General features: G+C 72.6%; 38 protein-coding genes. 24 read left to right on the top strand and 14 right to left on the bottom strand.

What is annotated here, in order from left to right; all coding sequences use genetic code 11:
- Nucleotides 1–251 precede the first annotated feature (251 nt).
- The 3 genes from ACFWJW_RS31775 (at nt 252) to ACFWJW_RS31765 (ending at nt 4773) form a co-directional block, all read left to right on the top strand.
- Complete coding sequence (locus ACFWJW_RS31775) at nt 252–3470, top strand: sacsin N-terminal ATP-binding-like domain-containing protein (RefSeq protein WP_387247637.1); 3219 nt, start codon at nt 252–254, stop codon at nt 3468–3470.
- Nucleotides 3471–3601: 131 nt separating this feature from the next.
- Nucleotides 3602–4177 (top strand): YrhB domain-containing protein, encoded by a 576-nt coding sequence (locus tag ACFWJW_RS31770; protein WP_387247635.1) that lies wholly within the window; start codon nt 3602–3604, stop codon nt 4175–4177.
- A gap of 8 nt (nt 4178–4185) precedes the next feature.
- Nucleotides 4186–4773, top strand: coding sequence for a GNAT family N-acetyltransferase (locus ACFWJW_RS31765; protein WP_387247634.1), 588 nt, complete (start codon nt 4186–4188; stop codon nt 4771–4773).
- Between the two features lie 70 nt (nt 4774–4843).
- Here the strand turns inward: ACFWJW_RS31765 and ACFWJW_RS31760 are convergent, their stop codons facing one another.
- Together ACFWJW_RS31760 and ACFWJW_RS31755 are read right to left on the bottom strand one after the other, a co-directional pair.
- Nucleotides 4844–5059 (bottom strand): DUF397 domain-containing protein, encoded by a 216-nt coding sequence (locus tag ACFWJW_RS31760; protein ID WP_387247633.1) that lies wholly within the window; start codon nt 5057–5059, stop codon nt 4844–4846.
- A complete protein-coding gene (locus tag ACFWJW_RS31755) occupies nt 5043–5882 on the bottom strand; it encodes a Scr1 family TA system antitoxin-like transcriptional regulator (RefSeq protein ID WP_387247632.1) in 840 nt (279 codons plus the stop codon). The genes ACFWJW_RS31760 and ACFWJW_RS31755 overlap by 17 nt, the downstream gene beginning before the upstream one ends.
- A 163-nt stretch (nt 5883–6045) precedes the next feature.
- Here ACFWJW_RS31755 and ACFWJW_RS31750 point away from each other — a divergent pair, with 163 nt between their 5' ends.
- A complete protein-coding gene (locus ACFWJW_RS31750; RefSeq protein WP_387247631.1) occupies nt 6046–6420 on the top strand; it encodes a hypothetical protein in 375 nt (124 codons plus the stop codon).
- Between the two features lie 10 nt (nt 6421–6430).
- Here the strand turns inward: ACFWJW_RS31750 and lepB are convergent, their stop codons facing one another.
- From lepB to ACFWJW_RS31730, 4 genes are all read right to left on the bottom strand, one after another.
- On the bottom strand, nt 6431–7303 hold the full coding sequence (gene lepB, locus ACFWJW_RS31745; RefSeq protein ID WP_387247630.1) for a signal peptidase I: 873 nt from the start codon (nt 7301–7303) through the stop codon (nt 6431–6433).
- A 167-nt stretch (nt 7304–7470) separates the two neighbouring features.
- On the bottom strand, nt 7471–7641 hold the full coding sequence (locus ACFWJW_RS31740; RefSeq protein WP_387247629.1) for a hypothetical protein: 171 nt from the start codon (nt 7639–7641) through the stop codon (nt 7471–7473).
- A 185-nt stretch (nt 7642–7826) separates the two neighbouring features.
- A complete protein-coding gene (locus tag ACFWJW_RS31735; RefSeq protein ID WP_387247628.1) occupies nt 7827–10241 on the bottom strand; it encodes an HAD-IC family P-type ATPase in 2415 nt (804 codons plus the stop codon).
- A gap of 125 nt (nt 10242–10366) precedes the next feature.
- Nucleotides 10367–10624, bottom strand: a complete 258-nt coding sequence (locus ACFWJW_RS31730; RefSeq protein ID WP_387247627.1) for a DUF2530 domain-containing protein — start codon at nt 10622–10624, stop codon at nt 10367–10369.
- A gap of 294 nt (nt 10625–10918) precedes the next feature.
- Between ACFWJW_RS31730 and ACFWJW_RS31725 the strand changes: the two genes are divergently transcribed.
- Nucleotides 10919–12391, top strand: coding sequence for an NCS2 family permease (locus ACFWJW_RS31725; RefSeq protein ID WP_387247626.1), 1473 nt, complete (start codon nt 10919–10921; stop codon nt 12389–12391).
- On the opposite strand, the gene ACFWJW_RS31720 is transcribed toward ACFWJW_RS31725, so the two are convergent.
- Nucleotides 12384–12575 (bottom strand): hypothetical protein, encoded by a 192-nt coding sequence (locus tag ACFWJW_RS31720; protein WP_387247625.1) that lies wholly within the window; start codon nt 12573–12575, stop codon nt 12384–12386. The genes ACFWJW_RS31725 and ACFWJW_RS31720 overlap by 8 nt on opposite strands.
- 130 nt (nt 12576–12705) lie before the next feature.
- On the opposite strand from ACFWJW_RS31720, the gene ACFWJW_RS31715 reads away from it, so the two are divergent.
- The 3 genes from ACFWJW_RS31715 to thpR all read left to right on the top strand — a co-directional run bounded on the left by ACFWJW_RS31715 (nt 12706) and on the right by thpR (nt 15294).
- Nucleotides 12706–13170: a MarR family winged helix-turn-helix transcriptional regulator gene (locus ACFWJW_RS31715; RefSeq protein ID WP_018089673.1), complete on the top strand. Its 465-nt coding sequence runs from the start codon at nt 12706–12708 to the stop codon at nt 13168–13170.
- Between the two features lie 28 nt (nt 13171–13198).
- Nucleotides 13199–14629, top strand: coding sequence for an MFS transporter (locus ACFWJW_RS31710; RefSeq protein WP_387247624.1), 1431 nt, complete (start codon nt 13199–13201; stop codon nt 14627–14629).
- Nucleotides 14630–14724: 95 nt separating this feature from the next.
- Nucleotides 14725–15294, top strand: a complete 570-nt coding sequence (gene thpR, locus ACFWJW_RS31705; RefSeq protein ID WP_387247623.1) for an RNA 2',3'-cyclic phosphodiesterase — start codon at nt 14725–14727, stop codon at nt 15292–15294.
- Between the two features lie 211 nt (nt 15295–15505).
- Here thpR and ACFWJW_RS31700 read toward each other — a convergent pair whose 3' ends face one another.
- Nucleotides 15506–16504, bottom strand: coding sequence for an aldo/keto reductase (locus ACFWJW_RS31700; protein WP_387247622.1), 999 nt, complete (start codon nt 16502–16504; stop codon nt 15506–15508).
- Nucleotides 16505–16623: 119 nt separating this feature from the next.
- Nucleotides 16624–17337 carry a GDSL-type esterase/lipase family protein gene (locus ACFWJW_RS31695; RefSeq protein ID WP_387247621.1) on the bottom strand — a complete coding sequence of 238 codons (714 nt, stop codon included), beginning with the start codon at nt 17335–17337 and terminating at the stop codon, nt 16624–16626.
- A gap of 132 nt (nt 17338–17469) precedes the next feature.
- Here ACFWJW_RS31695 and ACFWJW_RS31690 point away from each other — a divergent pair, with 132 nt between their 5' ends.
- Nucleotides 17470–18465 carry a hypothetical protein gene (locus ACFWJW_RS31690; protein ID WP_387247620.1) on the top strand — a complete coding sequence of 332 codons (996 nt, stop codon included), beginning with the start codon at nt 17470–17472 and terminating at the stop codon, nt 18463–18465.
- A gap of 296 nt (nt 18466–18761) precedes the next feature.
- On the opposite strand, the gene ACFWJW_RS31685 is transcribed toward ACFWJW_RS31690, so the two are convergent.
- Nucleotides 18762–19532, bottom strand: coding sequence for a TetR/AcrR family transcriptional regulator (locus ACFWJW_RS31685; RefSeq protein WP_387247619.1), 771 nt, complete (start codon nt 19530–19532; stop codon nt 18762–18764).
- A gap of 95 nt (nt 19533–19627) precedes the next feature.
- Between ACFWJW_RS31685 and ACFWJW_RS31680 the strand changes: the two genes are divergently transcribed.
- Together ACFWJW_RS31680 and ACFWJW_RS31675 are read left to right on the top strand one after the other, a co-directional pair.
- The gene (locus ACFWJW_RS31680; protein WP_387247618.1) at nt 19628–20656 is read left to right on the top strand and encodes an ATP-binding cassette domain-containing protein; all 1029 of its coding nucleotides are present in this window, start codon (nt 19628–19630) and stop codon (nt 20654–20656) included.
- The gene (locus tag ACFWJW_RS31675; RefSeq protein WP_387247617.1) at nt 20653–21516 is read left to right on the top strand and encodes an ABC transporter permease; all 864 of its coding nucleotides are present in this window, start codon (nt 20653–20655) and stop codon (nt 21514–21516) included. The genes ACFWJW_RS31680 and ACFWJW_RS31675 overlap by 4 nt, the downstream gene beginning before the upstream one ends.
- Nucleotides 21517–21599: 83 nt before the next feature.
- On the opposite strand, the gene serC is transcribed toward ACFWJW_RS31675, so the two are convergent.
- Nucleotides 21600–22718 (bottom strand): phosphoserine transaminase, encoded by a 1119-nt coding sequence (serC, locus tag ACFWJW_RS31670; protein ID WP_387247616.1) that lies wholly within the window; start codon nt 22716–22718, stop codon nt 21600–21602.
- A gap of 103 nt (nt 22719–22821) precedes the next feature.
- Nucleotides 22822–23916 carry a helix-turn-helix transcriptional regulator gene (locus ACFWJW_RS31665; protein ID WP_387247615.1) on the bottom strand — a complete coding sequence of 365 codons (1095 nt, stop codon included), beginning with the start codon at nt 23914–23916 and terminating at the stop codon, nt 22822–22824.
- 54 nt (nt 23917–23970) lie between these two features.
- On the opposite strand from ACFWJW_RS31665, the gene ACFWJW_RS31660 reads away from it, so the two are divergent.
- Both ACFWJW_RS31660 and ACFWJW_RS31655 read left to right on the top strand, forming a co-directional pair.
- Nucleotides 23971–25470 (top strand): FAD-binding oxidoreductase, encoded by a 1500-nt coding sequence (locus ACFWJW_RS31660; protein WP_387247614.1) that lies wholly within the window; start codon nt 23971–23973, stop codon nt 25468–25470.
- A gap of 110 nt (nt 25471–25580) precedes the next feature.
- A complete protein-coding gene (locus tag ACFWJW_RS31655) occupies nt 25581–28616 on the top strand; it encodes an FAD-binding and (Fe-S)-binding domain-containing protein (protein ID WP_387247613.1) in 3036 nt (1011 codons plus the stop codon).
- A 1058-nt stretch (nt 28617–29674) separates the two neighbouring features.
- Here the strand turns inward: ACFWJW_RS31655 and ACFWJW_RS31650 are convergent.
- Nucleotides 29675–30172 carry a nuclear transport factor 2 family protein gene (locus ACFWJW_RS31650; protein WP_387247612.1) on the bottom strand — a complete coding sequence of 166 codons (498 nt, stop codon included), beginning with the start codon at nt 30170–30172 and terminating at the stop codon, nt 29675–29677.
- A 234-nt stretch (nt 30173–30406) separates the two neighbouring features.
- Between ACFWJW_RS31650 and ACFWJW_RS31645 the strand changes: the two genes are divergently transcribed.
- A complete protein-coding gene (locus ACFWJW_RS31645) occupies nt 30407–30853 on the top strand; it encodes a nuclear transport factor 2 family protein (RefSeq protein WP_387247611.1) in 447 nt (148 codons plus the stop codon).
- An 83-nt stretch (nt 30854–30936) separates the two neighbouring features.
- On the top strand, nt 30937–31572 hold the full coding sequence (locus ACFWJW_RS31640) for a MerR family transcriptional regulator (protein ID WP_387247610.1): 636 nt from the start codon (nt 30937–30939) through the stop codon (nt 31570–31572).
- A gap of 39 nt (nt 31573–31611) precedes the next feature.
- On the opposite strand, the gene ACFWJW_RS31635 is transcribed toward ACFWJW_RS31640, so the two are convergent.
- Nucleotides 31612–32487 (bottom strand): LysR family transcriptional regulator, encoded by an 876-nt coding sequence (locus ACFWJW_RS31635; protein WP_387247609.1) that lies wholly within the window; start codon nt 32485–32487, stop codon nt 31612–31614.
- A gap of 189 nt (nt 32488–32676) precedes the next feature.
- Here ACFWJW_RS31635 and ACFWJW_RS31630 point away from each other — a divergent pair, with 189 nt between their 5' ends.
- From ACFWJW_RS31630 to ACFWJW_RS31590, 9 genes are all read left to right on the top strand, one after another.
- The gene (locus ACFWJW_RS31630) at nt 32677–33561 is read left to right on the top strand and encodes a DMT family transporter (protein ID WP_387247636.1); all 885 of its coding nucleotides are present in this window, start codon (nt 32677–32679) and stop codon (nt 33559–33561) included.
- 240 nt (nt 33562–33801) lie between these two features.
- Nucleotides 33802–34605 (top strand): TIGR03084 family metal-binding protein, encoded by an 804-nt coding sequence (locus tag ACFWJW_RS31625; RefSeq protein WP_387247608.1) that lies wholly within the window; start codon nt 33802–33804, stop codon nt 34603–34605.
- The gene (locus ACFWJW_RS31620) at nt 34602–36359 is read left to right on the top strand and encodes an acyclic terpene utilization AtuA family protein (protein ID WP_387247607.1); all 1758 of its coding nucleotides are present in this window, start codon (nt 34602–34604) and stop codon (nt 36357–36359) included. Before ACFWJW_RS31625 ends, ACFWJW_RS31620 begins: the two co-directional genes overlap by 4 nt.
- Complete coding sequence (locus tag ACFWJW_RS31615) at nt 36356–37954, top strand: acyl-CoA carboxylase subunit beta (RefSeq protein WP_387247606.1); 1599 nt, start codon at nt 36356–36358, stop codon at nt 37952–37954. The genes ACFWJW_RS31620 and ACFWJW_RS31615 overlap by 4 nt, the downstream gene beginning before the upstream one ends.
- Before the next feature lie 7 nt (nt 37955–37961).
- Entirely contained in the window at nt 37962–39881 is a 1920-nt protein-coding gene (locus tag ACFWJW_RS31610) for an acetyl/propionyl/methylcrotonyl-CoA carboxylase subunit alpha (protein ID WP_387247605.1), read from the top strand.
- Nucleotides 39882–40174: 293 nt separating this feature from the next.
- Entirely contained in the window at nt 40175–41338 is a 1164-nt protein-coding gene (locus ACFWJW_RS31605; RefSeq protein WP_387247604.1) for an acyl-CoA dehydrogenase family protein, read from the top strand.
- Between the two features lie 100 nt (nt 41339–41438).
- Nucleotides 41439–43028 (top strand): 4-coumarate--CoA ligase family protein, encoded by a 1590-nt coding sequence (locus tag ACFWJW_RS31600; protein ID WP_387247603.1) that lies wholly within the window; start codon nt 41439–41441, stop codon nt 43026–43028.
- Complete coding sequence (locus ACFWJW_RS31595) at nt 43025–43810, top strand: enoyl-CoA hydratase family protein (RefSeq protein ID WP_387247602.1); 786 nt, start codon at nt 43025–43027, stop codon at nt 43808–43810. Before ACFWJW_RS31600 ends, ACFWJW_RS31595 begins: the two co-directional genes overlap by 4 nt.
- Nucleotides 43798–44421 (top strand): TetR/AcrR family transcriptional regulator, encoded by a 624-nt coding sequence (locus ACFWJW_RS31590; RefSeq protein WP_387247601.1) that lies wholly within the window; start codon nt 43798–43800, stop codon nt 44419–44421. The genes ACFWJW_RS31595 and ACFWJW_RS31590 overlap by 13 nt, the downstream gene beginning before the upstream one ends.
- Nucleotides 44422–44581 lie beyond the last annotated feature (160 nt).

Raw genomic sequence — 44581 nt, 5'->3', positions numbered from 1 at the left:
AGTCCGAACACCCACCCCGGAGCCCCCGCCACCGCCACCCACCAGAAACCGGGCCCCACCCCAAACACCCCACCCCCGCCGACAGGCGGGGAAAAGAAACCACAGGCGGGGACACGGCGCCGCACCCGACAACGTGGGGCGATACCGTCGGCCCACCGACACACGCTTAAGGGAGACGGACAGTGACAGCTACGTCGTGGGTGCGAGGCGCAGCCGGAGACCCGTTCGGGACGGCTCGGCTGCGGCGTGGCGTGCTGGATGCCTGGGCCGCCTCGCCGGCCCGGTTCCGGGAGGATGCCAACGCCGAGGAGGACCTCGCGCTCGGCGGCTACCGCGACCGGCTGGCCGTGGAGCTGGCGCAGAACGCGGCGGACGCGGCGGCCCGCGCCGGCGTCCCCGGCCGGCTCCGGCTGACCCTGCACGCGGCCGACGGCGACGCCCCCGCCGTGCTCGTCGCGTCCAACACCGGCGCCCCGCTGGACGCCACCGGCGTCGAGTCGCTGTCGACGCTGCGGGCCTCCGCGAAGCGGGAGCCCAGCGTGGCGGCCGGGGCGGTGGGCCGGTTCGGCGTCGGCTTCGCCGCGGTGCTGTCGGTGAGTGACGAGCCGGCGCTGGTGGGCCGTACCGGCGGCGTCCGCTGGTCGCTGGCCGAGGCGCGGGCGCTGGCGGAGGAGGTGGCGGCGCACAGCCCCGGCCTGGGGGGTGAGTTGCGCCGGCGCGACGGGCATGTGCCGCTGCTGCGGCTGCCGCTGCCCGCGGAGGGCGGGGCGCCCGAGGGGTATGACACCGCCGTCGTGCTGCCGCTGCGCGACGTCGCGGCGCAGGATCTCGCCGAGCGGCTGCTGACCGGGATCGATGCGGCGCTGCTGCTGACGCTGCCGGGGCTGGCCGAGGTCGTGGTCGAGACCCCGGAGGGCGTACGGGAGCTGCGGCGCAGCCAGGACGGCCCGTACGTGCTGATCGAGGACAGCGAGCGGGGCGCCACCCGGTGGCGGGTGGCGAGCGACGGCGGGCCGCTGGATCCGGCGCTGCTGGCGGACCGGCCGGTCGAGGAGCGGCTGCGGCCGGCCTGGTCGGTGACCTGGGCGGTGCCCGTGGACGGCGAGGGCGCGCCGGTGCGGCCGGGGACCGCGGCGGTGGTGCACGCCCCGACGCCGACGGACGAGCCGCTGGGGCTGCCCGCGCTGCTGATCGCCTCGTTCCCGCTGGAGCCGACCCGGCGCCATGTCGCGCCGGGCGCGCTGACGGACTTCCTGGTGGGACGGGTGGCCGCGACGTACGCGGCGCTGCTGGGCGACTGGCAGCCGGTCTCGGTCGGCACCCTCGATCTGGTGCCGGGCCCGCTGGGCAAGGGCGGTCTGGACGGTGAGCTGCGCCGCCAGGTGCTGGAGCTGCTGCCGCGGGTGCGCTTTCTGCCGAGCGCGGGCGCACCGGCCGGCGGGCGGACGGCCGAGCCCGAGGCGGCGCCGGCGGACGAGTGGGACGAGGGCGATGCCGGCGTGGACCGGTACGTCCTGCGCCCGGTGGACGCCGAGTTGGTGGAGGGCGCGGGCGCGGCGGCCGTGGGCGTATTGGCGGAGCTGTTCCCCAGCCTGCTGCCGGCCGGGCTCGAACGCCGGCCGGAGCTGCGGGCGTTGGGCGTGGCCCGGGTGCCGCTCGGCGAGATGATCGACCGGCTGGCCGGCGTCGAACGGTCGCCCGGCTGGTGGTGGCGGCTCTACGACGCGCTGGCCGGTACCGACCCGGACCGGCTCAGCGGGCTGCCGGTCCCGCTCGCGGGCACGGCCGGCCAGGGGCCCGGCGGCGCGCAGGGCGGCGTACGGACCACGATCGGGCCGCGTCAGGTGCTGCTGCCGCTGCCCGGCGGCGGCCGCGACGAGGACGCCGCGGCCCGGCACCGTACGCTCGCCCGGCTCGGTCTGAAGGTCGCCCACCCCGACGCGGTGCACCCGCTGCTGGAGAAGCTGGGCGCCACCCCGGCCGCGCCGCGCGCCGTGCTCACCACGCCCCAGGTGCGGGCGGCGGTGGCGAACTCCCTGGAGGCCGACGAGGACGCGTACGACGTCTTCGCCGACGAGCTGGGCGGCGGACCGGGGGCCCCGCTGGGCGCCGAGGAGCTGGCGGAGACGGTGCTCGGCCTGGTCCGGGACGCCAACCTCACACCGGGCGACGAGCCCTGGCTCGGGGCGCTCGCGCTGCCCGACGAGGACGGTGAGCTGGCGCCGGCGGGCGAGCTGGTGTACCCGGGCAGCGCCTTCGAGCGCGTCATCCGGGAGGGCGAAATCGCGGCCTGTGACGCGGAGTTGGCCGAGCGGTGGGGCGAGCAGCCGCTCACGGCCGTGGGCGTCATGGCCGCCTTCGCGCTGGTCCGGGCCACCGATGTGGTGCTCGACCCGGACGAGATGGAGCCCCGCGAGGGCGACTTCGCCGAGCCGGACGACGTCGGGCTGCTGGACGCGGTGGACGTCTGGTGCGAGGACATCCTCGACGCGCTGCCGGAGACCCCGGTCCCGCCGGTGGTGACCGAACTCGTCGCGGTCCGCGACCTCGACCTGGTCGACGACGACGCCTGGCCCCAGGTGCTGGCGATGCTGTCCCAGCCCCCGCTGCGCGACGCGCTGACCGCACCCGTACGGGTCCTGCTCCCCGACGGCACCACCGAGTCCGTCCGCCCGTACACCGCCTGGTGGCTGCGCGGACACCCGGTGCTGGACGGCCGCCGGCCCGCCGGTCTGCGCTCGGCCGGCGGCGACCCGCTGCTGTCCGGCCTGTACGAGTCCGCGGACGCGGGCGACGTCGATGCCCAGGTGCTGCGGGCCCTCGGCGTCCGGACCTCGGTCACCGCGCTCCTCGACGAGCCCGGCGGCGCGGCCGAGCTGCTGGCCCGGCTCGCCGACCCGGACCTGACCGTCGGCCCCGCACAACTGCACGCGCTCTACGGCCTGCTGGCGGACCTGGACCCCGACCAGGTGACCCTCCCGGACGAACTGCGGACCGTGCGCGACGAGGAAGTCCAGGTGGTCGACGCGGCCGACGCCGTGGTCGCCGACGCCCCGGACCTGGTACCGCTGGCAGCCGGCCGCGCCCTGCTCCCCGTACGCCCGGCCCGCGCCGCCGCGCTGGCCGAACTCCTCCAGGTACGCCGCCTGAGCGAGGTGGTCAGCGCCGAGGTCCGCTCCGAGGGCGTCCGCCACGAGGTCCCCGAGGCCGTCCGCGCCCTGCTCGGCCCCGCCACCCCCGACACCTACCTGGAACACGAGGAACTCCTTGTCGGCGACGGCCCCGAAGACACCGCCGAACTCGACTGGCGCCACACCCCCGACGGCACCCTCCACGCCGCCACCCTGGAAGGCGTAGCCGCCGGCCTCGCCTGGTCAACGGGCCAATGGCCCCGCCGCTTCGAGGTCGCCGCCCTCCTGGAAGACCCGGACCGGGGGGAGGAGCTGGCGCGGGCGCGGTGGTTCGACTGACGGGGAGGCGCAGTCGGTCCCGCTGTCGCTTCGGCCCCCGTTCCGTCCGGAACGGGGGCCGTTCAGGCAAGGCCCTGGGCAGGCCGGAAAACTGTTGGTCGCCGTCCGGGTCCGTGAGCCATGCTGCACGCGTGATGGAGCGAGACGCCGCCGTTCGGTTGGTCGAAGAAGAGCTGGAACGCGACTACCAGCGGGAGCTGTCGGCGGGGCTGGACCCGATGCGGATGGCGGTGGCACACGTACGGGAGCACGAGCTGGCGTGGATCGTCTCGTGGACGTCCGAGGAGTATCTGCGGACCCGGAATCCGCGCCTCATGCTCGCCGGAAACGGGCCGTATCTGGTTGACCGCGTCGACGGGGGACTGCACAGGATCGGCGTCGTCTCCGCGGTCACCGGGGCCTGGGAGGTGGACTACCGGGTCCGCATCCGAGGCCAGGCCGTACGGACCGCGGTGGACGATCTGCACGACGAAGTACGGGCCGTGGCGGCCGCCCGCGGACGGATGCCCGCCATGCGCACCCTGCGCCAGAAGCTGCCGGCGCTGACGCCCGCCCAGGCCCTCGCATACGTGACCGCCTTGCAGGACGGCGATGCTCCGGCACACCTCGTAGAAGTCGCCACCAAAGAGCTGGTGCCGCCGCTCAATCCGGTGATGTCCGTGCGGACCATCCGCGGAGCCGGGCACCGCTCCACGACAGGGAGATGATGCCGCCCATGCCCCTCGCGATCACTCCCGCCCTCCCCGCCGGTACCCTCTCGGCCACCCCGCAGCCTTCTCTCCCCTCACCCGGCGGCGAGTTGCTGTTGCGGCCTTGGGAGACGGCCGACGCCCCCGCCCTGCAAGCCGCCTACGAGGACCCGGCGATCCGGCGCTGGCACATGCACCACGTCACGTCCCCGGCCGAAGCGGAGGAGTGGATCGCGGCCGCCCACCGTTCCTGGCAGCAGGAGCGGGACGCCCAGTGGGCCATCACCCGGGTGTCCGACGGCGAGATCCTCGGCCGGGCGGGCCTGCGCCGGATGGACCTGGACCATGGTGAAGCCGAGTGCGCGTACTGGGTCCTGCCACCCGCCCGCGGCACCGGCATCGCCCCGCGCGCCCTCACCACGCTGTCCGCCTGGGCCCTGGACGAGGCAGGCTTCCACCGCCTCGAACTCGCCCACTCAACCGCCAACGAGCCCTCCTGCCGGGTGGCCACCAAGTCCGGCTTCACCCTGGAGGGCACCCGCCGCAGCGCCCATCTGCAACAGGACGGCTGGCATGACATGCATCTCCATGCCCGTGTGCAGGGCGATGTGTGAGTGGCGTGGGGCGGCCCCCATCGGGGTGGGTTGACGGGGGCCGGTCCTGCGTGATGCGTGGTGCGGTGGATCAGTTGCCGAACTCGCCGCTTTTGACGGCGTTGACGAAGAAAGACCAGCCGGCCTCGGGGAAGATGCAGGCCGGACCGTGTGGGTTCTTGGAGTCACGTACCGGGACGGCGCCGGGGACGCCGTCGGCGACCTCGATGCACTCGGCCCCCTGGCCGTTGCTGTAGCTGGATTTGCGCCAGTGGGTCAGCGTGGACGCGTCAGGAATCGTCTTCATTCCCGTACTTTCTCAGGTACCCGCGAATCAGGTCGAGGGTTCCCCGCTCGGGAAGCGCTTTGGAGCGGGCGACGTCAAACATGTGCGTGAGTTCAAGAACCTTTGCCGGTGCTTCCACCGACTCCCCGGAAAAGAAGCTCTCGACGTATCCGATCGTGGCCCCGTTGCGGAAGGTCAGCAGGCTCAGACTGCCACCCAGCATGGGGTGCTCTCCCTGCGCGAAGGGCAGTACCTGAACGGCAATCTGGGAGGACTCAACTACCTTGAGTACATGGCGGAGTTGGCCGCTCATGCATGCTGTGCCCCCAATCGGACGCTTTAACGCCGCTTCATCCATGATTGCCCAGTAGTACGGCGCTTGCTCCTTGTCGAGGACGCGCTTACGGCGCATACGTGTGGCGACCCGCCCATTTCTCCGCTCCTCGGATTCGCCGGGAAGTGACTCGCGAAACAATGCGTGCGCGTAGTCCTCGGTCTGGAGAAGTCCTGGGATCAGGCTGCTGCCGAATACCTGAATGCGAGTCGCCTTGCGCTCGCTGTCGACGACGGCCCGGCCGTAATCGGGAATCGAGGCATCCTGTGCCATGGCGAGTAACTCGACAAGGAGTCCATCCGTGGCGAAATACGTGTCCAGGTGCTCGGCGAGCGCCTCCGACGGCAGCTGCTCCCCCCGCTCCACCCGGCTGAGGTACGTATGCGGATAACCGACCTTGTCGGCGAGGGCGCGCTGCGAAAGGTCAGCGGCCTCCCGCAGGCGACGTAAGCGCCGTCCCAGCACCGAGCGCGGGGTGGCCCTGTCGTCGTCCTCGTTGTTCAGCTCCATTGCTCGAACACACCTTCAACTCGCTGTCCACTGACGGACTTTGGTGACGCCTCTAGCGTGCACCCAGCGTATTTCGTCGGCAATGCTGAGTAACGACGGAAAGCCCCCGCGACCGCTGCAACGGCCCGGGGGTGTGGTCATCAGCCCCGATGAGGTCGACGACATGAATCACGATATCGCGAAGCAATTCGAGCCTTCGTCCGAAGGCGACGGTGCGGTCGAACACCCCGACGCCGCACGCCTCCTGCCATGGTCCAGCGCCGACGGCAATCCCTGTTATCTCCTGGGGGACGGCACGGGCCACGTCTCCCGCGTCGCCGAAGACATCGAGCGCCTTCAACTCGGGATGGCCGACGAGCTCATCGGTCACGCGGACGGGCTGCTCGCCTGTCAGGGGGCGAGCGACCGGGAACTGCGCTTTCTGGCCCGGGGGCTGACCGACTGCCTGCGGGATGTGCGGCGGGTCGCGGAGAGCAGGGGGGAGCGGCTGCGTGCCGTGGGCCGGTCGCCGGACGACGAGGGCGGGGATGAGGTGTAGGGCCGGGCCCCTACGTTGCTTGCGCGGTTCGCCTCCGGTGGCGCCAGATGGCGATCGGTATCGCGCCCGCGAGGCCCAGCGCGGCCGGAGTCGCCGCGACGGCCTTGTTGAGTGCGGGCTGGTCGAAGGTGTCCGGCACCGGCAGCCACGACCAGCGGTTGACCGGCCAGGCGACCGTGAAGGCGCGTCCCACGACCTGCTTGGTCTCTACGGTGCCGTTGCCCTTGAGGTTCATGTGGTAGCGGGAGTCCTGGGATCTCTGGCGGTGGTCACCCATGACCCAGATGCTTCCCTTGGGCACCTTGAGCGGCCCGAACGCCTTGTCACCGCAGGGGGTGTTGCCGGGGAAGAGGTACGAATCCTCCTTCAGCGCCTTGCCGTTGACCTTGACCGGGCCGGTGCCGTGGCACTCGACCGTGTCGCCGCCGACCGCGATCACCCGCTTGATCAGGTCCTTCTCCTCCGCTGACGGCATCAGGCCGATGAAGCTGAGGACCTGCTGAACGGCGTTGGGCTCGGCGGGCGGCATCTCGTTGAGCCAGCCGCCCGGGTCGTGGAAGACCACGACCTCGCCGCGCTCCGGCTCGGAGCCGAACCATGGCGTCAGCTTGTCGACCAGGACCCGGTCCCCGCGCTGGAGGGTGTCCTGCATCGAGTCGGACGGGATCAGGAACGCCTGCACCAGGAAGGTCTTGATCAGCAGGGCGAGGAGAAGAGCGACACCGATGAGGATCGGCAGCTCTTGCCAGAAGCCACGCTGCCTTTTGGCCTTCTTCACGCTGTCGCTCGCTTCCTCGTCCCATGGCCGTTCCTGGTCCGGGTCCGTCTGCACTCCCCCCCGGACCGGTCGGCCCGCCCCGGGCCCGCCGACAGACGCACGCATACCGCACGTTAAGCGGCACGTGTTTCGATCGTCCCGAGACCGTGTCTCAGGCGTATCTCGATCTTTTGCCGGGACCGTGACAGCCAAGCCAAGCCAAGCCAAGCCAAGCCACCGGGAACGGCGTCCGGCCCTACGCGGCCGGCTGCACTCCGGCCGTCACCGTCCGCTCAGTCCGAGCTGAACTTCTTCACCAGCGACCAGATCACCGCGACCGCGCCGACGACCAGGATCAGCCACTCCCACCAGTCGAGGACGCCGTCGCCGCCGGAGTGGTAGTGGTGCGAGTGATGGGTGCGGGCCAGTACCTCGTAGGTGAGGTCCCCGTGGAGGAAGGTCATGGGGCGGAGAGTAGGGGGAGGGGCTGGGCCCCGCCATGGCGGGGCGGGTTCTGTGACCGGGCCGAGACGCGGTATGGGGCCGCGGTCGGAGAGCCGTACGGGTGGTCGGAGAGCTGTGCGGCGCGGCGGTCGATAAGCCGCGCGGCAGCAGTCAGAAAGGCGCGCCCCGCCGGTCGCGAACCGTCTCAAGCCGGAAACCGGCGCCCCACCCATCGCCAGGTGACCTCCAGCAGGACGGCCGCCACTACGGCGATGGCCACCGCCACCCAGGGCATCGTCGTGCCGACCAGGCGCAGCGCGAAGAAGGTCTGGAGCCAGGGCGTGGCCAGGACGACGAGGAAGGCCAGGCCCATGGCCAGGACCAGGGCGATGCGCCACCAGGTGTAGGGGCGGGCGATGATCGCCAGGACCCAGATCGCGGTGAGGAAGAGGGTCAGGGTCGCGGCGCTGGTCTCGGCGGGCAGGGCGTCGGGGCCGGTGTAGTAGCTGCGGGCGAGCAGGTAGGTGGCGAAGGCGGCGGCGCCCGCGATGAGGCCGGACGGGATCGCGTAGCGCATCACCCGGCGGACGAAGTGCGGGCGGGCGCGTTCCTTGTTGGGGGCCAGGGCGAGGAAGAACGCGGGGACGCCGATGGTGAGGGTGGAGAGCAGGGTCAGATGCCGGGGGAGGTACGGGTACGGGATCTGCCAGCAGGCCACCAGGATCGCGAGGAGGACGGAGTAGACCGTCTTGGTGAGGAAGAGGGTGGCGACGCGGGTGATGTTGCCGATGACCCGGCGGCCCTCGGCGACCACTGAGGGCAGTGTGGCGAAGCTGTTGTTGAGCAGGACGATCTGGGCGACGGCGCGGGTCGCCTCGGAGCCGGAGCCCATCGCGACGCCGATGTCGGCGTCCTTGAGGGCGAGGACGTCGTTGACGCCGTCGCCCGTCATCGCGACGGTGTGACTGCGGGCCTGGAGCGCGGCGACCATGTCCCGCTTCTGCTGCGGGGTGACCCGGCCGAACACCGCGCCCGCCTCGATCTCGGCCGCCATCGCGTCCCGTTCGCCGGGCAGGGCGCGCGCGTCCACCGGGGCGTCCGCGCCCGGCAGCCCCAGCTTGCCGGCCACCGCGCCCACCGACACCGCGTTGTCGCCGGAGAGCACCTTGGCCCGGACGCCCTGGTCCTCGAAGTAGCGCAGGGTGTCGGGGGCGTCCGGGCGCAGCCGCTGCTCCAGGACGACCAGCGCGGCGGGCCGTACGTCCCGGGTGAGGTCGGGGTCGTCCAGTTCCCGTGCGGCGCGGGCCAGCAGCAGGACGCGGAGGCCCTGCGCGTTGAGCGCGTCGGTCTCGGAGAGGTGGGGGTCTCCCGCCGGCAGCAGGACGTCGGGGGCGCCGAGCAGCCAGGTGCTGCTCTCGCCGTCCGGGCCGTTGAAGGACGCGCCGCTGTACTTCCGGGCGGAGGAGAACGGCAGTGACTGGACGCAGCGCCAGCCGCCGTCCGCCGGATAGGCCGCGATGACCGCCTGGAGGGAGGCGTTGGGCCGGGGGTCGGACTCGCCGAGGGCGCCCAGCACCTGCCGGAGGTAGTCCTCGTCGCCGTCGAGCGTCCGCAGCTCCTGGACGTCCATGCCGCCCTCGGTGAGCGTGCCGGTCTTGTCCAGGCAGACCACATCGACCCGGGCCAGGCCCTCGATCGCGGGCAGCTCCTGGACCAGGCACTTCTTACGGCCGAGCCGGATGACGCCGATCGCGAAGGCGACGGAGGTGAGCAGCACCAGGCCCTCCGGGATCATCGGCACGATCCCGGCGACCATCCGGCGGATCGCCGCGTCGCCCGGCAGCCCGAGGGTGAGCAGATGGCTGAGGATCAGGCCGATCGCGGTCGGGATCATCATCCAGGTCACGTACTTGAGGATCTGGCTGATGCCGGTCCGCAGTTCGGAGTGGACCAGGGTGAAGCGGCTGGCCTCCTCGGCGAGCTGGGCCGCGTACGCCTGCCGGCCGACCTTGGTCGCGGTGAAGGCGCCGCCGCCCGCGACCACGAAGCTGCCGGACATCACCTGCTCGCCGGGCTTCTTGACGACCGGGTCGGCCTCGCCGGTCAGCAGCGATTCGTCGATCTCCAGGCTGTCGCTCTCCAGCACCTCGCCGTCGACGATGACCTTGTCGCCGGGCCCGAGTTCGAGGACGTCGTCGAGCACCACCGCGGAGGTGGGGATCTCCTCGGTGAACCCGTCGCGCCGGACGGCCGGTCTGGCCTCGCCGATGACCGCCAGCTTGTCCAGGGTCTTCTTGGCGCGCAGCTCCTGGACGATGCCGATACCGGTGTTGGCGACGATCACAAAGCCGAACAGCCCGTCCTGGATCGGGCCGACGATCAGGATGATGACGAAGAGGACGCCGATGATGGCGTTGAAGCGGGTGAAGACATTGGCCCGGACGATCTCGGCGACCGAGCGGGAGGAGCGTACGGGGACGTCGTTGACCTCGCCCCGGGCGACCCGCTCCGCGACCCCGGCGGCGGTCAGTCCGGGGTTGACCGGTTCCCCCGCGGTCCGTCGGGCGGGCTCGCCACCCGGCCCGGACTGCTCGACGTCGGTCCTCGCCCGCTCCGTCATGCCCTCGACGTTACGGGCGGAATGCGCACTTCACCCGCTGGCCGGGCGGAGGGGTCGGGGGCGTGGCCGTCGGGGCGGTGCGGAGTGGTCAGGAGCGGTCGGTCGCCCGGGAGGCGCCGTGGGGTTCAGGAGCGGTCGGTCGCCGCAGCGCGCTTGAGTGCGGCATCGCGTCCGCGGACGTACCAGATGCCGATCAGGCCCAGGCCGCCGCCGGCCAGACAGGTCCACACCCACCAGGCGTGGCCGTTGTCGGCGAACCAGCCGTAGAACGGGAGCTGACCGAGGAAGAGGACGAACCAGATGATGGTGCCGCCGGTGATCGTGCCGACGACGGGGCCCTCGAGAGGCGCCGGGGCCTCGCGCAGTTCGGACTTCTTCCACATGGTGCTCAGCTTACGGGGAGCGGGTGACGGCTCCGCGGGCGGCGGTGGGCAGGGGGCCGGTGGCCGTGCGCGGCGGTGCCGGAGGGGTGGGGTGCGGGCCGAGGGTCATGTGCCGCAAGGGTCTACGCGCGGAGATAGCGATCAATGCATTGTTTATTCATACTGAACCTTTCTGGATGCGGCTGGTTTTGCTCGTCTCTTCCTCCAAGTCGATCCAGTTGGTTCTGTTTTTGTTCGTGTTCCGGGCCCTCGGGCCCCCACGCCTGCCCAGGCCCGTACGACTGAGGTCCCCGCATGCCCCCCTCGGCCACCACGCCGGTCGACACCCTCGAGAACCCGGCACCGAAGCCTCCCAAGAACGGCTTCGACGCCTTCTTCAAGATCTCCGAGCGGGGGTCGACGGTCGGTCGCGAACTGCGCGGCGGGCTGGCGACGTTCTTCGCGATGGCCTACATCATCGTGCTGAACCCGATCATTCTCGGTTCCGGAGTCGATAAGTTCGGCCACCATCTCGACAACGCCCAGCTGGTCACCGCCACCGCGCTGATGGCCGGACTGACCACGGTCCTGATGGGCGTCATCGGCAACGTCCCGATCGCCATCGCCGCCGGCCTCGGCATCAACGCCGTGGTGGCGCTTCAGCTCGCCCCCAAGATGAGCTGGCCGGACGCCATGGGCATGGTCGTGCTCGCGGGTCTGGTGCTGATGCTCCTGGTCGCCTCGGGGCTGCGGCAGCGGGTGATGGACGCGATCCCCAACGGGCTGCGGCGGGCCATCGCCATCGGCATCGGCCTGTTCATCTCGCTGATCGGCCTGGTCGACGCGGGCTTCGTGACCCGTAACCCGGACGCCGCGCACACCGTCGTCCCGATGGGCCTGGGCCAGGGCGGACAGCTCAAGGGCTGGCCGGTGCTGGTCTTCGTCCTCGGGCTGGCGCTGATGTTCGTGCTGATCGTGCGGAAGGCCAAGGGCGCGATCCTGATCGGCATGGTCTCGATGGCCGTCGTCGCGATCGTCATCAACGCCCTCGCCGACATCCCGGACGCGGCCTGGGGCCTGGCGGTCCCCAACGTCCCGGAAAAGATCATCGACACCCCGGACTTCGGTCTGATCGGTCAGATCAGCCTGTTCGGCGGCTTCAAGGAAGTCGGTGTGCTGACCGGCTGCCTGTTCGTCTTCACCGTGCTGCTCTCCGGCTTCTTCGACGCGATGGGCACCATCATCGGCGTCGGCGAGGAGGCCGGGCTGCTGGACAACGAGACCGGCAACCTGCCGAACATGGGCCGGATCCTGATGGTCGACGGCATCGCGGTCGCGGGCGGCGGCTTCGGTTCCGCCTCCGCCAACACCTGTTTCGTGGAGTCCACCGCCGGGGTCGGCGAAGGTGCCCGCACCGGTCTCGCGAACCTGATGACCGGCGGCCTCTTCCTGCTCGCGCTGGTCTTCACGCCGCTGGCGACCGTCGTCCCCGCGCAGGCCGCGACGCCCGCGCTGGTGGTCGTCGGCTTCCTGATCATGGCCTCGAACGTCCGGGACATCGACTGGGGCGACTTCACCATCGGCATCCCGGCGTTCCTGACGCTCGTCTCGATGCCGTTCACCTACAGCATCACCAACGGCATCGGCATCGGCGTGCTGGCCTTCATCCTGCTGCGCGCGGCGACCGGCCGGATCAAGGAAGTCCCCTGGCTGCTGAACGCGGTCGGCTTCTGCTTCCTGGTCTACTTCCTGCTCGACCCGATCGAGCAGGCCCTCGGGGTCAAGTAGCCGGCCAGCGGACTCCCAGCTTCTCCGTCTCGTCGACGGAGCACTGGAACCGCTCGTCGAAGTCTTCGCGGATGAGCGTCCGGACCACATAGTCCTGGACGCTCATTCCGCGTTTTGTGGCGTGCTGCCGAATGCGGTCCAGCAGCTCCCCGTCCACCCGCAGGCTGAGCACCTTCGATCCCATCCGGACACGGTCCCGTCCGTACGCGGTCAGGCGGGTCACTTTCGGCGGCGTCCTCACTCATATGGGTGACCCGGGGCGGATGACTTCCCTTGGCTTTCCTTAGAAAGGGTAATGAGTTATGCTAAAGACCATGCCGGAACTGTCCTCCCTCCAGCCCGACGGGCCGGAGGTGCCCCCCGACGACGCGGCCGCGGTGAACGCCCTGCGGTCCGCCGTGATGCGCCTGTCGCGCCGCCTCAAGCACCAGCGGGTCGACGAATCGCTGAGCCCCACCGAGATGTCGGTGCTCGGCACGCTCGCCCGGTGCGGCCATGCCACCCCCGGCGAGCTGGCCCGCAAGGAGCATGTGCAGCCGCCGTCGATGACCCGCATCGTGGCCATGCTGGAGGCCAAGGGACTGGTCCGGCTCGAACCGCACCCCGACGACCGCCGTCAGAAGGTCGTCACGCAGACCGAGCAGGCCGAGGCGATGCTCGAAGAGAGCCGCCGTAAGCGCAACGCCTGGCTCGCCGAGCTGGCCTCCGGGCTGGACGAGGACGAGTGGGCGAAGGTGCGGGCCGCCGCGCCCGTGCTGGAGAAGCTCGCACAGCTGTAGAACCCGAGGCCGAGGAGGCGAACCCACTTTGAGTACGGGATCCGGAGCACACTCCGCCCCCGCACCGAACTCCCACGACGACACGGTTTCCGACGACGCGACCGCGACCGCTCCGGGCACCGCCCCGGCTGTCGCCGCCGGCCCCGCCGCCACACCGCGCAAGGGCACGTTCAGCTCGCTCCGTATACGCAACTACCGCCTCTTCGCCACCGGCCAGATGGTGTCCAACACGGGCACCTGGATGCAGCGCATCGCCCAGGACTGGCTGGTGCTCAGCCTCACCGGCTCGTCCACCGCGGTCGGCATCACCACCGCGCTGCAATTCCTGCCGATGCTGCTCTTCGGGCTCTACGGCGGTGTCATCGCGGACCGCTTCGCCAAGCGCAAGCTGCTGCTCCTGACCCAGTCCGCCATGGGCGTCACCGGCCTGGCCCTCGCCGCGCTCACGCTGAGCGGGCAGGTGCAGGTCTGGCACGTCTACCTGACCGCCTTCGTGCTCGGCCTGGTCACCGTCCTCGACAACCCCGCCCGGCAGGCTTTCGTCTCCGAAATGGTCGGCCAGGACGAGCTGCGCAACGCCGTCAGCCTCAACTCCGCCAACTTCCAGTCCGCGCGGCTGATCGGGCCCGCCGTCGCCGGTGTCCTGATCACCGCCTTCGGCAGCGGCTGGGCCTTCCTGTTCAACGGTCTCTCGTTCATCGCCCCGCTCACGGGCCTGCTGATGATGCGCACCGCCGAACTCCACAAGGTCGACCGCGTCCCGCGCAGCAAGGGCCAGCTCCGGGAGGGCCTGCGGTATGTGTCCGGGCGCCCCGACCTGATCTGGCCCATCGTCCTGGTCGGCTTCATCGGGACCTTCGGCTTCAACTTCCCGATCTGGCTGACCGCGTTCGTGCACCACGTCTACCACCAGGGCGCGGGGACGTACTCCCTGTTCAACGGGCTGATGGCGGCCGGCTCGCTGATCGGCGCGCTGCTCGCGGCCCGTCGCGCGAGCTCCCGGCTGCGGCTGGTGGTGGGGGCGGCGATGCTCTTCGGCACCCTGGAGATCGCGGCCGCGCTCGCCCCGTCGTTCTGGGTCTTCGCGGCGCTGCTGGTGCTGATCGGCACGGTCGGCCTGACGATCAATGTCACGGCCAATTCGAGCATCCAGATGGCCACCGATCCGGCCATGCGCGGCCGGGTGATGAGCCTGTTCATGATGGTCTTCGTGGGCGGAACCCCGCTCGGGGCACCGCTGGTCGGCTGGATCACCGACACCTTCGGCCCGCGGACCGGCTTCATGGCGGGCGGTGTCGTCTCGCTGGCGGCCGCTCTCCTCATCGGCCTGATCCTCGCCCGGGTGGGCGGTCTGCGCCTCAAGGTCGACCTGCGCCGCGGTCATCAGCACCTCGCCTTCGTGCCCCGGGCCCCGGGCGACGCCCGGTCCGCGGAGCGGGCCATGGCGCCCGCGGCGTAGTGCATGCACGCACCATGGCCCGGCCCCGCCGCGGGGCCGGGCCATGGCACGCCGGGTCCCGCCGGACGGCCGGTGTGCTGGGCCACACTGGCCGCATGAGACTCTTCGCCGCCGTCCTGCCCCCCGCTCCCGCGATCGAGGAACTGGCCGCCGAGGTGGCGCGGTTGAAGAAGCTTCCGGCCGCCGCCCGGCTGCGCTGGACCGGCCGGGAGAGCTGGCACTTCACCCTCGCCTTCTACGGGGAGGTGCCCGAGGAGACCGTCCCCGGCCTGGCCGAGCGGCTGGCGCGGGCGGCCCACCGCCGCGACGCCTACGAGCTGCGGATCGCCGGCGGCGGCCGCTTCTCGGACCGGGTGGTGTGGGCCGGGGCCGACGGCGACCGCCCCGCCATGCGCCGGCTGGCCGACGCGGCCTCCGCGGCGGGCCGCCGGGCCGGCCTCGCCATGGACGACGAGCACCGCCCGTACACCCCGCACCTCACCCTCGCCCGGAACCGCGTCCCCGGCCTGGACCTCCGCCCGTACGCGACCGCCCTCAAGGACTTCGCCGGCACCGCCTGGACGGTCGACGCCCTCGCCCTGGTGTGCAGCCATCCCCCCGTCGCCGGTGCGGCGGGCACCCAGCCCCGGTACGAGACGGTGGGGTCCTGGCCGCTGGGCCACTGACGGTCCGCGGCCGCCCGGTCCCGGCCCGCTGAAGGGTTCGGGTCCGCCCCGGTTACGCTCAGAGGGTGGATCCCAAAACCCGTAACCGGATCATGTCCGGTCTGCTCGCCGTGCTGCTCGTCGTCGTGATCGTGGCGGCCGCACTGCGCTGACGGCTGCCCCAGGGGCGCCCGGCGGCCCGGCCGGAACCGGCCGCCGGGCACCCCGCCGTTCACCAGGCGAAGGACTCCGGGCTCGGCCCGGGGCCGGGGAAGATCTCGTCGAGCGAGGCGAGCAGCTCGTCCGGGAGGGTCAGCTCGACGGCCCGCAGCGCGGAGGCGAGCTGGTCCGCGGTGCGCGGGCCGACGATCGGGCCGGTGACCCCGGGCCGGGTGAGCAGCCAGGCCAGGGCCACCTCACCAGGCTCCAGACCGTGCTTGTCGAGCAGATCCTCGTACGACTGGATCTGGGCGCGGATCGTGGAGTTGGCGAGCGAGTCCGCCGAGCGGCCGGCGCCCGAGCGGCCCGCACCGCCCTCGCGCTCCTTGCGGAGGGCACCGCCCAGCAGCCCGCCGTGCAGCGGGGACCACGGGATGACGCCCAGGCCGTAGCCCTCGGCGGCCGGGATGACCTCCATCTCGGCGCGCCGCTCGGCGAGGTTGTAGAGGCACTGCTCGCTGACCAGGCCGTACGAGCCGCGGCGGGCGGCGGTCTCGTTGGCGCGGGCGATATGCCAGCCGGCGTGGTTGGACGAGCCGACGTAGAGGATCTTGCCCTGCTGGACGAGCACGTCCATGGCCTGCCAGATCTCGTCCCAGGGCGTGTCCCGGTCGACGTGGTGGAACTGGTACAGGTCGATGTAGTCGGTGCCCAGCCGCTTCAGGCTGGCGTCCACCGCCCGCCGGATGTTGAGCGCGGAGAGCTTGTCGTGGTTGGGCCAGACCTTGCCGTCGTCCGTCGCCATGTTCGCGTAGACCTTGGTGGCCAGAACGGTCTTGTCGCGCCGGCCGCCGCCCTTGGCGAACCACGAGCCGACGATCTCCTCCGTACGGCCCTTGTTGGCACCCCAGCCATAGACGTTGGCGGTGTCGAAGAAGTTGATGCCGGCTTGCTGCGCCGCGTCCATGATGGTGTGGCTTTCGGCCTCATCCGTCTGAGGCCCGAAGTTCATCGTCCCGAGGACGAGTCGGCTGACCTTGAGTCCGGTGCGTCCGAGCTGCGTGTACTTCATGGTGCTCCAGCCAACGCCTTGAAGTGCGCTCAAAGCAAGGGCCGTTCGGGCGTGGCGTCAGGGTGCACCGGCGGCCCTGCGCACCGAGGCGGCACCGCCCGGCCTGCGCGCCGCGTGCCTCACCCCGTCGGTACGGCCGCCCCGGACACCACCTCGGCGCGGTACGGCCCGCCGACGCCCCACGCCTGATGCATCGCCTGGGCGAACGCGCCCGCCAGCAAGTGCTCGCCGTGCTCCGACGGATGGGTGCCGTCGTAGGTGGCGCGGCCGGTCTCCCAGCCCTCCGGTTCGGAGGCCAGCAGCAACGGGGAGGCGGGGGTGGAGAGATCGGCGACGGCCTTGGCCAGGAGTTCGTTGAAGCGGACGCACTCGGTGCCGAAGGCGGGGTCCGCCGAGGCCCGGACGTTGGGGATCACCGGCATCAGCACCGCCCGGAGGTGCGGCGCCGCCTGGCGGGCCCGGGCCACGAACTGCCGTACGTTCTCCGCGGTCTGCTCGGCGTTCGTGTAGAAGCCGAGGTCTATCAGGCCGAGCGAGACCAGCAGGGTGTCGGCCCGGTGCCCGTGCACCGCGTCGCCGATCAGCGGGGCCATGTGCAGCCAGCCCTCGCCCCAGCCCGCGAGATGGCGGCGGGCCTCGGCGGGGAAGCCGGGGTCGGCGTAGGCGGTGGAGGCGGCGGTGCCGTCGGCGGGGTCATGGAGCGTGTGGCGCGGTCCGACGATGCGGTACGCCCCGGCGCAGGTCGCGTTCAGGTGCTGCCACATGCGGTAACGCCAGGTGAAATCGCCGGTGGCGCCGATCGTCATGGAGTCACCGACGAACATGATCCTCATCCGGACATGATGGCCGAGAATCCTTACCCGCCGGTACGTGACGCTGGACACGCCGCGCCGCCCACCACGGAGCGCCGGGGACCAGTCGGCCTCCGCGCCCCGCGCCGCGGCCCGGGATGGCAGTCTGTGCCCATGCGTTCGCTTCTGTGCGCGGCCGGTGCCGCGGGAATCCTGTGGTCGGCGGCCGTCGTGCCCGCGGCCGCCGACGAGCCCGACGGCTTCACCCTCAGCGACCCCCGGATCACCGAGGCCAGCGGGCTGGCGGCCAGCCGTACGCACCCCGGGATCTACTGGACCCACAACGACAGCGACGACGGCCCGTACGTCTACGCCGTCGACGGCAAGTCCGGCCGCGTGGTCGCCCGGATCACGCTGCGCGGCATCGGCGCGCCGCGCGATGTCGAGGCGATCTCGGTGGGCCCGGACGGTGACCTCTACGTCGGCGACATCGGCGACAACCTCGGCGGCAGCTGGAACCACGTCTGGATCTACCGCTTCCCCGAACCGAAGCGGCTGCGCGATGCCACCGTCACCGCCACCCAGTTCGATGTGAAGTACGCCGACGGGCCGCGGGACGCCGAGGCGCTGATGGTGCACCCCAAGACCGGCCGGGTCTATATCGCCAGCAAGAAGCAGGGCGGCGGTGGCGCGCTCTACGAGGGCCCGCGGCGGCTGACCACCTCCGGCGTCAACACCTTCCGCAAGGTCGCCCCGGTCGATCTGTGGGTCACCGACGGCGCGTTCTCCCCCGACGGCAGCCGTCTGGTGCTGCGCAGCTACTTCGGTGCCCGGATCTACCGCTGGCAGGACGGCCGCCCGAAGGACCTGGGCAGTGTGGGCGTGCCGGTGCAGCAGCAGGGCGAGGCGGTCACCTTCACCGCGGACGGCCGCACCCTGATGTACGGCTCCGAGGGGGCCGACAGCGCGGTCGAGCCGGTCGGGCTGAGCGATGAGCAGCTGCCGGACGCGGCGAAGGACGACCCGGCGAACGGTGACGGCGCCAACGGGAAGGGCGGCAAGGGGAGTTCGCAGACGGAGCTGGACCCCGGCTTCATCAAGGGGGCCATGGTCCTGGCCCTGGCCACGGGGCTGGTCGTCGCGCTCCGCAGGCTGCTGCGGCGGAGGTAGGCCGTGTCCGGCGGGTGCATGGGCGGCCCCCCGGGAGAAGACCGCGGACCCCGTCAGACTCCCGCCGGCCCGTTCCCCCCGGTCAGCCGCAGCTCGTAATGGAGCGTCCGCTGCTTCCTCAGCCGGTGCACCAGCGGCACCACCAGCCCGTGGAGCAGCGGATACTTCCGGGTCAGCGAGCGTTCGGCCCGCCGGCACTCAGCAGAATCGCCCCCTGCCGCTCGAAGGGGGCGAGGCCGGGGCTCGGGGGATTCGTCATGGCTCCCATACAGGCACATCCGTGCCGTTTCGTCACCTCATGGCGCGTCCGTTCGGGCGCTGCGGGCGGCGATGAGCGCCGCGAATCCGTCCAGGAGCGCGGCCAGGCCCAGTTCGAAGACCGGGGCGTCGTCCTCGGCGAAGGTGTTCTCGTCCAGGGCGGCGAGGGCGGGGTAGCGGCCGCTCAGCATCGCCCGGGACAACACCGGTTCCTGTGACTGCCAGAAGTCCGCGTTGCTGATGCCGGTGCGCTTCTCGGCGAGCGCGGAGTGCAGCTCGGTGCGGGCGATGCCGGTGAGGAAGCCGCCGAAGGACACCAGGACGTGCATCTTCTCGCGGTCGGTCAGGCCGGTGCCGGCCAGCGCGCGCACCGAGTACTCCAGGGAGTCCAGGGCGTTGGGGCCGAGTAGCGGGCGGGCCTGGTCGACCTGGAGCAGCCAGGGGTGCCGGTGGTACTGCTGCCGGCTGGCGTGGGCGAGGGCCTCCATCGCGGGGCGCCAGCCGGCGGCCGGGTCGGGATGGGCGTCGGCGTCGAACTCCGCGACCTGGTCGAGCATCAGGTCGAGGAGTTCGGCCTTGCCCGGGACATAGCGGTAGAGGGACATGGTGCCGACGCCGAGGTCGGTGGCGACCCGCCGCATGGACAGCGCGCCGAGCCCGTCGGCATCGGCGACCGCCACCGCCGTGCTGACGATGCGGTCGAGGGTGAGGCCCGGCTTGGGTCCGCGGCTGGGCCGGTCGCCGAGGCCCCAGAGCAGCTCCAGGCTGCGCGAGACATCGCCGCCGCCGCTGTGTTCTGTCGTCGTCATCGTGCGGTCATCCTATGTCGCCGGGCAAAAACTGAGTACGGTGTACGCACAATCGGGTACGGTGTACTCAGTTATTGATCCGGAGGGGAGCGGCGATGGCCGTCAGTACGAGCGGGACACGGCGAGGGACGGGGCCGGCCGGGCGGATACCGCCCGAAGTGGCGGTGCGCGCGGAAGGACTGGAGAAGCGGTACGGCGACAAGCGGGCGCTGGACGGCCTCGACCTCACCGTCCGCCGCGGCACCGTGCACGGCCTGCTCGGACCGAACGGCGCCGGCAAGACCACGGCCGTCCGCATCCTGGCCACCCTGCTGAGACCGGACGGCGGCCGGGCGACGGTCGCCGGGCACGAGGTGACCCGGGCGCCGGACCGGGTACGCGCCAGGATCGGGCTGGCCGGCCAATACGCCGCCGTGGACGGGATCCTGACCGGGCGGCAGAACCTGGAGATGTTCGGCCGGCTCTTCCACCTCGGCGCCCGCCGGTCACGGGCTCGGGCCACCGAACTGCTGGAGCAGTTCGGGCTGGGCGACGCGGCCGGGAAGTCCGTCAAGGGCTACAGCGGCGGGATGCGCCGCCGCCTCGACCTCGCCGCGAGCCTGATCCTCGCCCCCGAGGTCCTGTTCCTGGACGAGCCGACCACCGGCCTCGACCCCCGCAGCCGCAACGAGGTCTGGGAGGCCGTCCGCCGGCTCGCCGCGGCCGGCACCACCGTGCTGCTGACCACCCAGTACCTCGACGAGGCGGACCGGCTGGCCGACCGGATCTCCGTCATCGAGCACGGCCGGACGATCGCCGACGGTACGCCCGCCGAACTGAAACGGCAGGTCGGCGGGGAGAGCCTGCATGTGGTGCTGCACGACCCGGCCGATCTCCCGCACGCGGTACGGGCCATGGCGCGGGTCGCCGCGGACGGCGTACGGCCCACGGCGGACGAGGCGGAGCGGCGGGTCGGGGCCCCGGTGACGGCGGGCGTGGCGGCGCTGACCGAGGTCGCGCGCACCCTCCAGGACGCGGGCGTCGGCGTCGAGGACATCGGGCTGCGCCGCCCGACGCTCGATGAGGTCTTTCTGCGGCTCACCGGGCGCCCGGCGGCCGCGACCGGCGAGGAGGCCGCCGCATGAGCGCCGGAACCGTGCTGCACATCCCGCACGACGGCCACCCCGGCCCGGACGGCCCGGACGACGGCCCCGCGCGCCGTCTCCACTGGGCCGTCGCCGACTGCCTGACCATCGTCCGCCGGGATCTGACCCATCTCGTCCGGCAGCCCGTCATCATCGCCTGGCAGCTGGGCTTCCCGGTCGTCTCCGTGGTGCTCTTCGTCTACGTCTTCGGCAGCGCGATGAACGTCGGCGGCGGGGTGGACTACCCGACGTTCGCGATGCCCGGCATCTTCGCGATGACGGTCTCCTTCGGTTTCATGAACACCGCGGTGGCCGTCGTCGTCGACCGGGAACGCGGGGTCACCGACCGCTTCCGTTCCCTGCCGATGGCACCGTCGGCCGTGGTCAGCGGGCGCGGGGCCGCCGATCTGATCGGCGCGAGCGTCGATCTCGCGGCGCTGGCCGTGATCGCGGTGATCGTCGGCTGGCGCTCCCACGGCAGCCCGGCCGCCACCCTCGCCGCCTTCGGGCTGCTGCTGTTTCTGCGCTTCGCCCTCATCTGGATCGGTGTCTATCTCGGCCTGCTGGTCCCCGGCCAGGAAACGGCCGGCGGCCTCTACGCCGTCGCCATGCCGTTCGGCATGATCTCCAGCGTCTTCACCCCGCCGTCGATGATGCCGGACTGGCTGGGCGCCCTCGCCATGTGGAACCCGGTCTCCTCGACGGCCAATGCCATCCGGGAACTCTTCGGCAACCCGGCCACCACGGGCGGCAGTTGGGTCGAACAGCATGCGGTGCTGATGGCGGTGCTCTGGCCGGCCGCCCTCACCGCGGTCTTCCTGCCGCTGGCGGTACGGCGCTTCCAGCGGCTGAGCCGCTGAGCCGCTGAGCCGGGACCGTACCCGCACAACGCACGAGCCCCGGCGGTCGTCCGCCGGGGCTCGTGCTGCGCGCAGGCAGGTGGCTACAGCTTGCCGATGACGTGGTCGATGCAGGCCGTCAGGGCCTCGACGTCCGCCGGGTCGATCGCCGGGAACATCGCGATCCGCAGCTGGTTGCGGCCGAGCTTGCGGTAGGGCTCGGTGTCGACGATGCCGTTGGCGCGCAGGGCCTTGGCGACGGCCGCGGCGTCGATGCCCTCGTCGAAGTCGATCGTGCCGATGACCTGCGAGCGCTTGGCAGGGTCGGTGACGAACGGGGTGGCGTACTTGGCGTCCTCGGCCCAGCCGTAGAGGGTGCGCGAGGAGGTGGCGGTGCGGCGGACCGCCCAGTCCAGGCCGCCCTGGCCGTTGATCCACTCCAGCTGCTCATTGAGCAGGAAGAGGGTGGACAGCGCCGGGGTGTTGTACGTCTGGTTCTTCAGGGAGTTGTCGATCGCCGTGGGCAGCGAGAAGAACTCCGGGATGTGCCGGCCGGACGCGTGGATGGCGCGGGCGCGCTCCAGGGCGGCGGGGGAGAAGGCGGCCAGCCACAGGCCGCCGTCCGAGGCGAACGACTTCTGCGGGGCGAAGTAGTAGACATCGGTCTCGGCGATGTCCACGGGCAGCCCGCCGGCGCCGGAGGTGGCGTCGACCAGGACCAGCGCGCCCTCGTCCGCGCCCGCGACGCGCTTGATCGGCGCGGCGACACCGGTCGAGGTCTCGTTGTGGGTGAAGCCGTAGACGTCCACGCCCTGCTCGGCGACCGGCTCCGGGTGGTCGCCCGGGTCGGCGGAGATGACGGTGGGCTCCTCCAGCCACGGCGCCAGCTTGGCGGCCTTGGCGAACTTCGAGGAGAACTCACCGAAGCTGAGGTGCTGGGACTTGCGCTCGATCAGGCCGTGCGTCGCGATGTCCCAGAAGGCGGTGGAGCCGCCGTTGCCGAGGACGACCTCGTAGCCCTCAGGGAGCTGGAAGAGGTCACGTACACCGTCGCGCACCTTGCCGACCAGGTGCTTGACCGGGGCCTGGCGGTGGGACGTGCCGAGAAGGGAGCTACCGGTGGCGGCGAGGGCGCCGAGCGCCTCCGTACGCACCTTGGAGGGGCCCGCGCCGAAGCGTCCGTCGGCGGGCTTGATGTCAGCGGGAATCTGGATATCAGCCACGGGGGAAGCCTAATCCGTCGCGCTGCGGGCTCCGGCGGCGCGTCCAGCGGGTGAGATGCGGAGCGCCCATACGGTGGACGGCCGGTGGGGACACCCCTTAGGGCTACGCGGACGGGGTGTCCGCGGCGTAGACGGCGGTGAGGGCGGCCGCGGCCTCGGCCATCACCCGGCGGGCCTCGGGCGGGCCGAGCACTTCGAGGGAATCGCCGAACTGGAGCAGCTGACGGACCGCGGGCAGCACCGGGAACGCCAGGTCGAGGGTGGCCCAGCCGCCGTCTCCGGGGACGGCCCCGGCCCCGTCGCCGTCTCCGGCCCCGGCCCCGGCCCCGTCGCGGTCCCCCGCCCCGTCGTCCTCGCCCTCGCCCGTACGGGGTGGCCCGGTCAGCGCCCCGCCCAGGATCCGCACCGCCAGATCCAGCCGCTCGCGGCGGATCCGGGCGGTCACCCGTACCTCCGCGGGCCGGTCCTCCACCTGGCGCCGCAGCTGCTGCCAGACCGCGGCCAGCTCCACACCCTCGCGGCGCCGTACGGGCACCTCGGTGAGGGTCGCGGTCGCCACCCGGTCGGCCCGGAAGAGCTGCGGCCTGCCGCGCCGGTCCGCGACGAGGTACCAGGTGCCGGCCTTGGCCACCAGCCCGTACGGGTCGACCGTGTAGGTCCGCGGCCGGGTCTCGCCGCTGTGGCGGTAACGGAGGCGCAGCCGCAGGTCGGTGAAGACGGCGGAGTGCAGCACATCGAGGTCCACCACGGTGCCCCGGCCGGCGGAGCCGTCGGCCGGGGCGGCGGCGGACGACGGGCGGGGCATCCACTTGTCCGGGTCGACCAGGATGCGGCGGCCGGCCAGCTCAGCGGCCGGCCGGTGCGGGGCGGGCAGCGCAGCCATCACCTTGCGCAGCGCCGAGCGCAGCGCGTCGTCCAGGCCGAGCGCGGAGTGCGCGCCCTGCGCGGCCAGGATGAACAGGGCGCGCGCCTCGTCGGCGGTCATCCCCGTGACATCCGTACGGAAGCCGGGCAGCAGCGCGATACCGCCGTGCCGCCCGCGCTCGGCGTAGACCGGCACACCGGCCGCCGACAGCGCCTCGACATCGCGGTAGACGGTCCGGGCCGAGACCTCCAGCCGCTCGGCGAGCTCCGCGGCCGGCACCCGGCCGCGCGTCTGGAGGAGCAGGACGATCGAGAGCAGACGGGACGACTTCACATCCGGATTTATATATGACGGCCGGTGTCAAGTTATCGCGGCAGGGTGCCGGACATGGAGATCAACGACCTCGTCCAGCCGTCCGCCCCCGCAGCCGACCCCGCCGCCCTCGCACCCGCCCTCGACCCCGCCGCCCTCGCAGCGCTCACGGCCGGAGTCCGGGGCCCGGTCCTGACCCCCGGCGACGACGGCTACGACGCCGAGCGGTCCGGCTTCCAGCTGGCCCGCCGGCACCGGCCCGCCGTGATCGTCGCGGCCCGGTGCGCCGAGGACGTCGTCGCCGCGGTGCGCTTCGCCGGCGCGCAGGGGCTGCCGGTCGCGGTCCAGGCCACCGGCCACGGGCTGTCCGCGGCCACCGACGGCGGGCTGCTGATCAGCACCCGGCGGATGGCCGGGGTGCGGGTGGACGCGGCGGCCGGCACCGCGCGGGTCGAGGCGGGCGCCGTCTGGGGCCAGGTCGTCGAGGCGGCGGCCCCGCACGGACTCGCCCCGCTCAACGGCTCCTCCCCGGGCGTCGGCGTCATCTCGTACACCCTCGGGGGTGGCGTCGGGGTGCTGGCCCGGACGTACGGCTTCGCCGCCGACCAGGTGCGGTCCGTCGACCTGGTCACGGCCGACGGCCGGCTGCGGCAGGTCACCGCGGACACCGATCCCGGGCTGTTCCGGGCGCTGCTCGGCGGCGGCCACGGCCTGGGCGTGGTGACCGCGATGGAGTTCGGGCTGGTGCCGGTGGCCCGGCTCTACGGCGGGCAGCTGGTCTTCGGCGGCGAGCGGATCGATGCGGTGCTGGGCGCGTATCTGCGCTGGACCGAAACCGTTCCGGACGAGCTGACCTCCTCGCTCGCCCTGATCGCCTACCCGGACCTCCCCCAGCTGCCCGAGCCGCTGCGCGGCCGCTACCTGGCGCACATCCGGATCGCCTATACGGGGAGCGCCGCGGAGGGCGAGCGGCTGGTGGCGCCGCTGCGGGCGGTGGGGCCACGGGTGAGCGACGACCTGCGCGAGATGCCGTACGCCGAGTCGCACACCATTCACCGGGACCCGGCCGATCCGCATGCCTACGACGGGGACAACGCGCTGCTCAGCGGGCTGGACGCGGCCGCGCTGCGCCGGGTGGCGGCGCTGACCGGACCGGCCGCCCCGGACATGTGCGTGGTCCAGCTGAACCATCTCGGCGGCGCGCTGGCCACCGGCGGCGGCGCGGCCGGCACCGTCGGCCACCGCGACGCCCGGTACGCGCTGCGGCTGCTGTCGCCGCTGCCGGCCACCCCGGGCGACGCACCCGGCGGCGACGCGGCGGGGGCCCGCCTCGCGGCCGTACGGGCCCGGCACGCCGAGGCGCTGGCGGCCGTCGCGCCCTGGCGGCTCGGCCGGAGCGTGAACTTCCTCTTCGGCCGGCACGGGGACCGGCCGGACGCCGAAGAGGTGGCACGCAGCGTCCACGACACCGACGCGCACCAGCGGCTGGCCGCGCTCAAGGCCCGCCACGACCCGGCGAACCTCTTCCGCTTCCACCCCGCCGCCGCGCCGGCCACGGCCGCCCGGCCCGTCTGACGTGCCCGGACGCGCCGCGCGCCGCCTACCGCCGCGCGCACGCGCCACGACTCTCCCGACATCGGCCTGCCGACCGCCCATGAACCCGTCCCAGTGGGCAGGCTGGAGACATGGCTGAACGTACGGAGACGGAGAAGCGGAATCTGGCGAAGGAGTTGGCGGCCGCGGTACGGGGGGAGGTCTCGTTCGCCGCGGCCGACCGGGCACTGGTGACGATGGACGCGTCCAACTACCGGCGGGTGCCCAGAGCGGTGGTCGCGCCCCTGGACGCCGAGGATGTCGCCGCGGCGCTGCGGGTGTGCCGGGAGCACGAGGTGCCGGTGGTGCCGCGCGGCGCCGGGACCAGCATCGCGGGGCAGGCGACCGGCGTCGGCGTGGTGCTGGACTTCACCCGCCACATGCGGCGGATCGTCTCGCTCGACCCCGCCGCCCGTACCGCCGTCGTCCAGCCCGGCGTCATCCTGGACGACCTGCGGACGGCGGCCGCCGCCCACGGGCTGACCTTCGGCCCCGACCCCTCCACCCACAGCCGCTGCACCCTCGGCGGCATGATCGGCAACAACTCCTGCGGCTCGCACTCGGTGGCCTGGGGCACCACCGCCGACAGCGTCCGCGAGCTGGAGCTGCTGACGTACGGCGGCGAGCGGGTACGGGCCGGCCGCGGCACCGGCCCCACCGGCGCCCCCACCGGACTGCCCCCGCGCCTCCGGGACGGCGTCAAAGCCCTGGTGGACGGTGAGTTGGCGCTGCTGCGCACCGGCTACCCCGACCTCCCCCGCCGGATCTCCGGCTACGCCCTGGACGCGCTGCTCCCGGAGAAGGGCACCGACCTGGCCCGCGCCCTCACCGGCAGCGAGGGCACCCTCGGCGTGCTGACCGAGGCGACCGTACGCCTCGTGGAGACCCCCGCCGCCCGGGTCCTCGCCATCCTCGCCTACCCCGACGAGAGCGCCGCCGCCGAGGCCGCGCACAGCCTCCTCCCGCACCAGCCGATGACCGTCGAGGGGATGGCCGCCGACCTCGTGGGCAGCGCGGCCGGACTGCCCAAGGGCGGCGCCTGGCTGTTCGTCGAGATGGGCGGCACGAGCCCCGGTGAGGCGGCGGCCCGCGCCCAGGCGCTCTGCCGGGCGGCCGCCGCCGACGGCAGCACCGACCACACCGTCGTCACCGACCCGGCCGGCCAGCGCGCCCTGTGGCGGATCCGCGAGGACGCCTCCGGCACCGCCACCCGGATGCCCGACGGCTCCGAAGCCTGGCCCGGCTGGGAGGACTGCGCCGTCCCGCCCGCTCAACTCGGCCCGTACCTCCGCGACTTCCGCGCCCTGCTCACCCAGCACGGCCTGCGCGGCACCCCCTACGGCCACTTCGGCGACGGCTGCATCCACATCCGGATCGACTTCGACCTGCTGACCGCCCCCGGCATCCGCCGCTTCCGGGACTTCTCCCACGACCTGGGCGACCTGGTCGTCTCGCACGGCGGGTCGCTCTCCGGCGAACACGGCGACGGCCAGGCCCGCGCCGAACTGCTCCCGAAGATGTACGGCCCCGAACTCGTCGGCGTCTTCGAGCGGTTCAAGTCGCTCTGGGACCCGGCCGACGGCCTCAACCCCGGCATGCTCGTCCGCCCCGCCCGCCTCGACGAGAACCTCCGCTTCGAGGTGCTGCCCAAGCGCCCGGTCCCGGTGGAATTCGGCTACCCGCACGACAACGGCGACTTCTCCGCGGCGGTACGGCGCTGCGTCGGCGTCGCCAAATGCCGCAACGCCACTACGGCACCGGGCTCCACCGACGTCATGTGCCCCTCCTTCCGCGCCACCGGCGAGGAACAGCACTCCACCCGCGGCCGGGCCCGCCTGCTGCACGAGATGCTGGCCGGCGAAGTGATCACGGACGGCTGGCAGTCACCCGAGGTACGCGACGCCCTCGACCTCTGCCTCTCCTGCAAGGGCTGCCGCAGCGACTGCCCCGTCGGCGTCGACATGGCCACCTACAAGGCCGAATTCCTGCACCACCACTACGAGGGCCGAGTGCGCCCCGCCGCCCACTACTCCATGGGCCGCCTCCCCCAATGGCTGCACACCGCCGCCCCCCTGGCCCCCGCACTCAACGCCCTCGCCCGTACGCCGTTGGCATCCGTCGCCAAACGCCTTGGCGGAATCGCCCCCGAGCGGCCGATCCCGCCGCTGGCCACCGAGACCTTCACCCGCTGGTGGTGGCGCCGACGGAGGACGAGGGCGGGGGCCGGGGGCTCGTCCGGTGGTCGTGCGACGGCCGGGACCGGGGGTTCGTCCGGTGGCCGTGTGACGGCCGGGGCTGGGGTGCCGTCCGGCGGTCGTGTGTCGGCCGGGCCCGGGTCCCCGTCCGACGCCCGCACCGTCATCCTCTGGCCCGACACCTTCACCAACCACCTCTCCCCGGAGGTCGGCCGCGCCGCCGTCCGCGTCCTGGAAGCGGCCGGCCTACGCCCCCTCCTCCCCCCAACCGCCCCACTACGCCAGCCCGGCGGCGCCTTCCCGCAGCCCGCCCTTCCCCGCCTCCACCGCCCACCCCTCTGCTGCGGCCTCACCTATGTCTCCACCGGGCAACTCGACCGGGCCCGCCGCGTCATGCGCCGCACCGTCGAGGTCCTCGGCCCCCTCCTCCAGGACGGCCACCCCCTGGTCGTCCTCGAACCGAGCTGCGCCGCCGCCCTCCGCACGGACCTGCCGGAACTGCTCTCCGACGACCCCCGGGCGGCCCGACTGGCCTCCTCCGTACGCACCTTCGCGCAAGCACTGGAAGAACTGGCCCCCGACTGGCAGCCCCCACGCATCGACCGCCCCGTGGCCGGCCAGACCCACTGCCACCAGCACGCGGTCCTCGGCGACACCCCCGACCGCCGCCTCCGCGAACGCGCCGGCCTCACCGGTTCGTTGACCGGCGGCTGCTGCGGCCTGGCCGGCAACTTCGGCTTCGAACGCGGCCACTACGACGTCTCGGTCGCCTGCGCTGAGGACCAACTTCTCCCCGCGGTGCGGCAATCCGGCCCCGACACCGAGATCCTCGCGGACGGCTTCTCCTGCCGCACCCAGCTGGATCAGCTGGGGGACCGGAGGGGGCGGCATCTGGCGGAGGTGCTGGCGGAGGCGTTGGGGGAGGGGGCGTGATGTCTACGTGCGGCAATATCCGCTACTGACGGGGGACGGGCCGGGCCCGGCGCTCGCACCGGAAGCCGGGCTCAAAAGCCCGGGTGGCGTGCGAGACGTGATGGTAACGTGATCATCTGTTCGATTGGTGCACGTGGGCAGGACAGCGAGGCGCGAGAGCCCTGAACCGCCGTACGCGGGACCTCCGTATCGCCGATGCGGCACGTTCCGGTGGGTGCTCTCGTATCCCGTGTCCGTCAGCCGACGCTGCCGAGTGTGCGCATGACCGGCGCGCACTCGGTGAGAAAAGCTGCGCCACGAAAATGCAACGGGGGAAGCTCCATGCAGGAAAAGAGGGGAAGTTCCATGCGTGACAAGGCTCGTACGAACCACCGGGGCGGAGCGCTGCGTCGTACAGCTGCCGCTGCGTCTCTGGCCCTGATCGCGGCGGCTCTGCCTGTGGCCCTCGCGACGCCGGCCTCGGCCTCCCAGTCAGACTGCACTGCTTATCTGAAGGGGAGGGGCTACAGCGTCGGCGCCGGGGTGAAGCATGCATGTGCGACCGCGGCACACGCCTCAGGCCCGGCGGGCCGCGACATGTGTTGGCGGGAGCTACAGGAGCTCGGCGTCAAGAACGACTACGGACTCACGGCCTGCGGCCTGGCGTAACCGTCAGCCCGCACGTTCGTCTTCCCACAGCAGGCCCCCGGGACTTGGTTCCGGGGGCCTGCTGCGTATACCGCCTCCGCCGCCCGGCGCGGGACTCCTCCTCTCCTGCCGCGGACCCGCCGCATGAGGCGACTTCATGAGGACGACAGCCAGGGCGGCAGTCCCAACGGGGGCTGTGGTGACGGCCAGGGGGCTGGTGGGTGAGCGGAGGGCGGTTCCTCTCGCTGTACCTGATCGCCTGTAGCCCGCACCGGGCGCGACCGGATCGAGTGTGTCCGCTGCGGTAGCCCCGGGGATGGGGCGTAACTGTCCCGGGTGGTCGCCGACCCGCCGCCGTACCGGGAGAACGCCATCCTGCGCGGCCCGGAACAACTGCTGGTCGCCTTCGGCCGGTTCACCCCGGACACCCCTTAGGGGCCGGACACCCCTGAGGGGGTGGTGAAGGAGCCGAGCGCGTCCTCACCGCTGGTCCACCAGACGCCGAGCCGCTGGCGGGTCAGCCGCCAGCCGCCGGCGTCCCGGGCGAAGTCCCAGTCGTAGGGACCGCCCATGGCATACGGCGAGGCGGCCCGGCCGGGATCGGCGACGGCCACGAACCACATGTAGCCGACGCCGGTCGCCCGGTCGCCCCGCACCTGGAAGTCCATGTTGAGGATGTGGTGCTGCATGCTGGTGTACGGCGCCTCGGCCTCGATGACCTTGGCCAGCACCGCCTCGCGGCCATGGACTTGCTCCCACGGACCGAACTCCAGCACCGCCTCCTCGGCCCAGCACTCGATCCAGGTGCGCCAGTCCTTACGGTCCAGCGCCCGCCAGCCGTGGATCATCAGCGCCCGCAGGGCCTCCTTGTCCTCCAGGCGCTGAAGGCGTGGGGCGAGGGCGTCGTCGGGAGCGGGGGTGGTGGACATGGCTGCTCCTCTGCTGAGGGGGCCGGATGCGCCGGAGGCGCCGGATGCGGCAACTCTGTGCCGCCGACGGCCACTTCTCCAGGACGGGCCGAGGCCGGGTGCGGCACACCCAGGCAGGGGGCTTGATGCGGTCCTGCCATTACCTGGGAGGTAATCGCCGGACCATCCGGCGCTGGTGAGAATGGTGATCTCTCCGCGTCAGCAGGGCGCAGCTTCCGTATTGGAGTGATCAGATTGCCGTCAGCCACGTCTGCGACCACCCGCGCCGTGGTGGAGGAGTTGCTGCGCCGGATCGGCGAGGGCGACCCCGAGCGCATCGCGGAGCTGTATGCCGAACGGGGCGACTGGAAGCTGGACTGGCCGGAGGCCGAGCACGGTCGTTCGGCGACTCCCTGGATCCGCCACCGCTCCACCCGCGCCGATGCCGCCGCCCACTACCGCGAGCTGGCCGAGCACCATGTGGCCGGGCAGGCGGCGACCGAGATCGAGCGCATCCTCATCGACGGCAATGACGCGGTCGTGTTGGGCGAGATCCGCCAGACCGCCCGCTCCACCGGGCGTGCCTACCGCGCTCGGTTCGCCCTGCACCTCACGGTCGAGGACGGCCTGGTCACTCGGCACCACGTCTACGAAGACAGCCTTGCCGTCGCCCAGGCTTTCGATGCCGGCCGGGCCGAGTAAGCCTCGCTGATTCGCCGTCCCCTCTTGGACGGCGACACCAGGCATGCTTGGATAGCTTCACTGTCCAATGGGAGGTCACGAGCATGCGGCTGGCGGAGCTGAGCGAGCGCAGTGGTGTGTCCACCGCCACGATCAAGTACTACCTGCGCGAAGGACTGCTCCAGCCCGGGCGCCGGGTCACCGCCACCCAGGCCGAGTACGGGGAGGACCACCTGCGGCGGCTGCGCCTGGTGCGGGCGCTGATCCAGATCGGCGGGGTTCCGGTGGCCGCCGCGCGCGAGGTGATCGCCGCCGCGGAGGACGAGTCGCTCGACCACCACCTGCGGCTGGGCGCGGCGACCCGGGCGCTGCCCTGCGCCGAGGAGCCCGCCGAGGACGACCCGGCGGTGGCGACCGCCCGCCGCTCGGTGGCGGCGCTGCTGGAGCGGATGGGCTGGTCCTCCGGCCGCGGCCCGGACCTGCGCAACCCGGCCCACCGGCGGCTCATCGACTCGGTCGCCGCGCTGGTCCGGCTCGGCTACCCCTGCGACACCGAACAGTTGCTGCCGTACGCGCAGCTGGCGGCGCAACTGGCGGTCACCGACCTGGACCTGGTCGAGGAGCAGCCGACCCCGACCGGACAGATCGAGGCGGCCGTCGCACTCACGGTGCTGTACGAACCGGTACTGCTGAGCCTGCGGCGCATGGCCCACGCGGAGGAGTCGGCCCGGCGGTTCTGAGACGCCCGCGCCCCGGCCGCGACTCCGCCCCGGCCGCGTCTACGCCTCGCCCGCGTCACCGTGCCGCCCCATCACCTCATGGACCAGCCGGATCAGGTCCGGGATCCGTGGATGTCCCGGGCCGTCGCGCCAGGCGATGACGACGGGGACGGGTGGGGCGTCGATGAGGGGCACGTAGGCCATGGCGGGGTGGGGGTGCATCTCGGCGGTGGCGGAGGTCGTGACGCCGATGGCGCGGCCGCCGGTGATGGCGGCCAGCCAGTCGTCGGTGTTGCCGATGGTGATCGTGGCGGCGGGGCGGGCGGACGGCGGCCACAGGTCGAGGGAGGTGATCCCGGAGACGGTGTTGACGGCGAGGGTGCGGTCGGCCAGATCCGTGAGGGAGAGGGCGGTGCGGTGGGCGAGCGGGTCGTCGGCGGGCAGTCCGGCCACCCGGGGCTCGGTGGTCAGCCGCTCGGTGACCAGTCCCGGCGCGCGGACCTCGCCGCGCAGCAGGGCCGCGTCCACCTCGCCGCGGGCGAGACCGGCCGTGCGGTCGTCGATACGGAGGAGTTCGAGCGGGGTCGCCGGGTGCTCCTCGTGCCAGCGGCGCAGCAGCGCGGTGGTGTCCGTACCGGCACCCGCCCAGGCATGGCCCAGCCGCAGCGGCCAGGCGCTGCGGTGGGCGTAGCCGAGCGCCCGGTCGAAGGCGGCCACCGCGACCGCGGCCCGGTCGCGGAAGGACAGCCCGTCGGGGGTGAGCGCGAGGTGGTGGGTGGAGCGGTCGACGAGCTGGACGCCGAGGGCCTGTTCCAGCTGGCGCAGGGTGCGGGAGGCGGCGGGCTGGGTCAGATGCAGCCGCTCGGCGGCGCGGGTGATGCTCAGGGTGTCGGCGATGGCGAGAAAGCAACGGAAATGACGCAGCTCGATGCTCATGCGCGCGGAGCATAACAACAGGGGAAAAGGCATTTCACGGACCGGAACGGCGGGCCGTAGCGTGGTGGCGTGAATGCTTCGCCCGAGACTCCCGATGGCGGTATACGCGCCACTCCCACCCCTTCCGTCGACACCGCGCCCGCCCGTGACGGGGGGCTTGCGCATCCGGTACCGCCGTCGCCCGAGGTGCTGACGGCGGAGGCGCGGGCCGGCAGAGCCGGCGGGGCCGGGGCGCGCGGGCGGATCGGGTCGGTGGCGCTGGTCATCGGCGGGATCGTCTCGCTCCAGTTCGGCTCGTCGGTGGCGGTGTTGCTCTTCCCGCGGGCCGGTGCGCTGGGCGTGGTCACCCTGCGGCTGGTGGTCGCCGCACTGGTGCTGCTGATCTTCTGCCGTCCCAAGCTGCGCGGTCATACGCGGGGCGACTGGGCCACGGTGCTGGCCTTCGGTGTCGCACTGGCCGGCATGAACTCGCTCTTCTACCAGGCCATCGACCGCATTCCGCTGGGCGCCGCGGTCACCCTGGAGTTCCTCGGGCCGCTGATCCTGTCGGTGGCGACCTCCCGCAGGCTGCTGAGCCTGGTGTGGGCGGCGCTGGCCCTGGGCGGCGTGGTGCTGCTGGGGCGCGAGGGGCTCGATGGGCTCAACCTCACCGGAGCGGCGTTCGCGCTGGCGGCCGGCGGGCTGTGGGCCGCCTACATCCTGCTCTCCGCCCGTACGGGACAGCGCTTCCCGCAGGCGGACGGACTGGCCCTGGCGATGACGGTCGCGGCGCTGCTCAGTCTGCCGTTCGGCCTCGTCAGCGCGGGCTCCGCCCTGCTTGATCCGGTCACCTTGGGGCTGGGCGCCGCGGTCGCCCTGATGTCGTCCGTGCTGCCCTACACCCTGGAACTGCTCGCCCTGCGCAAGCTGCCGGCCGCCGGCTTCGCGGTGATGATGAGCCTGGAGCCGGCCGCCGCGGCCACCGCCGGATTCCTCGTCCTGCACCAGGCGCTGGGCTGGGCCGAGGTGCTGGCGATCGGGCTGGTCGTGATGGCGAGTGTGGGAGCCGTACGGAGCGCGGGGCTCCACAGCTGACCCATGGGCCGCCCGCGGGCGGCCCCTTAGGGAAGCACTCCCAAGGGCTGCCCCCTAGGGGACGGCCCTTGGGCAGCCACCCCCACCCCATCCCCAACCCCGGAGAACCGTGCAGGAAAAAATCATGCAGGCGTGCTTGATTGTTTCCACCGCCGCTGCCACGCTCGGACCCGTACCGCACCAACGCCTGTCAACCTGCCCTGGCCGTAGGCCACATGGGGCCGATGAGGGGAGTGCCGCGTGTCCGATCCCGGCGCCGTACTGGCCGATCTCAGGGCGGAGAGTGAGGAGCTGGACGCGCTGGTCGCGGGGCTGCCGGCGGAGCGCTGGACGGCCCCGACACCCGCCGCGGGCTGGACGGTCGCCCACCAGATCGCCCACCTCGCCTGGACCGACCGGCAGGCGCTGCTCTCGGCCACCGACCCGGAGGGCTTCGTGCGCGCCGCGCAGGAAGCCCTCGCCACACCGCTGACCTTTGTCGACGAGGCCGCCGAGGCCGGTGCGCGGACACCGCCGGCGGAGCTGCTCGCGGACTGGCGGGCCGGCCGCGAGGAGCTGCTCCGGGCGCTCAGGGAGCGGCCGGCCGGGGAGAAACTGCCCTGGTACGGCCCGCCGATGAGCGTGGCCTCGATGGCCACCGCGCGGCTGATGGAGACCTGGGCGCACGGACAGGACATCGCCGACGCGCTGGGCGCCGTCCGGCCGCCCACCGCCCGGCTGCGGCACATCGCCCGGATCGGGGTCCGGACCCGCGACTTCGCCTATGCGACGCATCAACTCACCCCGCCCGAGGAGGAGTTCCGGGTCGAGCTGCGGGCGCCCGACGGCACGGTGTGGGAGTACGGGCCGCCGGACGCCGCCCAGCGGGTGACCGGTACGGCGCTGGAGTTCTGTCTGCTGGTGACCCAGCGGGCGCACCGCGCCGATCTGCCGTCCGTACGGGCCGAGGGGGCGGACGCGGAGCGCTGGCTGGAGATCGCGCAAGCCTTCGCGGGCCCGCCGGGCAAGGGGCGGGAACCGTCCGGGAAAGCCGCCACCTCATGAGCGACGGCGGCACCATAGGCCCCGTACACCCCATACGCCCCATAGGCGCCGACCCCGCCGTCCTCCGCGTCGGCAATGCCTCCGGCTTCTACGGCGACCGCTTCGACGCGCTGCGCGAGATGCTCACCGGCGGGCCGCTGGACGTGCTGACCGGGGACTACCTCGCCGAGCTGACCATGCTGATCCTCGGCCGGGACCGGCTGAAGGACCCCACCCGCGGCTATGCCAGGACCTTTCTGCGGCAGTTGGAGGACGGGCTGGGGCTGGCCGCCGAGCGCGGCGTGCGGATCGTCACCAACGCGGGCGGACTGAACCCGGCCGGACTCGCCGACGCCGTACGGGAATTGGCGGACAAGGTCGGGGTTCCCGTACGGGTGGCACATGTGGAGGGCGATGATCTGCTGGCGCGCGGCGGGTGGGGCGCGGGGGTGCTGACCGCCAACGCCTACCTGGGCGGCGGGGGGATCGCCGCCTGTCTGCGGGCCGGTGCCGACGTGGTGGTGACCGGACGGGTCACCGACGCCGCGCTGGTCAGCGGTGCGGCCCAGGCGCACTTCGGCTGGCGGCCACAGGATCTGGACCAGCTGGCCGGCGCGGTGGCCGCCGGACACGTCCTGGAATGCGGCACCCAGGCCACCGGCGGCAACTACTCCTTCTTCGACTCCTTGGACACCCACGACCTGCTGCGGCCCGGCTTCCCGCTCGCCGAGATCGCCGCCGACGGCAGCGCGGTGATCACCAAACACCCGGGCACCGGCGGCGCGGTCACCCCCGGTACGGTCACCGCCCAGCTGCTCTACGAGACGGCCGGCGCCCGCTACGCCGGGCCGGATGTGACGGCGCGGCTGGACACCGTACGACTGACCCAGGAGGCACCGGACCGGGTCCGGATCGACGGCGTACGGGGCGAGGCACCGCCGCCCACCCTCAAGACCGGGCTGACCCGCCTCGGCGGCTGGCGCAACGAGGTCACCTTCGTCCTGACCGGGCCGGCCGTGCCGGCCAAGGCCGCGCTGGTCCGCCGGCAGATGGAGGCGGCCCTCGACGCGGCGGAGCACCGCCCGGCCGAGGTGCGCTGGACACTGGCCCGCACCGACCGGGACGACGCGGCGGTCCAGGAGGAGGCGAGCGCACTGCTGCGCCTGGTGGTGCGCGACCCCGACCAGGACGCGGTCGGGCGGGTGGTCAGCGGCGCCGCGGTCGAGCTGGCGCTGGCGAGCTACCCCGGTTTCCATGTCACCGCGCCGCCCGGCAAGGGCACCCCCTACGGGGTCTTCGAGGCGGTGGCGGTGGACGCCACCGAGGTACCGCACCGCGCCGTACTGCCGGACGGCACCCATATCGACGCTCAACCGGCGCCCGCCACCCAGGAGTTGGTGCGGCTGCCCGACCCGCCGCTCCCCGAGCCACTGCCGGCCGGCGCCACCCGGCGCGGGCCGCTCGGCCTGGTCGCCGGCGCCCGCAGCGGCGACAAGGGCGGCGCGGCGAACGTCGGGGTGTGGGCCCGCACCGAGCCGGCCTGGCGCTGGCTGGCACACGAGCTGACCGTCGAGCGCTTCGGACAGCTGCTCCCCGAGACCGCGGACCTGCCGGTCGACCGGCACGTACTGCCGAATCTGCGCGCGCTCAACTTCGTCGTCGACGGGCTCCTCGGCGAGGGCGTCGCCGCGCAGGCCCGGTTCGATCCCCAGGCCAAGGCCGTGGGCGAGTGGCTGCGTTCGCGGCACATGGACATACCGGAGGTGTTGTGGTGACCGTGCTCGGAACCGGGCTCGACCCGTCGGGCGCCGAGTACGCGGAGCGTCGTACGGCGATGCTCGCGAAGCTGGCGGAGGTCGAGGAGGCGCACGCCAAGGCGACCGAGGGCGGTGGGGAGAAGTACGTCGCCCGGCACCGCGAGCGCGGCAAACTGCTCGCCCGGGAACGGATCGAGCTGCTCCTCGACCCCGACACCCCGTTCCTGGAGCTGTCGCCGCTCGCGGCCTGGGGGAGCGACTACCAGGTGGGCGCCTCGCTGGTCACCGGCATCGGGACCGTCGAGGGCGTGGAGTGCCTGATCACCGCCAACGACCCGACGGTGCGCGGCGGCGCCAGCAACCCCTGGACGCTGAAGAAGTCGCTGCGGGCGCACGAGATCGCCTTCGCCAACCGCCTCCCGGTGATCTCGCTGGTGGAGTCCGGCGGCGCCGACCTGCCCAGCCAGAAGGAGATCTTCATCCCGGGCGGGGCGCTGTTCAAGGACCTCACCCGGCTGTCCGCGGCCGGTATCCCCACCGTCGCCGTGGTGTTCGGCAACTCGACAGCGGGCGGTGCGTACGTCCCCGGGATGTCCGACCACGTGATCATGGTCAAGGAGCGCGCCAAGGTGTTCCTGGGCGGCCCGCCGCTGGTCAAGATGGCGACCGGCGAGGAGAGCGACGACGAGTCGCTGGGCGGCGCCGAGATGCATGCCCGCACCTCCGGGCTCGCGGACCACTTCGCGGTGGACGAGCCGGACGCGCTGCGCCAGGCCCGGCGGGTGGTCGCCCGCCTCAACCACCGCAAGGCGCAGCCCGATCCAGGACCGGCGGCACCCCCGAAGTACGACGAGGAAGAGCTGCTGGGCATCGTCCCCGGCGACCTCAAAGCCCCCTTCGACCCCCGCGAGGTCATCGCGCGGATCGTGGACGGCTCGGACTTCGACGAGTTCAAACCGCTCTACGGGCCGAGCCTGACCACCGGCTGGGCCGAGCTGCACGGCTACCCCGTCGGCATCCTCGCCAACGCCCAGGGCGTGCTCTTCAGCGCGGAGTCCCAGAAGGCCGCGCAGTTCATCCAGCTGGCCAACCAGCGCGACATCCCGCTCCTCTTCCTCCACAACACCACCGGCTACATGGTCGGCAAGGAGTACGAGCAGGGCGGCATCATCAAACACGGCGCGATGATGATCAACGCGGTGTCGAACTCGAAGGTCCCGCACCTCTCCGTCCTCATGGGCGCCTCCTACGGCGCCGGCCACTACGGCATGTGCGGCCGCGCCTTCGACCCCCGCTTCCTGTTCGCCTGGCCGAGCGCCAAGTCCGCCGTCATGGGACCGCAGCAGCTGGCCGGGGTGCTCTCGATCGTCGCCCGTGCGTCGGCCGCCGCCAAGGGGCAGCCGTACGACGACGAGGCGGACGCCGGGCTGCGCGCGATGGTCGAGCAGCAGATCGAGTCGGAGTCGCTGCCGATGTTCCTGTCCGGGCGGCTCTACGACGACGGCGTCATCGACCCGCGCGACACCCGAACCGTCCTCGGCCTGTGCCTGTCCGCCCTCCACAACGCCCCGGTCGAGGGCGCGCGGGGCGGCTTCGGCGTCTTCCGGATGTGAGGCAGAAGTGATCCGTTCCGTACTCGTCGCCAACCGCGGTGAAATAGCCCGGCGGGTCTTCCGCACCTGCCGTGAGCTGGGCATCGCCACCGTCGCCGTGCACTCCGACGCGGACGCCGGCGCCCCGCACGTCCGTGAGGCGGACACCGCCGTACGGCTCCCGGGCGACGCCCCGGCCGACACCTATCTGCGCGGCGACCTGCTGGTTCGGGCCGCACGCGCCGCGGGCGCCGACGCGGTCCACCCCGGCTACGGCTTCCTCTCCGAGAACGCCGGCTTCGCCACCGCGGTGGCCGACGCGGGCCTGGCCTGGATCGGTCCGCCCCCCGCCGCCATCGAGGCCATGGCCTCCAAGACGCGGGCCAAGGAGCTGATGGCCGGGGCCGGGGTGCCGCTGCTGGCCCCCGTCGACCCCGGACAGGTCACCGCGGCCGATCTGCCGCTGCTGGTGAAGGCCGCGGCGGGCGGCGGCGGCCGCGGCATGCGGATCGTCACCGAACTGGACGCGCTGGAAGCCGAGTTGAAGGCCGCCGCGGCCGAGGCGGCGGCGGCCTTCGGCGACGGCGAGGTCTTCGTCGAGCCCTATGTCGTCGGCGGCCGCCATGTCGAGGTGCAGATCCTCGCCGACGGGCACGGCACGGTCTGGACCCTCGGCACCCGCGACTGCTCCCTCCAGCGCCGCCACCAGAAGGTCATCGAGGAGGCCCCGGCCCCCGGCCTGTCCGACGAGCTGCGCACCACCCTGCACGGGGCCGCCGAGCGGGCCGCCCGCGCCATCGGCTACCGGGGCGCGGGCACCGTGGAGTTCCTGGTGGACCGCACCGGCCGGGCGTACTTCCTGGAGATGAACACCCGCCTCCAGGTCGAACACCCGGTCACCGAGGCCGTGTACCGCCTCGACCTGGTCGCCCTCCAGCTGAGCATCGCCGAGGGCCGCCCCCTGGAAGCGGAACCACCACCGCCGCACGGGCACGCCGCGGAAGCGCGGCTCTACGCCGAGGATCCGGCGGCCGGCTGGCAGCCGCAGACCGGCACCCTGCACCGGCTGGCGCTGCCCGACGGCGTCCGGCTGGACTCCGGCGTCACCGACGGCGACACCATCGGCGTCCACTACGACCCGATGCTCGCCAAGGTCATCGCGTGGGCCCCGACCCGCGACGAGGCCGTACGGAAACTGGCCGGCGCCCTGGAACGAGCCACCCTCCACGGCCCCGTCACCAACCGCGACCTGCTCGTCCGCTCCCTGCGCCACCCGGAGTTCACCGACCCCGCCGCCCTGGACACCGGCTTCTACGACCGCCACCTCGCCGACCTCACCACGAACGACGCCGACGACGCCCCGGTCTTCGCCCTCGCCGCCGCCCTCGCCGACGCCCACGGCCGCTCCCGCTTCGGCGGCTTCCGCAACGTCCCCTCCGGCCCCCAGTCCAAGACCTACCTCCGCGGAAACACCGAGCACACCATCCGCTACCGCCTCGACCGCGACGGCCTCCGGGCCGAGGACTTCCCCGGCGTCCGGCTGCTCACCCACGGCCCGGACCAGGTCGTTCTCGAAGTGGACGGACTTCGGCGGCAGTTCACCGTCACCCGCTACGGCGACCGCGTCCATGTCGACGCGCCACCGTCCCCGGGCGGGGCCATCACGCCCACCTCCCACACCTTCACCGCCCAGCCCCGCTTCCCCGACCCCACCGCCCGCACCGAACCCGGCTCCCTGCTGGCCCCCATGCCCGGCACGGTCGTACGCATCGCCGAGGACCTCACCGAGGGCGACCAGGTCAAGGCCGGCCGGCCCCTGCTGTGGCTGGAGGCCATGAAGATGGAACACAAGATCACCGCCCCGGCAGCCGGCACCCTCACCTCCCTCCCCGTCCAGCCCGGCCAACAGGTCGAAGTAGGCACCCTCCTGGCCGTAGTGACGGACTGACGGCACCCACGCCCCGGTTTTGACACTTCCCCCCACCGGGGTGGGGCCCGCCACGAAACGCGAGGTGGCGGGGCTGGAGGGGTGGGGTGTGGGACGTAAAGCGCAGCAGTCCCACACCCCACCCCGGAAGCCCCGACACCGCCCCACCCACACACCCGGGCCCCACCCCAATCACCCCGTCCCACCGCCGAAGGCGGGGAAACGCCGCCGCACCCGGCAACGCAACGGAGGCCGAAACCGACCCGCCGCCGGCAAGCGAACCGCCCCTCAACCGACGACCCCGAGGAGACCCCATGGGAACCCCGACGATCGAGTCCGAGGAACACCGCGCCCTGCGCAAAGCCGTAGCCGCCCTCGGCACCCGCTACGGCCGCGAATACTTCACCCGCGTCGTGGCGGACGGCACCCACACCGACGACCTCTGGGCGGAGGCCGCCGAACTCGGCTACCTCGGCGTCAACCTCCCCGAGGAGCACGGCGGCGGAGGCGGCGGCATCGTCGAACTCTCCATCGTCCTGGAGGAGTTGGGAGCCGCCGGCTGCCCCCTCCTCATGATGGTCGTCTCGCCCGCCATCTGCGGCACGGTCATCGCCCGCTTCGGCACCGAGGACCAGAAGCGGGCCTGGCTCCCGGGCCTCGCCGACGGCTCCCGCAAGATGGCCTTCGGCATCACCGAACCGGACGCCGGCTCCAACTCGCACCGCATCACGACCACCGCCCGCAGGGACGGCGGGGACTGGGTCCTCAACGGCCGCAAGGTCTTCATCTCCGGCGTCGACATCGCCGACGCGACCCTGATCGTCGGCCGCACCGAGGACGCCCGCACCGGCCGCCTCAAGCCCTGCCTGTTCATCGTGCCGCGCGACACCCCCGGCTTTGACCGCAGCCCGATCGCGATGGAACTCTCCGCCCCGGAGAAGCAGTTCGAACTGACCCTGGACGAGGTACGGCTGCCCGCCGACGCGCTGGTCGGCGACGAGGACGCCGGACTGCTCCAGCTGTTCGCCGGGCTCAACCCCGAGCGGATCATGACCGCCGCCTTCGCCCTCGGCATGGGCCGCTACGCGCTGGGCCGGGCCGTCGACTACGCCGGTACCCGCCAGGTGTGGAAGGAGCCCATCGGCGCCCACCAGGCCGTCGCCCACCCGCTCGCCCAGGCCCATATCGAGCTGGAGCTCGCCCGGCTGATGACGCAGAAGGCGGCCCATCTCTACGACGCGGGCGACGACCTGGGCGCGGGCGAGGCCGCCAACATGGCCAAGTACGCGGCGGCCGAGGCCGCGGTGCACGCCGTCGACCAGGCCGTCCACACCCTCGGCGGCAACGGCCTCACCCAGGAGTACGGCCTCGGCTCGATGATCACCGCCGCCCGGGTGGCGCGGATCGCCCCGGTCAGCCGCGAGATGATCCTCAACTTTGTCTCGCACCAGTCTTTGGGGCTGCCCAAGTCGTACTGAGGGCGGGATGCTGACCGTGCCGGCCGGGCGGCCCGCCCCGGCCGGCGGGGCGGGCCGCACCGCCCCGCCCGCCGTACCCCGCCGAAGGGAAGGCCCAGGCATGGTGTTCCACGTGTTCCGCAGCGAGTACGCCGACGTCGCGCCCGTAGAGCTGCCGATCCATGAGGCCGTCCTCGGGCGGGCGGCGGAGTACGGCGACCGGCCCGCACTGATCGATGGCCTCGACGGCACCACCCTCAGCTACACCGAGCTGGACCGGCTCAGCCGCCGGATCGCGGCCGCCCTGGCGGCGTCCGGCGTCCGCAAGGGCGAGGTACTGGCCCTGCACAGCCCGAACACCGTGCTCTTCCCGGCCGTGTTCTACGCCGCCTCACGCTGCGGGGCGGCGGTCACCACCGTCCATCCGCTCGCCACCGAGGGCGAGTTCACCCAGCAGCTGAAGGACTCCGGGACCCGCTGGATCGTGACCGTATCGGCGCTGCTGGACACCGCCCGCGCCGCCGCGCAACAGGCCGGCGGTATCGCCGAGATCCTCGTCTGCGACCGGGCCGCGGGCCACCGCTCCGTAGGGGACCTGGCCGCCGGCACCGCCCCGGAACCGTCGGTCACCCTCGACCCGGCCCACGACCTGGCCGTCCTGCCCTACTCCTCCGGCACCACCGGCACCCCCAAGGGCGTGATGCTCACCCACCGCAGCATCGCCACCAACCTCGCCCAGCTCGCCCCGCTCGTCTCCAACGGCCCCGACGACCGGGTACTGGCCGTACTGCCCTTCTTCCACATCTACGGGCTGACCGCCCTGATGAACGCCCCGCTGCGCAACGGCGCCACCGTCGTCGTACTGCCCCGCTTCGACCTGAAGCACTTCCTCGCCACCATCGAGCAGCACCGCATCACGGCGGTCTACGTGGCACCCCCGATCGTCCTCGCCCTCGCCAAACACCCCCTGGTCGCCGACTACGACCTCTCCTCCCTGCGGTATCTGGTCTCCGCCGCGGCGCCCCTGGACGCCGAGCTGGCCGCGGCCTGCTCCCGGCGGCTCGGCCTGCCACCGGTGCTCCAGGCATACGGCATGACCGAGCTGAGCCCCGGCACCCACTGCGTCCCCCTCGACGCGCCGAACCCGCCACCCGGCGCCGTCGGCAAGCTCATCCCCAACACCGAGATGCGCCTGGTGTCCCTGGAGACCGGTCAGGACGTGGGGCCGGGGGAGAGCGGCGAGATCCTCATCCGCGGCCCCCAGGTCATGAAGGGCTATCTGGGGCGGCCCGCCGAGACCGACGCGATGATCGACCCCGACGGCTGGCTGCACACCGGCGACATCGGGCGGACCGACGACGACGGCTGGCTCCATGTCGTCGACCGCGTCAAGGAGTTGATCAAGTACAAGGGCTACCAGGTCGCCCCCGCGGACCTCGAAGCGCTGCTGCTCACCCATGACGCGATCGCCGACGCGGCGGTCATCGGGGTCGACGACGAGGACGGCAACGAGGTGCCCAAGGCGTTCGTGGTGCGGCAGCGGGGGGCCCGGCTGACCGAGGACGAGGTGATCGCGTACGTTGCCGGACGAGTCGCCCCGTACAAGAAAGTGCGCCGCGTGGAATTCCTGGCCGGCGTGCCGCGCGCCACCACCGGAAAGATCCTGCGGCGCGAACTGCGCGACAGGGAAAGGAGCTCGACGCCCCGATGACCGACGCCCCACCGACCGACGCGTCCGCGGAGACCCTGGTCCCGCGCTCCCACGAGCGCGGCATCACCACCCTCACCCTGGACTCCCCGCACAACCGCAACGCCCTCTCCACCCGCCTGGTCGCCGAACTGCACCAGGCGCTCACGGACGCCGCGGCCGACGACGCCACCCGCGCCGTCGTCCTCACCCACACCGGCGGCACGTTCTGCGCCGGCGCGGACCTCTCCGAGGCCGCCTCGGGCACCGCGAAGGACGGCCCGCTGGGCCTGGCCCGTCTGCTGCGCGCGATCGTGGCACTGCCCAAACCGGTCGTCGCCCGGGTCACCGGACACGTCCGGGCCGGCGGCCTGGGCCTGCTCGGCGCCTGCGACATCTCCGCGGCCGGCCCGGACGCCACCTTCGCCTTCACCGAGGCCCGCCTCGGCCTCGCCCCCGCCGTCATCTCCCTGCCCCTGCTGCCGCGGCTGGACCCCCGCGCCGCCGGCCGCTACTACCTGACCGGCGAGAAGTTCGACGCGGCCGAGGCGGCCCGGATCGGCCTGGTCACCCTCGCCGCCGACAACGTCGACACCGGCCTCGCCCCCGTACTGGACGGTCTGCGCAAGGGCTCCCCACAGGGCCTGGCCGAGTCGAAGAAGCTGGTCACCGCCGAGGTGCTGGCCGCCTTCGACCGCGACACCGACGCGCTCGCCGAACAGTCCGCCCGGCTCTTCGGCTCCGCCGAGGCCCGCGAGGGCATGACCGCCTTCCTGGAACGACGGGCCCCCGCATGGGCGCGCTGACCCCCGCCCGCGGCCCCAAGGAGCCCCAGCAGGAACGCAGCCGGGCCACCCGCCTCAAACTCCTGGAGGCCGCCGTCTCCTGCCTGGCGGAGCGCGGCTGGAGCGGCAGCACGGTCGCGGTGGTCGCAGAACGGGCCGGCGTCTCCCGGGGCGCCGCCCAGCACCACTTCCGTACCCGCGAGGACCTCTTCACGGCGGCCGTCGAACATGTCGCGGAGAAGCGGCAGAGCGCGGTCGCGGCGGTCGCGCACAAGCTGCCTCCGGCGGGCTCCATCGCCCGCACCTGGGTCATCGTCGAGGAGCTCGTCGGCCTCTACACGGGGCCGCTGTTCCGCGCGGCGTTGCACCTGTGGGTGGCCGCCTCCGACGAAGAGCCTTTGCGTGACCGCGTCACCGCCTTGGAGGCCCGGGTCGGCCGGGAGGCCCACCGGACGGCCGTGGCGCTCCTGGAAGCGGATGAGGCGGTGGCCGGTGTACGCGAAACGGTGCAGGGCCTGCTCGACATGGCCCGGGGCCTCGGTCTCGCGAACCTGCTGACGGACGATTCGGCCCGCCGGGACCGGGTCGTCGAGCAATGGGCGAAGATCATCGACTCGATGCTTCGGGGCTAGGGTGCCCACGTTTTCGGCTTTCCCGCCGTGGGCTGCGCCCTTGCCTGCTTCCCACGTTTTCGGCTGTCCCGCCGTGGTGGTTTTTCGCCGTTGCTCCCCCACTGCCTGAAGGGCGTGGGAGGTACCCCCACGCGGCGGGCGGGGTCCGCTGCGCGGGGCT

The sequence above is a fragment of the Streptomyces sp. NPDC127097 genome (assembly GCF_042724075.1).
Lineage (GTDB): Bacteria > Actinomycetota > Actinomycetes > Streptomycetales > Streptomycetaceae > Streptomyces.
Note: the sequence above shows the minus strand (reverse complement) of the source record. Positions and strands in the feature narration are given on the sequence as shown.

Bases quoted from the DNA above. Each gene is read 5' to 3' on its own strand.
- ACFWJW_RS31680 (WP_387247618.1), top strand. From the start codon at position 19,628: ATGGCCGTCAGTACGAGCGGGACACGGCGAGGGACGGGGCCGGCCGGG.
- ACFWJW_RS31590 (WP_387247601.1), top strand. From the start codon at position 43,798: ATGGGCGCGCTGACCCCCGCCCGCGGCCCCAAGGAGCCCCAGCAGGAA.
- ACFWJW_RS31605 (WP_387247604.1), top strand. From the start codon at position 40,175: ATGGGAACCCCGACGATCGAGTCCGAGGAACACCGCGCCCTGCGCAAA.
- ACFWJW_RS31755 (WP_387247632.1), bottom strand. From the start codon at position 5,882: ATGGAGCTGAACAACGAGGACGACGACAGGGCCACCCCGCGCTCGGTG.
- ACFWJW_RS31620 (WP_387247607.1), top strand. From the start codon at position 34,602: ATGAGCGACGGCGGCACCATAGGCCCCGTACACCCCATACGCCCCATA.
- ACFWJW_RS31600 (WP_387247603.1), top strand. From the start codon at position 41,439: ATGGTGTTCCACGTGTTCCGCAGCGAGTACGCCGACGTCGCGCCCGTA.
- ACFWJW_RS31760 (WP_387247633.1), bottom strand. From the start codon at position 5,059: ATGAAGACGATTCCTGACGCGTCCACGCTGACCCACTGGCGCAAATCC.
- ACFWJW_RS31675 (WP_387247617.1), top strand. From the start codon at position 20,653: ATGAGCGCCGGAACCGTGCTGCACATCCCGCACGACGGCCACCCCGGC.
- ACFWJW_RS31735 (WP_387247628.1), bottom strand. From the start codon at position 10,241: ATGACGGAGCGGGCGAGGACCGACGTCGAGCAGTCCGGGCCGGGTGGC.
- ACFWJW_RS31750 (WP_387247631.1), top strand. From the start codon at position 6,046: ATGAATCACGATATCGCGAAGCAATTCGAGCCTTCGTCCGAAGGCGAC.
- ACFWJW_RS31765 (WP_387247634.1), top strand. From the start codon at position 4,186: ATGCCCCTCGCGATCACTCCCGCCCTCCCCGCCGGTACCCTCTCGGCC.
- ACFWJW_RS31715 (WP_018089673.1), top strand. From the start codon at position 12,706: ATGCCGGAACTGTCCTCCCTCCAGCCCGACGGGCCGGAGGTGCCCCCC.
- thpR (WP_387247623.1), top strand. From the start codon at position 14,725: ATGAGACTCTTCGCCGCCGTCCTGCCCCCCGCTCCCGCGATCGAGGAA.
- ACFWJW_RS31690 (WP_387247620.1), top strand. From the start codon at position 17,470: ATGCGTTCGCTTCTGTGCGCGGCCGGTGCCGCGGGAATCCTGTGGTCG.
- ACFWJW_RS31740 (WP_387247629.1), bottom strand. From the start codon at position 7,641: ATGACCTTCCTCCACGGGGACCTCACCTACGAGGTACTGGCCCGCACC.
- lepB (WP_387247630.1), bottom strand. From the start codon at position 7,303: ATGCGTGCGTCTGTCGGCGGGCCCGGGGCGGGCCGACCGGTCCGGGGG.
- ACFWJW_RS31660 (WP_387247614.1), top strand. From the start codon at position 23,971: ATGGAGATCAACGACCTCGTCCAGCCGTCCGCCCCCGCAGCCGACCCC.
- ACFWJW_RS31720 (WP_387247625.1), bottom strand. From the start codon at position 12,575: ATGGGATCGAAGGTGCTCAGCCTGCGGGTGGACGGGGAGCTGCTGGAC.
- ACFWJW_RS31700 (WP_387247622.1), bottom strand. From the start codon at position 16,504: ATGAAGTACACGCAGCTCGGACGCACCGGACTCAAGGTCAGCCGACTC.
- ACFWJW_RS31730 (WP_387247627.1), bottom strand. From the start codon at position 10,624: ATGTGGAAGAAGTCCGAACTGCGCGAGGCCCCGGCGCCTCTCGAGGGC.
- ACFWJW_RS31725 (WP_387247626.1), top strand. From the start codon at position 10,919: ATGCCCCCCTCGGCCACCACGCCGGTCGACACCCTCGAGAACCCGGCA.
- ACFWJW_RS31695 (WP_387247621.1), bottom strand. From the start codon at position 17,337: ATGAGGATCATGTTCGTCGGTGACTCCATGACGATCGGCGCCACCGGC.
- ACFWJW_RS31640 (WP_387247610.1), top strand. From the start codon at position 30,937: ATGCGGCTGGCGGAGCTGAGCGAGCGCAGTGGTGTGTCCACCGCCACG.
- ACFWJW_RS31595 (WP_387247602.1), top strand. From the start codon at position 43,025: ATGACCGACGCCCCACCGACCGACGCGTCCGCGGAGACCCTGGTCCCG.
- ACFWJW_RS31650 (WP_387247612.1), bottom strand. From the start codon at position 30,172: ATGTCCACCACCCCCGCTCCCGACGACGCCCTCGCCCCACGCCTTCAG.
- ACFWJW_RS31685 (WP_387247619.1), bottom strand. From the start codon at position 19,532: ATGACGACGACAGAACACAGCGGCGGCGGCGATGTCTCGCGCAGCCTG.
- ACFWJW_RS31655 (WP_387247613.1), top strand. From the start codon at position 25,581: ATGGCTGAACGTACGGAGACGGAGAAGCGGAATCTGGCGAAGGAGTTG.
- ACFWJW_RS31635 (WP_387247609.1), bottom strand. From the start codon at position 32,487: ATGAGCATCGAGCTGCGTCATTTCCGTTGCTTTCTCGCCATCGCCGAC.